The organism is Streptomyces sp. LARHCF249, assembly GCF_052871255.1.
Window position 1 is genome coordinate 1 of record NZ_JBIXJQ010000007.1, and the last position, 55997, is coordinate 55997.

Here is a 55997-nt window from a genome sequence, read left to right on the forward strand (position 1 = left end):
CTGGACGAGAAGGTCAAGGCGATCTCGTCGGGCGGGGCGGCGGTCGCGACGAAGACGTCGGACGTCCACACCAGCTTCGGCGGTATCCAGGCCTTCTACCAGGCTCCGGAAGCGGACCAGCTGTTCGCGACGACGAAGCCGGTCTCCGACCTGGGCCTGAAGCTCAGCTCCGACATGTGCACGATCGCCGGCGCCCTGGGCACGTACTCCCGCGACGCCGCTCCCGTCATCAAGAAGCTGGAGAACCTGAAAGCGGAAGCGCAGGCGTTCCGCAGGGAGACGGACAAGGACGAGAAGTGGCGTGAGGACGGCGATCTGATCGACGAGAACCTCGAACGCCGCAACAAGATCGCCGAGGTCTGGGCCGAGTTCCACGACGTGGAGCGGGCCTGCCACGCCAAGATCGTCGCCCTGGTCGGCGGGACGCCGCTGAAGAAGGACGACGGTTCGCACGGCGAGGGCATGTACGGCTACGACGCCGACGTTCTCAAGGCATCCAAGTCGCTGCCGTGGGGCGACGCGGTGGAGGAGTCCATACCGGGCTGGCAGATATGGGAGCACGGCTGGGAGTTCACCAAGGGCTTCTTCGTCGACGGTGTCTGGGGCACCCTCAAGGGTCTGGGCGGCCTGGTCGGCCTCCAGGGCTGGGACACGTTCAAGCAGTCGTGGGCGGGGCTCGGGAAGCTCGCGACGGGTTTGTCGATCGCCTTGATCCCGGGTGTGGGCCCGCTCTTCATGGCGATGCCGGACGACAAACTGCCCTCCTATCTGCGCGAGTCGCGCACCGCGATGAAGGAGACGGGCAAGGCCCTCCTCGCGTGGGATCAGTGGGGATCCAACCCGGGCCGCGCGGCGGGCGCGGTCACCTTCAATGTGATCACGACCATCGCCACGGGTGGTACGGGTGGTGCGGTCTCGGGTGCGGGCAAGGCCGGTGCGGTCGCGAAGGCGCTGTCGCTGGCGGGCAAGACCGGCCGGGTCGTGGACCCGATGACCTACATCATGAAGGGCGCGGGCGCGGGCATCACGAAGGCGGGCGACGTGATGGCCGGCCTGAAGGGCCTGGGCAACATCGAGATCCCGAAGATCGGCGACGGGGCGTTCTCCATGCCGGAAGGTGCCCTCAAGCTCCCCGACGGCTCGATCCAGCTCCCCAAGGGCACGGCGGTCCCGGACGGCGCGATCAAGCTCCCCGACGGCAACATCAAGCTCCCCGAGGGCACAGCCACCCTGCCCCCGGGCACGGTCAAGCTGCCGGTCGACGGTCCGTCGCAGTTCATGGACCCCAAGGGCAACATCTACGACGCGAACGGCGCGATCACCCAGCACGCGAAGGACGCCCCGACGGGCAAGCCGGACGCGGACGCGGGCGCGGGCGTGCCGAAAACCGACGCCCCGAAGGTGGACTCCCCGGCCACGGCCAAGGTCCCGGACCGCGAACTGGCAAGTGTCGGCGGCCGCGGCGGCGACGACGGCATCCGCCTCGGCTCCAACATCTCCGACCCGGTCCACGTCGCAGACCAGACCCCGGGCTCCCGCCCGGACAACACCCCCGGCGGCAACGCCCCGGACAACATGCCGCGCAACAGCACGGACACCCACACCCCCGGCGCGAGCGGCGGCCGCCCGGAAACCCCGTCCACGGGTGGGCACGCGGATACGCCTTCCACGGGCGGCGGATCGCACACCGACGGTCCCGGCACCGGTGGATCACACTCGGACGGTCCTGGCACCGGCGGGAGTCACACCGACGGCCCCGCCACGGGCGACCATGCAGACCACAACGCACCCGGCTCGGCGTCGACGCCCGCTGATGCGATTTCCCCGGAGACCCGGCTTCCCGATCCCGACGGCAAACACCCGGCCGGGCATGGGGAGAAGCTGCTGGACTTGTTCGACATGCAGGGCCCTCGCGTCTCCACGGAGAATGGGCTCGTCACCCACATTGACAACCAGCCCGTCGACCAGTACCTCGACAATCTGGCGAAGGAACGGGCGAAGGTATACCGGGACGCGAAGGACGCCAAGCAGTTCGTCAAGGGTGACGTGGGCGCCTGTGTGGGAGCGGTCATAGATACGCGAACCGGCATTGTGATTGAAGGCATCAACGGGCGTTCCAACAACGTCATTCCGCTGGACAAGCTCCACCCGACGCTTCGCGGACTTTATGAGGAGATGGCCCCGAACAAGCCGCACGTGGACCATCCGTTGGGCCATGCGGAAGTGAAGGCCACCAATGAGTTGCTGTGGGCTCGCACCAGACTCGGGCTGCCCTCAGGGGTGGACGCCATGAAGGAGATTCGCGCCGCGGTTGAATTCCCCTTCAATAAGAACAGAGAAACGGGCCTCCCCGGCAAGCCTGCCCCATTCTGTGCCAACTGCTATCATATGCTCCCCGAGATGCCGACCACGAATGGTCGATTCACGGCCTACCCCGCTGATGATTCGAATTGGATTCCATAATGGCTTCACCCCATCGCATCGATGTCGACGATCCTGATGTCGACATGGACATGGATCAGCGCCTGCTCTACCGCGACGAGTTGTTCACCGGAGAGGCTGCTGAATATCAGGACGGCCAAATGGTCTGCCTCGACGTCTACGTCGATGGTGTTCGGGATGGTTTGTCACAGGCGTGGTACTCAGACGGCACCCTGAAGCTTGTGGGGACCGTCCGCAATGGAGTCCCCTTGGGTGAGTTCAAGGAGTGGCACCCCAATGGCGTTCTGAAGTCTCGGCAGATGTTCGATAGCGATCTCTACGGGCTCCGCGAGGAATCTGTTTGGGACGAGGAGGGTCGCCTGGTTCGCGACTGGCGTCGCGAGTAGTGCCAGGAGGACGGCCTTGATTGCCGGCACACCCGTCGCGCGATGGTCTGGGGAGAGCCGGGCCATGAGATCGTCCTGGTCCGCGAGGCAGTTCACAGGTTCCCTTCGGCGCTCAGGGTTCTCGACCAGTACCGTCTGGACCGGCGCGGAGCCGGTGGAAGGGATGTTCTCGCTCACCGTCGAGGTGTCCGAGGGATTCTTCCAGGTGGGGCTTACGCGTTCTCCGATGCTTGTCGGCCGGTCATCCGTGCGCTCCGGACCTGTGAGGGCGTGAGCAGGAGGCAGGGGCGCTTTGAGATCCCTTGCCGGCACGGAATCTTCAGTCAGACCCCGAAGTTCGCGGCCGGGTACCGGCGGCGAGGCGCTGTCGCTGGCGGGCAAGACCGGCCGGGTCGTGGACCCGATGACGTACATCATGAAGGGCGCGGGCGCGGGCATCACGAAGGCGGGCGACGTGATGGCCGCCCTGAAGGGCCTGGGCAAGATCGAGGCCCCGAACATCAACATCGACGGCGCGATAGCCCTCCCCGAAGGTGCTGTCCATCTCCCCGACGGCGCGATCCACCTCCCGTCGGGCTCGGCGGTCCCGGACGGCGCGATCAAACTCCCCGACGGCAACATCAAACTCCCCGAAGGCACGGCCACCCTCCCGCCGGGCACGGTCAAGCTGCCCTTCGACGACAGCCCGGCGAAGTACGTCGACGGCGACGGCAACCTCTACAAGGGCGACGGCAGCGTCCTCCAGCGCGGCAAGGACGCCAAGGCCGAGACCCCGACCCCGTCCACGAAGCCGGACCCGGCCGGTCCCCAGCACGCCACCCCGGACCCGAAGGCGCCGACGAGGCCGGACGCGGACGGCCCCCAGTACGCCACCGCGGAGCCGAAGCCGCCCACGAAGCCGGACGCGGACACGGACGCCCCCCAGCAGGTCACCGCGGCCGGGAACCTGCCGCTGAAGGCGGACACGGACCTTCCCCAGAGCGCCACCACGGCCGAGGTCCCCGAGCGCGTCCCGGCAGGGGTCGGCGCCCGCGGCGAGGAGGCCATCCGCCTCGACTCCAACCTCTCCAACCCGGTCCACCACGCCGACCACACCCCCGGCCCCCGCCCGGACACCACCCCCGGCGGCCTCGCCCCGGACAACATGCCGCGCAACAGCACAGACCCGCACACCCCGTCCACGGGTGGCGGTCGTCCGGAGACTCCGTCGACTGGTGGTGGTCGCCCCGAGACTCCGTCCACGGGTGGTGGTCGTCCGGAGACCCCGTCCACCGGCGGTGGTCGTCCGGAGACCCCGGAAACCCCGGGCGGCACGGGTCACACCGACGGCCCGTCCGCGGGCGACGGCCCGGAGACGCCGGGTGGCGGAGGCGGTACCGGCGACGGTACCGGCAACGGCTCGGGGATGCCCGAGCAGCAGCCCGCGGTCATCCTGGAAGGCCCCCGGATCGGCCAGCAGCCCAGTGGACCCATGTCCCCTGAGCGGGAGGCCGCCGTGACGGAGGCTCTCCAGGCCGTAAAGGTTCCGCCGGTGGACCAAGGCCGCATGCTCGTGCAGCTGAAGAAGTCGGAATACGGTGCAGCAGTCGCGGAATACATCGCGAGCGGCCGATTTGCGGACACCCCCGGGTTCAAGAACCCCGAGGGCCTTCTGTTCCAGGTCAAGCAGGGCGACATGATTCCCGCTGTGCACCAGGCGCTGGAGCACGCTGCGGAGCTCCAGGCCAAGGGGCTGAAGGGCATTGAGTTCGAGGTGAAGCTTCCGGGCGAGAAGCTCGACCTCGACGTGCTGGTTCGCCACGACGGACGCATCGAGTACGGTGCCCAACTCAAGGATGTCGACAGCGTCGCGGGCATCAGGTCTGCGGTCAAGAAGATCGCGAACAAGCAGCTCCTGGGAGCCCTGGACGACACGGGCCTCCCGAAGACCCCGATCGACGTCAAGGCGGGAATTTTGGATATCAGAGGCCTGAAGGCCGAGCTCACGGAACGTGATATCCATGGCTGTCCAACAGGCTGCCGACCGTTGCAACGCCTCTTTTGAGCTAAAGTTCGATGACGGGTCCGTCACCATCTTTCCGACCAATGCCTCCAAACCTTAAGGAGTTTTCTGACCATGCTGATGCGCGCGCCCAAAGAGAGCGGCTCGTGGTCCTGGAACCTGGAGGACGTCGAGGAGCCCGGTCTGGAGTTCGCGCTCATGACCGCGGCGCGCATGAGCGTGGTGCTGGAGAAGCACGCCTTGCTGGTGCCGTCCTCACTCGAGTGGGCCTGGTTCCAGACCGGCAAGGGCGGCCTCGGAGTCCACAGTCGCCTGAACCTCGTCACGCGTTCGCTCGACGATCCGGCACTGCCCGATGCGCTCCGCGCCTGTCGGCCGACCGGTCATCCGCAGGCAGAGATCGGTGGAATCCTCGTGCTCGGATCGGGCACTTGGTTCGACGCGGACGGAGAACGGCACAGGGAATACCGTCTGGTGGAACTCATGGTGGCACCGGATGAGACGGACCTCTGGATCGAACTGTCCGTATACCACGACGTCTGGGGTCAGTGTGATTTCCGGGGCGAGCCGCAGCCGGCCATACACGCCAACAACGCGCCGCGGCTCGCCTCGGCCCTGCAGGAGCTCGACCAGTTGCTCGGAGTCGCGGCGGAGCCCGGTGAGCCGACGTACTACGGGCGGGCCGAGGGCTACGGACTCAAGGCTCCCGACATCATCGACGGGCGGGGACCGGACCTCACCGACACCGCATTCGGGTAGACGGCGGCATCCGCGGCGCGGACGCGTGGTGCGCCTGCTCGCAATCGGTGAGCCGATGTCCGCGGGGAGCTTGCTTTGATCACTGTCGACCCGGTGGGCGAATGGTTCTGGGAGACGGCGGTTGACGTCCTCGAGGGGCAGGGTGCGCGTCGTGCGCTCCGGCTTTTCGGCCGACTTCACTCCCTCGGATCCGATCTCGGACTCGTCGATGGCTGGGGTCGCGGGGGAGTCGGCGTCGTCACTCTGAAGGCTCCCCGGCACGTGCGGTACGAGTGGGAGGGCGCCGGACCCCTCGACCGCGCGGTGGCGACGGGCGCGGCGTCATTCGACGAGGACAGCACACTCCACCTGTGGAGCGTGCTGCCCGGCGCATGGCTGGACGCAGACGGCCGGGCGCATCGTTCGGAGCGTCTCTTCGCGCTGCGTCTGCTCGTGTGGCCCAAGGGACACGCCAGCGTTTCGCTGGCCGCATACTCCGACGCCTGGATGACGCTGGATCTGCGGGAACGCCCGCAGCCGGAGGTCGCCGCGTTGAACGCCCCGCGCCTGGAGGCTCTGCTCAGCGCCGTGTCCGAGCTGCTCAATGCTGAGATCGAACCGGGCGATCCCACGTACTTCGGCCGGCCCACGGCTTCCGGCTTCGAGGATCTGGCGGACGAGGGAACGGACTACATCGACCCCTGGAGCACCTTCGCCGTACCGGCCAGATGGCAGCGCATGCTCAACCTCCTGCCGAAGGGGTACGAGGAGCAGTCGTACGAGGCGTTCACCGAAGGCCCGGTCCGGTACATCGAGGTCCGGCGCGGTGGTCACACCGTCGGCCACCTCTGGGCAGGGACGGACAGCAGCTCCGCGGGATACGAGCCCCGCACCGCAGCCGGAGACATCGCCTTCACCGCCGGCGTACCGCTCCTGCTGGCGTTCGCCCAGGCGCACCAGGCCGGAACGGCTGCGCTCGACGCCCTGGGAGACGCGGCATCGCCGGAACCCCCTGCGGAGATCCAGGACGCGGACTCACTCGACGCTCTGCAGGAACTGTCCGGCCACTGATCGACGTTCCGCAAGCGGGCCGGTAGGCGCCGCTACTGCTGGACCACTTCGACCTGCACGGAGCCGCCGTAACCGGGGAGGCTCATCGAGATGAGTACCCGTACTCAGGCGGTTGGTCCCTTCCGCCGCGACACTGCACAGCATGTCGAATCAGACGGCGGATCAGTCGCGTTCACCGATGTACTGGGTGGCGGACCTCATCCTGGCCCTCCTCACGGTCGCGATCCTGGGAGCGGTACTGGTCGGCGGCCTCCTCTACGCCGCCTTGGCGGAGTTCGGCTTTCTCATGGGTGGCATCGGCTCCGCCCCCCAATGGCAGGGGGTGCCCCTCACCGCTGAGGTGTTCACCTTCCTCGGCGTTCTGTGCTGCGGCTCTGCGCTGACCGCCTTCGGCTTCCATCGGCTGCGCGCCCCGTTCGCCGTGGTCGTGCACAGCATGGCCTGCGCGCTGCTCCTCGTGCTGACGCTGGTGATGGCGGTCGCCTCGTGCACGGTCTCCGACCCGGCCACTGACCGCGCTCCCAGCCAGCCGACCCTGCTGTGCCGCAGCGGCGACAACAGCAGCGAGTGCCCCGGCGGCTGACCTGCCCCGATCCGTATCATCAGCGGGCGTGTATCGGAAGAGAGCGTGATGGACGAGCGACTTGCGGGCTTTCTCGGTACGTATCTCGACGCCGAGCAGGCGTACGACACGAGCGGGTACCTCCGGCCTACCCTGATGTCGTTCAACGACGCGTACGTCCAGGCGGTCCGCGACGGCATCGCCGAGATGCTTCGGGATCCGGATTTCGGGACTGCGGAATACGAAGCCCTGACGGACGTCGAGTTCCCGCACGAGGCTTCTCTTCGGCAGTACCTCCGGGACATGCACGCGTACCTCTTCGAGGGCGGCACCGCCCAGCCCGTCCCCGCGCAAGTGGACAAGCGGTGGAGCCCGCGTGTCATGCCGGCGGACTCCGAGGCGGCCGGACGCCTGAGGGAATGGCTCGACGGCGACGGCGACGGCGATGACGGCGACGGCGACGGCGACGGCGATGACGACGGCAACGACGGCGCTGGCGGCGGGATCGACGTCATGGGCCTGGATCTGAGTGGTGCGGACCTGTCGGGCGCCGATTTCTCCGAGTCCCTGTTCATGGACACGCGGCTCGTCGACGCCCGGTTGGCCGGTGCCGAGTTCTACCGCGCGGAGCTACAGGGGGCCGACCTCACACGGGCCGATCTGACGAACGCCTGCCTGGTGCGGGCGCAACTCGATGATGCCGTGCTCCGGAACGCCGTCCTCGACGGTGCGGACTTGGGCAGGGCATCCCTCTACCAAGTCGACGCCTCGTCCGCCCGTTGTCGTGGAACCCGGTTCATGGGCGCTTCGCTGCTGGATGTCAACTTCCGCGGTGCGGACCTCAGTCAGGCGATCCTGCAGGAGAACAGTTTTCGGGTGACCCTGGACGGCGACACCGTACTGACGGGGCTCACCGGTTCACTGTTCGGTCCGGTGGAAGTCGTCGAGGAGCGCGGGACCCGTACGATCGCCGGGATCGAGCTCGAGAAGTGGATCAGGAGCCGGGGCGGGGACGTACGGGTGCTGGAACCGCGCTGGCGGGCTGGCAACCAGGGATAGGCGAGGTCAGGAGCGGTCGGCGTGCTGGAACGCCTCCGGGCAGTGGAATGGGACGGCGACTGGGACGCTGCGTTCGCGCGCGTCATGTCCCGTCGTCTGCTGATGCGCGAATATCTGCGGCGCGCCGGGCTGTGGGCGCAGGCCTACTCGGCCGAGAGCGCGTGGCCGTTCTTCGACGTCGTCGAGTACGTGGATCCCGCATTCTCGCTACCCCCCCGACTGGCCGCACAACTCCAGCAATACCTGGGCACGTTCACCGGCCTCAGCGCCGTCAAACGGACCTGTACGGGGGCCGTGCGGCTGGCGGAGTACCGGGCGCTGCACGCCGATGCCCTTCCGGCCCTGCCCGACCTCTACGAGCCGCTCCTGCTCTTCTACGAGCGGGGCGGCGCGTTCCTCCAGGACAACACCTGTTTCCTCGACCTGACCGGTGTGCTGATGCGCCCCGGAACGCTGCAGGGCCACGCCGCCGGTCCGGCGCTGAGCTCCCTCGACCATGCGGTGCTCGACGCCGTGGACGCCGCGGGGCGCATCACCTACTACGCGGCGGCGGCCGGTGACCGGCAGGGCCGGCTGCTGCGGCGTCGTGTGGTGCGGACGGTGACGTACGACGAGGAGTTCGGCCGGAATGGCCCGAGCTGGCAGCCGACCGGCGAGGCGTTGCCCACGTCTCCGGACCGGGCGGCGGAGCTCGGACTGGCGTCGCTGGACGAGATGGAGGCGGCCAACCTCATCGCGGCCGCCTTGGCGGGCGTGCGCGCCTCGTCGCACCACCCCTCGCCGCCGCCACGCCGCTTCAGATGAGCCGTTCCGCGGCCGCCCGCGCCCGCAGGGCCGGGGTCGGGCCGGGGTCCAGGGCGGCCACCGCCGTCGCCCCCTCGACCAGGATCAGGAGCTGGTCCGGCAGCTCCTCGCGGTCGGGGCCGGCCAGTTCGGACAGCAGGGAGCGCAGTTCCGTCTTGTGGCGGCGTACGACGTCCAGTACGCCCGCCGGGCCGGCCGGGCCCAGCTCCCCGTACGCGTTCACGAACGCGCAGCCCCGGAAATCCGGCTCGGAGAACCAGGCCGCCAGCCAGTCGAAGACCGACAGGAGCGGCGGTTCCGGGGAGGCCGCAACCGCTGACCGCAGGCTCGTCATCCAGCGGCGGTCTCGGCGCTCCAGGTACGCCGTGACCAGGGACTCCTTCGCCGGGAAGAGCCGGTAGAGCCGCTTCAGCGGGACACCCGACTCCGTGCGGATGCGGTCCATGCCGACCGCCTGGATGCCGTCGGCGTAGAACAGCTTCTCCGCCGCGTCCAGGAGTCGGGTGCGGGCCTCTTCGTCGTCCATGCGGGAAGGGTAGTCCAGTTCCGCTGGTGCGAAGAACGGGCGTTCTCTAGGATGAGAACGAGCGTTCTCGTTAGTCTTCGCCGAGCACGAGAGGGACCGTCATGACCTCCGCCGTACGTCCGCCCCTGCCGCCCTTCACCGAGGAGTCGGCCCGCGCCAAGGTCCAGGCCGCCGAGGACGCCTGGAACAGCCGGGACCCCGAGCGCGTGGCCCTCGCGTACACCGAGGACTCGGTCTGGAGGAACCGCGACCGGTTCCTCACCGGCCGCGCCGAGATCCGGGAGTTCCTCGCCGAGAAGTGGGAGCGCGAGCTGGACTACCGGCTCCGCAAAGAGCTCTGGGCGTACACCGGCGACCGCATCTCCGTCCGCTTCGAGTACGAGTGGCACGACGCCTCCGGCCAGTGGTGGCGCAGCCACGGCAACGAGCAGTGGGAGTTCGACCCGGCCGGGCTGATGCGCAGGCGCGAGGCCGGCATCAACGACGTTCCCATCGCCGCCCGGGACCGCCGGATCCGGGCCGGCGCACCCGCGGCGCCCTCGACCGTTTCCGGACCGCAGCACTAGCGGGTGGCCCCACCGCCCTCTAGGAGGCCTGGTGCGCCTGCGTGATGAGGTCGGTCGCGACCTCCAGGGCGGCCAGCCGGGTCTCCTCCGGATCGCCCTCCACGTGCTGGAGGTACATCATCCCGGCGTGGAGGGTGAACAGGGCGCTGACGCAGCGTACTTGGTCGGTGAGCGGGCCGTCCTTCGTGCGCAGGAGCTCCACCAGCTGGGACATCCAGTCCTTCATGGTCTCGCCGATGGTCAGCTCGCGCATGGTGGCCTGGTTCTCCTGCATGAAGCGGAACAGTGAGGCTCCCGCGCCCATGGACTCGCTGTAGCGGCGCAGCACCTCCCGCTTGGTCTCCAGGGTGGGCGGCTGCTCCCTGGCCCAGGCGATCAGCTCGTCGACGGGCCGCGTCAGGTCCTGGAAGACGCTGACGATGATGTCCTCCTTGGTCTTGAAGTGGTAGTACAGCGCCGCCTTCGTGACCTCCAGCCGCTCCGCGATTTCCCGCAGCGAGGTCTTCTCGTACCCCTGCTCGACGAACAGCTCCAGCGCGACGTCCTGGATGCGCTGCCGCGTGTCCCCACGCCGTCTCTGCGACGAACCGCCCTGCGAAGTGCTGGTGCTGGTGCTGGACATTGCTGCTCCCCGTCTCTTCTGAACTTACTTGACGCCCGGCTAGTTACTTGTCTACCTTAATGGTGTACTAGCCGGGCGGCAAGTAAGCGCGGTTCGGTTCTGCTGATCGGCACGTCGTGGAGAAGGGTCAGGGGAGGGGGCATGGTGGACACAGCCAATTCTGCCGGGACTTCTGAGGGTGGGAAGCCGCGGAGTGTGGGGCTCGTGCTGGTGGCGGTCATGATCGCGATGCTGCTGGCCTCGCTGGACACCATGATCACCAGTACCGCGATCCCGACGATCGTCGGTGAGCTGGGCGGTCTGGAGCACCTGTCCTGGGTGGTCACCATCTACACGCTGGCCACGGTGGCGTCGACCCCGATCTGGGGCAAGGCCGGCGACCTGTACGGCCGCAAGGGCGTCTTCCTGACCTCGGTGGTCATCTTCCTGATCGGGTCCGCGCTGTGCGGCGCGGCCCAGGACATGGGCCAGCTGATCGCGTTCCGTGCGGTCCAGGGACTGGGCGGCGGCGGCCTGCTGGTCGGCGCCATGGCGATCATCGGCAGCCTGATCCCGCCCCGCGAGATCGGCAAGTACCAGGGCCTGATGGCCGCCGTCTCGGCCCTGTCCATGATCGGCGGCCCGCTGATCGGCGGCGCGATCACCGACTACCTGGGCTGGCGCTGGGCCTTCTACATCAACCTGCCCCTCGGCCTGCTGGCCCTGGCCATGGTCTCCGCGGTCCTCCACCTGCCCAAGACGGCGAAGGAAGGGCCCCGCCCGAAGGTCGACTACCCCGGCGCGGCGCTGCTGACCCTCGCGATCACCTCCACCGTCCTGGTCACGACCTGGGGCGGTACCGAGTACGCCTGGGGATCGGGCCAGATCCTGGGGCTGATCGTCGTCAGCGTCCTGTCGACGGCGGCGTTCCTGTACGCCGAGACCAAGGCCGCCGAGCCGGTCCTTCCGCTGTACGTCTTCCGCAACCGCAACTTCAGCCTCAACGCGCTAATCACCTTCCTCGTCGGCTTCGTGACGGTCGGCGGCGTCTTCTACCTCCCGCTGTTCCTCCAGACCGTCCAGGGCGCCTCCGCCACGAACTCCGGCCTGCTCCTGCTGCCCCTGCTGGCCTCGATGCTCACCGTCTCGATGATCACCGGACGGATCACCAGCAACAGCGGCAAGTACAAGATCTTCCTGGTCGTCGGCGGTGCGCTCGTGGTCGCCGGGCTCTTCCTCCTCGCGATGATGGACACCGGCACCCCCCGCCTGGTCTCGGGGCTGTACATGGCCGTCCTCGGCGCCGGAATCGGCTTCCTGATGCAGATCACGATGGTGGTCGCGCAGAACTGCGTCGAGCTGAAGGACATGGGCGTCGCCTCGACCGCCTCCACCCTCGGCCGCACGCTGGGCGGCGCGTTCGGAGTCGCGCTGATGGGCACGCTGTTCACCGCCCGGGTCACCCAGGCCATGACCGACCGCCTCGGTCCTCAGGCCGGAGCCCTCAGCTCCGCCCAACTCGACGCCGCGAGCCTGGCCGTCCTCCCCGACACGGTCCGCGAGGCATACCGCCACGCGGTCGCCATCGGCACCCACTGGGCCTTCCTCGTCTGCGCCGCCATCGCCGTACTCGGCTTCGCGGCCGCCCTGTTCATCAAGGAAGTCCCCCTCCGCGGAACCAACCCCACCCCCACCAACCCCACCGACACCAACAGCAAGACCCCGGCCCCCGCTCCGGCCCTGCAAGACGCCGCCGCCCACTGACCCCATCCATCCCATTAGTTGGATTTTATGGACCAATGGCCCGGAACCCGACTGTTGCGGCGAACGTCCTCATCCACAGAACGCTGACGAGGCGGATGGGGAGTGGACATGGGGTTCTTGACGCGCATGAACGAGAAGGGCATCCGGGCCCGCGCGGTCGTCGCGGCTTCGGCCGTCGCCGTGGTGGCGACGGTGTGGGGCGTGGCGACGGCGGTGGAATCGGGTCACGAGCCCGCGCAGCAGAACGTGTCCGGGCAGGAGCCCGAAACCCCGGGCCAGGCCGGGGGACAGCAGCAACCGGCGCGGATACCCGAGGGCATAGCCCACGCCTCGGAGAGCGGCGGGAACGCCGTCAACATGACCATCGACGACGGCCCTGACCCCCGCTGGACCCCGAAGGTCCTCGACGTACTGAAGAAGTACGACGTGAAGGCGACGTTCTGCATGATCGGCCCGCAGGCCAAGGCCCACCCCGACCTGGTCAAGAACGTCGTCGCGGCCGGCCACCGGCTCTGCGACCACACCATGGACCACGACACGTCCATGGACAAGAAGCCCGTCGCCTACCAGGAACAACAGATCCTGGACGCGAAGCGGCTGATCGAGGAAGCCGCGGGCGGCGGCGCGAAGGTCGAGTACTACCGGGCTCCCGGAGGCGCCTTCACCCCCGACAGCCGGCGCATCGCCGCCGCGCACGGGATGCGCCCGCTCGGCTGGAACGTGGACACCAAGGACTTCGGCAAGCCGGGTACGGCCGCCATCGTCGACGCCGTCAAGCGCGAGATCGGCAACGGCCCGACCGTGCTCTTCCACGACGGCGGCGGCAACCGCGCCCAGACCGTCGACGCCCTCGACCAGGTGCTGGCCTGGCTGAAGGAGCAGGGCCGGCCGACCGGCTTCCCGGTCCGCACCGCCCCCGACACCCCCGAAGCCCCCGAGGCCCCCGCCCGCTCCTGACACGCCGTCCGGGGCGAACGGGTGAGGGTCGACGCCCCGGGCAGGCCCGGGGTGTTCCCTGGTCGGGCACAGGTGAAAGCCCGGAAGCCCGGAAGCCCGCACCCACGCACCCAGGCACCCACGTACGCACGTACCCACGCACCCACGTACGCCCGACCGACCAGGAGGCCCCGTGACCATCACCCCCGCCAAACTGTCCGACCCCGTCGTCGGCGCCTTCGTCTCCGCCGTCAACGCGCACGACAAGGACGCCTTCCTCGCACTCCTCACCGCCGACGCGACCATGTCCGACGACGGGTCCGACCGCGACCTCAACCAGTGGATCGACAAGGAGATCTTCTCCTCCGGCGGCCACATGAACGTCCAGTCCGAGTCCGACGGCGGCCGCTCCCTGATCGTCGACTACCGCAACGACACCTGGGGCGAGATGCGCACCGCCTGGCGCTTCACCATCGCCCCCGGCGACGGCAAGATCAGCCGGTTCGAGACCGGGCAGGCCTGAACTACCGCCCCCGCGCCACCTTCAGCACCGCCGCCGTCAGGCCCTCCGTCTCAAGGCCCCGTCCGCCCGGGAAGCCGAAACGGCGGCGCGTGTACGCGAACGCGATCCCGGTGGCCGGGTCGGCGAAGGCCTGCCCGCCCGACGCGCCGCAGTGCCCGAAGGCCTCGGGACCCACCGCCGCCTGCTGCTCGAAGCCCAGCGCGAAGTGGTCCGACTCCGGCGTGACCCGGTCCGGGCCCTGCGTGTGCGGCGTGGCGAACTCGGCCGCCGTCCCCGGCTTCAGCAGCGGAGCACGGCCGTCCAGCTCGCCGATCGCCGCCGCGTACATCGCCGCGACACCCCGGGCCGTACCGGTGCCGCCGGCCGAGGCCGGACTCAGCTCCCGCACCCTGGGGTGGTTGGCGTACGCGACCGGGTCCATCGGCGGCTCCCGGTGCATGTTGAACGCGACCGGCAGCAGCTCCGGCACGGACGCGGCGCCCGCCGCCATCGCCGCCCGCTGCTCGGGGGTCGGCAGCATCTCCAGCACCGGCTTCCACCGGCCCTCTTCCGAGGCGGGCAGCCCCATGTAGAAGTCCAGCCCGTACGGGGCGCGCACGCGCTCCTCGAAGACCTCCTGGAGCGACCTGCCCGTCGCCCGCCGCACCACCTCGCCGGTCAGCGCGCCGATCACGAAGGCGTGGTAGCCGTACGCCGTCCCGGGCTCCCAGAACGGCTTCTGCGCGGCCAGCCGCTCCGCGATCAGGGCGTCGTCCGCTATCTCGTCGTAGTCGAAGCCCTCGTCGGTGTTGATCAGACCGGCCCGGTGGGCGAGCAGCTGGCGCAGCGTCAGCCGCTCCTTGCCGTGCCCGGTGAACTCCGGCCAGTACTCCGACACCGCCCGGTCCAGCTCGAGTACGCCGTCCTGCACCAGCAGCGCCACCACCAGGTGGGCCGCGCCCTTGGTGATGGAGAAGACCGCGCTCAGCGTGTCCGCGTCGGTGTCCTCGCCGGCCCACAGATCCACCACGCGGCGGCCCTCGTGGTACACCGCGAGCTGTGCCTCGGGCGAGTGCGGCTCGCGCGCCGCGAAGGCCTCGAACTCCTCGCGCACCGGTTCCCAGCCCGCCGCCACCGTGCCGTTCACGTCCACGCTCACAGGATCCCCCACTGATCGTTCGTCGTATCCGTCGGCGCACAACAGGAGTTGATCAGCCGATATTCCGCGCGGCGTGCGCTCCCGTACGGGTGAAAGCGAGAGCGGTGTCGTTCCGGCCCGCCGGAGGCCCCCGTTGGACCGGGCATGAAGCGCACCCGCATGGCAGCTCTCGCCCTCGCCACCACCGCGGCGGCCCTTGCCCCCGCCCTCGTCCAGCAGGCCACCGCCGCGGACGGGACGGCGTACCTCCAGGACCCGGCCGGGGGTGAGAAGACCATGAAGTCGATGTGGACCAAGGACGAGATGCACAAGGTGGAGGCGCAGTTCCGCTTCCACACCGGAGTCCAGTACGAGACGGTCACCCGCCCCGGCCCCTCCGGCGCCCCGGACTACGAGCGCCAGGTCCCCGACCCCAAGACGCTGGCGTGGCAGCCGTCGTACGAGTTCGCCTGGGCGGTGTCGGACTCGACGCTGGTGAAGAAGGCGGTGACGACAAAGGACGGCACCCACCCGATCGAGGTGCACGCCGTACTGCGCACCGCCAAGGGGGCCAAGGCCGGAGAGATCCGCCGGAAGCTGGACGGGAAGCCGGCGACGGGCCGCGAGAAGGTCGCGGGCGGCAAGCGCATCGCGTGTGACACCGGGGAGTACACGGTGGAGTGGTCGGTGACGCGCTCGGGCTACGGGACGCTCACGGGCACGATGCGCTGGAACTCCAGCTGCGAGCAGCACCGGAAGGCGTTCGCCGAGGACCACGGGAAGCAGGGCCGGCAAGGGGAGTAGGAGGAGCAAGGCCGGCGAGGGCATCGGGGCCGGCCGGAGCCCCGTCGAGGCCGGCCGCCCTGCGCACCTTGTGGGTGCTCGGCGGGCGACGGGGCCGGTGGCCTCGGATCGAGGCCGTAGGGGCCATCCTGCCGCACGGGATGGTCTGCGGCATGGGGCGAAGGTCCCGTGTCACGGAGTTCTTCAGTGCTTCTTCGAGGCCTCGTTCGCCTGGGAGGCGATGTCCTCGAGGACGGTCTTCGGGTCGACGTTCGGTTCCACCGCGCGTCCGATGTTGCGCTTGATGGTGTCGCTGACGGTCACCCAGGACGGGTCGTTCACCGGGTAGAGCTGCGCACCGTACAGCGCGGTCAGGAACTGCCGGTCGTTCTTCTCGAGGCCGCCGCCGGCCGGGGTGCGCGAGGCGGTGACGGTGGACGGCAGCAGGTGGTAGCGGTTGGCGAAGTCCGACAGGTTCTTGTCCTGGTAGAGGAAGTCCAGGAACCTGCTGATCTCCGGGCGGTTGTCGTTCTGCTTGAAGGCCATCATCCAGTCCGCCACGCCGACGGTCGGCGGGATCTCCCCGCTCGCGAGGGTGTCCGAGACCGGCATGGACACGGTGCCGACGCCGATGCCCTTGGCGCGCGCCTCGTGGGCGAGCGACGGATAGCCGTTGAGCATGCCGACCTCGCCCCGCAGGAACGCGGCGAAGGCGTCGGCGCGGTTCAGCTGGGACGGCGGGGTGGGGCCGACGAGGCCGGGGGCGACCATCTGGTCCTTGACCCAGCGCCACGTCTGGATGTTCGCGTCGGAGGCCAGGCTGTAGTTGCCGCTGCTGTCGGCGTAGCCGCCGCCGTTGCTCAGCTCCCAGATCATCGCCTCGGCGTGCGCCTCCTCGGGACCCAGGGGCAGGGCGTACGGGTACTTCACGCCCTTGTCCTTGAGCGCCTTGGCGGCGGACTTGAGCTCGGACCAGGTCTTGGGGGCGCTGACTCCGGCCTTGGCGAACAGCGCCTCGTTGTAGAAGAGGAGGCGGCTGCTCGCCACGAACGGCAGACCGTAGAGGGTGCTGCCGACGGTGCCGGCTTCGGCGAGCGGCTGGAGGAAGTTCGCCTCCCTGGTCACCGAGAGGAGCTCGTCCGCGGAATAGAGCTTGCCCTGCGCCGCGAAGTCCGAGTAAGAGCCCATGAGTGCGATGTCCGGCGCGTTCCCCGCCTTGACCATGCGGGACACCTCGCGGTCGATGTCGGCCCACGGCAGGAGCTTGACGTCGACCTTGATTCCGGGGTTCGCGGCGGTGAAATCGGCGGTCACCTTGTCCCAGAACGCCTTTGAACTGGTGGCCGGAGTGTCGCCGTATTCGGCAGCGACCAGGCGCAGCGTGCCGCCACCTGCGCCGGCGCCGGAACCGCCACAACCGGCCAGAGGTATCAGCAGGCCGAGCACGACCGTGGAGGCGGCCGAGCCGAAGATTCTTCGTCCCACGGGTGTATTCCCCTGATTTCTTTTGGATCCCGTTACTACTTATGAGTTGCTCCGGGCTGGGGTGTCCCGCATGGCCCGTTGGCCGGAATTCTCTCCTGAAAGTGGGGTGGCTGATTCCTTTGGGGGGCACTTGTGGGCAATGCTCCAACCAGCGCTTTTCCGAATGGTGTTTTCCGATATGTGATCCACGGGCCGGACGCGCGTAGACATGCCGAAACGCCCGTTTCCGGTCACGGAACGGGCTCGCGGCTGTGACGGGAACGTCAGTCGGCGAATTCGCCCGCGTACGGGTCCGGGTCGCCCGTCTCGGGGTTGCGGCCCTCCTGCCACCGGCGCTGGGCCTTGCGCCAGTGGACGAAGCTGAGGTGGCCGCCGTCCCAGAAGGTGATGCTGACCGGGCTCACGTCGAACTCGTCGGAGCAGAGCCGGTAGAGGAATTCGGCCATGCCGTACGGGTACACGGCGAAGGAGTCGGCGGTGTGCCGCCCGCAGACCAGGACCGGCCACCGGTCCGGGTCGGGGTCGGAGGTGAGCCAGCACAGGATGTCGGACCCGCCGGTGACGCCCCAGGCGATGATCGCCTCCGGGTCCACGTCGAAGGCGGCCCGGCCGCCCTCCGCCTCCCAGACGTGCCGGGCGTTGTCGGTCTCCTCGGCCATCTCGGCCGGGTCCCACTGGAGTCCCGGCTTGGGGAGCGGGAGCAGGATGCTGGCCTCGCCGTTGATGGAGCCCGCGCCGAAGCGGCCCATGAAGGCGACGAAGTCGGCCGGGAACCGGGTGCCCCAGGCCGCCTCGGCGCTCTGCCAGTCGATGTCCTCATCGGCGCCGTGCGTCGCCGGCATGATCTGCTCCAGCGCCTTGATCCGCGCGTTCTCCGTCATGCCGCTCCCCTGACACCCCAGCTCAACCGCCCCAACCTACCGCCGGGGCCGTTCCTCGCCTAGCGGATGTCCACGTGCAGGCCGATGCCGCGTCGAAGCCCCCAGCCGGCCATCGCTCCGGCCGCCGCCTCGAGGACGTGCCGGGACCGCAGGCGGGGCAGGCCGAGCCGGCCGGGGGCCATCGTGACGACGTCCAGCACACCGAGGTCCCTGTCGAGGTACGCGACGTCGATCGCGAAGCGCATCCGGAAGGTGTGCACGCCCGCCGCGGGGGTGAGCAGCAGGGCCCCGTCGATCCCGTCCCGCCCCAGCAGGCCCCGGGTCCGGGCCCGGTACGAGGCGGCGACCTCCAGGGGCACCGCCACCGCCCCGACCCTGAGCGTGGCCTCGCCGTCCCGCCAGTTCGCCATGGCGGCAGGCTATGCCCCGCCAGGAGGTCCGGCCTACCTTCGGCGGATGGGTGTCGTCGTGATCCTTCTTGCCGCCGGGTACGGAGTCGCCGCCGGGCTGCTGCTGCCGCGCGCGGCGTACCGGTTCTCCGCCGAGGCGGGGGAGCCCTGGCGGGGCCGCTGCCCCGAGGGGCACCCGGTCCCGGGCTGGCTCGGCCCGGCCCGCTGCCGGGTGCCCGCGCGGGCCGTCGTACCGGGCCCGGACGCCACGGATCCGCCCGCGGCCCCGCACGCGTACGGGAGGCGGGCCGCGCCCGTCGCCGCCCTCACCGGGGTGGTCTGCGCCGCGCTCGGGGCCGCCGCCGGGGCGCGGCCCGAGGCGCTGGTCTACGTGGGGCTCGCCCCGGTGCTCGTGCTGCTCGCGCTCGTCGACCGGGCCGTGCACCGGCTCCCCGACGTCCTGACCCTGCCGCTCGCCGCTGCGGCCGTCGCCGGGCTCGGGGCTGCCGCCCCGCTGCCCCGCGCCGCGGGTGACTGGCGGCTCGCGCTGCTGGGCGGCGGCCTGCTCGCGACCGGGTACCTGGCGCTCTTCCTGATCAACCCCGCGGGCATGGGCTTCGGCGACGTCAAGCTGGCGCTCTCGCTGGGGGTCGCTCTTGGGTGGTACGGGTGGGGGGTATGGGCCGTGGGGGCCTTCCTGGGCTTCCTTTACGGGGCCCTGTACGGCCTCTTCCTGGTGCTGCACGGCCCCGCGACCCGCAAGCAGGGCTTCGCCTTCGGCCCCTTCATGGCCGCCGGAGCACTCACCGGAGTGCTGCTGGGTGGTTTCGGAGCGTAATCGTGGCGCGGCAATGCACGCATCCCGCTTTACGAAGGGTTATGGTGGAACCCCCCCCTCGGGCCGGTCCGTATCCCCCCCACGGACCGGCCCGTTTTTCGTTTCTCCGCCACCCGGCCGGACCGCGCACCATATGCGCAGGTCAGCCGCGCTGGGCCCAGAGGTTGGTGCCGGGGGTGGAGACCGCGAAGGTGTCGATCTCCTTCAACTCGGCCTCGGAGAGCGGTTCCGCCGCCAGCGCGGCCACGTTCTCCTCCAGCTGCCGCACGCTCGACGCGCCGATCAGCGCCGAGGTCATCCGGTCGTCGCGCAGCACCCACTTCAGCGCCAGCTGCGCCAGCGACTGGCCGCGCCGCGCGGCGATCTGGTTCAGCCCGGCCAGCCGGCGGAGCACCTCGTCCGACAGCAGGTCCGGGCTGAGCGACTTGCCCTGGGTGGCCCGCGAGCCCTCCGGGATCTCCGTGAGGTACTTGCCCGTCAGCAGCCCCTGGGCGAGCGGCGCGAAGGAGATGCAGCCCATCCCGGCGTCCTCGAGGGTGTCGAGCAGCGCGTCGTCCTCCGTCCAGCGGTTGATCATGGAGTACGAGGGCTGGTGGATCAGCGGACGCACCCCCATCCCGCGCAGGATCCGCACCGCCTCGGCCGTCTGCTCCGCGGTGTACGAGGAGACGCCGACGTAGAGCGCCTTGCCCTGCTGGACCGCGGACGCCAGGGCGCCCATGGTCTCCTCCAGCGGGGTTTCCGGGTCGAAGCGGTGCGAGTAGAAGATGTCGACGTAGTCCACGCCCATCCGCTTCAGCGAGGCGTCGAGCGAGCCCAGCAGGTACTTGCGGCTGCCCCATTCGCCGTACGGCCCCGGGTGCATCAGGTAGCCGGCCTTGGTGGAGAGGATCAGCTCGTCGCGGTAGGGCGCGAAGTCCTGCGCGAAGACCTTCCCGAAGTTCAGCTCGGCCGAGCCGGGCGGCGGGCCGTAGTTGTTCGCCAGGTCGAAGTGGGTCACTCCGAGGTCGAAGGCCCGGCGCAGGATCGCCCGCTGGGACTCCAGGGACTTGTCGTCGCCGAAGTTGTGCCAGAGGCCGAGGGAGATGGCGGGGAGCTTGAGGCCGCTGTGGCCCGTGCGCCGGTACTCCATGGAGTCGTAGCGCGAGGACTCTGCCCGATAGGGATTGGTATCAGTCACGTTGTCCTGCCTATCACGGAGCTGTGACAGACCGAGTTGGGTACCCCCTCCCGCCGCGCAGTAATGTGGCGCACTCGGGGGACCGCAATTCGCACGGGGGCATTGCACGGAGGGGCTGGAAGATCGTGAAGCTGCGCGACCTGGTGTACAGGCTCTACGCACGCCGGGTGGAAGGCCGCCTCGACCATGACGCGGCGCCCAAGCACATCGGCGTCATCCTGGACGGGAACCGGCGCTGGGCGAAGGCGTCCGGAGGCACCACGGAACAGGGCCACCAGGCCGGAGCCGACAAGATCTCCGAGATGCTGGGCTGGTGCACCGAGACGGACGTCGAGGTCGTCACCCTGTGGATGCTCTCCACGGACAACCTGGACCGGCCGGAGGTCGAGCTCCGCCCGCTGCTCAACATCATCGAGAACACCGTACGGGGCCTCGCCGCGGACGGCCGCTGGCGCGTCCACCACGTCGGCAACCTCGACATCCTGCCCGCGCGGACGCAGACCGTGCTGAAGGAGGCCGAACAGGCCACGCACGACGTCCAGGGGATACTCGTCAACGTCGCCGTCGGCTACGGCGGCCGCCAGGAGATCGCCGACGCGGTCCGCTCGCTGCTGCTGGAGCACGCGCAGAAGGGCACCTCCTTCGAGGAGCTCGCCGAGATCCTGGACATCGACCACATCGCGGAGCACCTCTACACGCGCGGCCAGCCCGACCCGGACCTCGTGATCCGCACCAGCGGCGAGCAGCGGCTGTCCGGATTCATGCTGTGGCAGAGCGCGCACTCCGAGTACTACTTCTGCGAGGTCTTCTGGCCGGCCTTCCGCAAGGTCGACTTCCTGCGGGCCCTGCGCGACTACGCCGCGCGCCACCGGCGGTACGGGACCTGATCCCGGAGGCGCCTGACGCCCCTTCGGTACCACCCTCCGCCCTCCTCGGGTTCGCGCCACGCCCGCCCCCCCCGGAAGCCTTCACCAGGGATTCACCGAGCGTCCGTCATATGCCATGGCATGGCCTGGCCTGATCGGGGAATACCCCTTTCAGGTCGATGCCCGATCCACGGGTGTCGAGTCTCAGCGGACGGCATGGGGTCGTCCGCCCGGGAGGCCCTTTGCACCAGGACGCACGTGCGGTTCGCACGGACGGAGTGGAGGGCCGGGAATCGGCCCTGGCATGGGTGCCGATGACCGGTCCGGTCTTCATGGCCCGACCTCTTCCGAGGGGGTACGTCCTTCCGTGGTGACCAGCACAAAGCGCCGCCTGCCCGACAGGCGGACCTACGTCCTCGACACCAGCGTCCTGCTGGCAGACCCCAACGCGATCTCCCGCTTCGACGAGCACGAGGTCGTGCTCCCGATCGTGGTGATCACCGAGCTGGAGGCAAAGAGGCACCATCCCGAACTCGGCTACTTCGCGCGCCAGGCCCTGCGCCTGCTCGACGACTTCCGGGTCCGGTACGGACGCCTCGACGCCCCCATCCCACTGGGCGATCTGGGCGGCACCCTGCGCGTCGAGCTCAACCACTCCGACCCGGGTGTCCTGCCCGCCGGCTTCCGATTGGGGGACAACGACTCGCGGATCCTCGCGGTCGCCCGCAATCTCCAGGCCGAGGGCTACGACGTCACGGTGGTCTCGAAGGATCTCCCACTGCGCATCAAGGCCTCCTCCGTGGGGCTGATCGCCGAGGAGTACCGCGCCGAGCTCGCGATCACCGATGCCGGCTGGACCGGCATGAGCGAGCTCGCCCTCTCCGGAGAGCAGGTGGACCTCCTCTACTCCGAGGACCGTCTCTACGTCCCGGAGGCCGCCGAACTGCCCGTGCACACCGGTCTGGTCCTCCAGTCCGAGCGCGGCAAGGCGCTGGGCCGGGTCACGGCGGACGGCAACGTGAAGCTCGTACGGGGCGACCGCGAGGCCTTCGGGCTGCACGGCCGCAGCGCCGAGCAGCGCATCGCGCTGGACCTCCTCCTCGACCCCGAGATCGGGATCATCTCGATGGGCGGCCGGGCGGGTACCGGCAAGTCGGCGCTGGCCCTCTGCGCGGGACTGGAGGCGGTGCTGGAGCGCAGGCAGCACCAGAAGGTGATGGTCTTCCGGCCGCTGTACGCGGTGGGCGGGCAGGAGCTCGGATACCTGCCGGGCGACCAGGGCGAGAAGATGAGCCCCTGGGCGCAGGCCGTCTTCGACACCCTCTCCTCGGTCGCCGGGCGCGAGGTCATCGAGGAGGTGCTGAACCGCGGAATGCTGGAGGTCCTGCCGCTCACGCACATCCGCGGCCGCTCGCTGCACGACGCCTTCGTGATCGTGGACGAGGCCCAGTCGCTGGAACGGAACGTCCTTCTGACCGTTCTGTCCCGAGTCGGTGCGAACTCGCGGGTCGTTCTGACCCACGATGTCGCCCAGCGGGACAACCTGCGGGTCGGCCGGTACGACGGAGTGGTCGCCGTGGTCGAGAAGTTGAAGGGGCACCCGCTCTTCGCGCACGTCACGCTGACGCGTTCGGAGCGCTCGCCGATCGCTGCACTGGTCACCGAGATGCTGGAGGCCCTCTGACCCCGGCAGGGGAGTGAAACGGTCAAAAAACCCATAGCGGGAAAGTGAGTTGGCGCCGTCCGGTAAAGGCCCGAGAGCCTAGCCGGGCGGCGTCGCGCTGCACAGGCCTTTCGCGAAACCAATGGCAACGTGCCAGGTGTGACCTTTCCCACGCAACACAGAATTGCCCTGCGGCGCCGAGGTCCGGCAGAGTCTGTTTTCCGTCAGGCCCCGCATACGGCACTTCTGTACCTCCCGTGAGGTACGCGCAGCATCACAACTCCACAGCCGATTGCCGTATGCCGCCCGGAGTTTCACGCGGCAGCCTCCGCAAGGAGCTGCCCACGGGCCCGCGTCTCCAGTGACCCCAGAACCACGGAGGCCAGTGTCGAGGGGCACTCTTGCGCCCGCTCGGTCACTGCGGACGCTGCTGGAAGGACACCGTGTGAGCCGGATCTCGGTTCGGGGCTTCGCAGTGGCTTCTGCCACCGCAGTCACCACCGTCGGCGCAGTCGTGGGCGTTGCCACCGGCGACCCCGCCTCGAACGATCTCGAGACGACCGCGTCCGGGGCGACCCTCCTCACTGACATCCCGGTCGGCGACCAGGCCCAGGTCCAGACCGCGTCCCTGACGCAGCAGGCCGACACCATCGCCCACGCCGCCGACGCCGACGCGAAGCGCTCGGCCGAGGAGGCCGCCCGCATCCAGGCCGCCGAGGACGCCAAGGCCAAGAAGGCCGAAGCGCAGAAGGCGGCGGACGAGAAGGCGAAGCAGGAACGCGAGGCGAAGGAAGCGGCCAGCCGCTCCGCCGCCCGTGACGCCGGTGACTTCGCGGTCCAGAGCTCCTACACGGTCGCCCAGGTCAAGGCCATCGCCCAGCAGATGGTCCCGGCCGGCCAGTTCCAGTGCTTCTCGAACATCATCAACCAGGAATCCACCTGGAACTACCTCGCCGTGAACAAGTCCTCGGGCGCCTACGGTCTGGTCCAGGCGCTGCCCGGTTCGAAGATGGCCTCGGCCGGCGCGGACTGGCGCACCAACCCCGCCACGCAGATCAAGTGGGGACTGAACTACATGGAGGACCGGTACGGCAGCCCGTGCGGAGCCTGGAGCTTCCACCAGGCCAACGGCTGGTACTAGGCGATACCGCCGCCCCTCGACTCCGCAGAGCCCCGCACCGTCCTACGGTGCGGGGCTCCTCGCGTGTACGGTCTTTCGAGGTGTGACCAGAGGGGCGGGGGGAAGGGATCGACATGGTGAAGAGGGAAGGCTGGCTCGGCCGGCTCGGGAGCAGGCTGAACCGGATGGAGGCGCGGCTCGACGAGCGGCGCGCCGAAGTCGAGGCCGAGGCCAGGGGCGACCTGCCGCACGCCGTCCCCTCCGACCGGGTTCCGGCGGCCGCCGCGGCCCCGCAAGGTCCCGTGCCCGCCCCGGTGCTCGAGCGACCCGACCCGGTGAGCGTGGTCCCGTGGGGCATGCGGGTCGCCGCCGAGGTCAGCTGGCGGCTGCTGCTCCTGGCCGGGATGCTCTGGGTGCTGATGAAGGTGATCAGCGAAGTCCGCCTGGTCGTCCTCGCCTTCGCCGCCGCCATGCTCGTCACCGCGCTGCTCCAGCCCTTCGTGGTGCGGCTGCGCAGACTGGGCCTGCCGCGCGGACTGGCCACCGCCGTCACCGCGATCCTCGGCTTCGTGGTCATCGGGCTCGTCGGCTGGTTCGTGGTCTGGCAGGTCATGGAGAACCTCGACGACCTCTCCGACCGCGTCCGCGACGGCATCAACGAACTCAAACTCTGGGCACTGGACAGTCCGTTCCACGTGACCGAGAAGCAGATCAACGACATCGCGAAGAACCTCAGCGAGACCATCGGCACCAACACCGAGCAGATCACCACGGCCGGCCTCCAAGGCGTGACGGTGCTCGTCGAGGTGCTGACGGGCATCCTGCTCGCGATGTTCTCGACGCTGTTCCTGCTCTACGACGGCAAGCGCATCTGGCACTGGACGCTGGGCCTCGTCCCGGCCGCCGCCCGCCCCGGCGTGGCGGGAGCCGGTCCGCGCGCCTGGCGCACGCTGACCGCGTACGTACGGGGCACCGTCCTCGTCGCGCTCATCGACGCCATCTTCATCGGCCTGGGCATCTACTTCCTGGACGTGCCGATGGCCGTGCCGCTGGCCGTCTTCATCTTCCTGTTCGCCTTCATCCCGCTGGTCGGCGCCGTCGTCTCCGGCGCGCTCGCCGTGGTCGTGGCGCTGGTGACCCAGGGCGTGTTCAGCGCCCTGATGGTGCTGCTGGTCGTCCTGGCGGTGCAGCAGATCGAGGGGCACGTGCTCCAGCCCTTCATCCTGGGCCGGGCGGTACGGGTGCACCCGCTCGCGGTGGTGCTTTCGGTGGCCGCGGGCGGCCTGATCGCCGGCATCGGGGGAGCGGTGGTCGCCGTACCGCTGGTGGCCGTCACCAATACGGCGGTTGCCTACCTGCGGGCGTACTCGCGCGAGCAGCTCCACATGGGCCACGGAGCGGTCGGGCCGGGCCCGCACGGGGCCACGGCGGTGCGTTCGGCCATGGGGGAGACCGGGAATGATCAGCGAGCCTGAGCTGGACGGGGAGTGGGAGTCCGAACGGCCCGCCGAGGAGGTGCGGCCCGTCGCGGCGCGCGGACCGGGAGCCGCGCGGCCCTGGCTGTGGGCGCTGGGCGGGGCGGTACTGGCCTCGGCGGTCTGGGCGGGGACGCTGTCTCTGCAGGATCGATTCTTCGATGCCCCGCGGATCGCCTACCGGCACTCCGAGGACCTGTGCGCCCAAGCACCGCTGAAGGTGATCGGCGGGATGGCCGGGGAGTTCGAGGAGGGCCTGCCGCGCCACAGCAAGAGTCCCGCCCTGGACTGGTCGTACTGCAGTTACAACACCTTGCGTACCACGGGCCGGGCCTCCTACTACGGCCAGGTGCTGGTCGAGCTGCACAAGAAGACCGACCCGGCGCCGGAGTTCGGCAACGGGCCGGGGCTCCACGGCGTCATGGAGGTGCAGCCCGTGAACGTCCAGAAGGTCCCCGGGCTCGGTGAGCAGGCGCTGGTCTCCGGTCTGGTGAGGTCTCCACAGCTCCAGGTGCTCGACGGCGGCGCGGTGTTCACGATCACCGTCCAGTGGTGGGGCGAGGACGGTGACGACGAGACGGACGTGGACGCGCTGAAGGCGGCGATGATCGAGGACATGCGCACGCTCATGGCGGCCGTGAAGAAGTGAACGCGCAGGGCCCCGCAGCCGGGAACGGCTGCGGGGCCCTGGTGCCCGTACGGGTGACTACTCGGCGGCGAGCGCCGCTTCCGCGTCGAGGGTGACCGCGACGGCCTGGATCACCGAAGCGATCTTGAAGGCCTCCTGGACGCTCTCGCGGTCGACGCCGGCCTTGCGCAGGACCTGCTCGTGCGAGTCCAGGCACTGGCCGCAGCCGTTGATCGCGGAGACCGCGAGCGACCACAGCTCGAAGTCGACCTTCTCCACACCCGGGTTGCCGATGACGTTCATCCGCAGACCCGCGCGCAGCGTGCCGTACTCCGGGTCGGAGAGCAGGTGCCGGGTGCGGTAGAAGACGTTGTTCATCGCCATGACCGCGGCAGCGGACTTGGCGGCGGTGTACGCCTCGGGCGACAGGTTCGCCTTGGCCTCCGGCTCCAGCTCGCGCAGGACGCGCGGGGAGCGGGCGGCGATCGCGCAGGACAGCACGGTGCCCCACAGCTGCTGCTGCGAGAGCTTGTCCTGGTTGCCGATGACCGAACCGAGGTTCAGCTTCAGGTCCTTGGCGAAGTCCGGTATGGCGGACTTGAGGGAGTCGAGGGACATCCGTCACTCACCGGCCAGCAGCGCGCCGGCGTCCAGGGTGCCCTCGCCCTTGTTCCAGTTGCAGGGGCACAGCTCGTCGGTCTGCAGGGCGTCGAGGACCCGCAGGACCTCCTTGGGGTTACGGCCCACGGAACCGGCGGTCACCATCGTGAACTGGATCTCGTTGTTCTGGTCGACGATGAAGACGGCGCGCTGCGCGAAGCCGTCCTCGCCCTGGATGCCGCACGCCTGCATGAGCTCGTGCTTGGAGTCGGCCAGCATCGGGAAGGGCAGGTCGCGCAGGTCGGCGTGGTCCTTGCGCCAGGCGTGGTGGACGAACTCGGAGTCGCCGGAGACGCCGAGGATCTGGGCGTCGCGGTCCTGGAACTCCTCGTTCAGCTTGCCGAACGCGGCGATCTCGGTCGGGCAGACGAAGGTGAAGTCCTTCGGCCAGAAGAACACCACGCGCCACTTGCCCTCATAGGCCTTGTGGTCGATCTGGGCGAACTCGCTGCCTGCCTCGAGCGAGACGCAAGCGGTCAGATCGTAGGTGGGGAACTTGTCACCGACAGTGAGCACGTGCTCTCCTTGCGGACAGGAAAGTGACCCTTTTGGGGGCTTTCCAAGGGGGTTGGACGGATCTCACATGCTGACACAGCTGCATTGATTACGGAAATAGCTAGACTTGAGTCCGGTGATCGGAGGTGCCTATCAGTGGCTGTCGGTAATAGGGGAGCGAAGCAACCCACCCTGGCGCAGCTGCGCGCCTTCGCGGCCGTGGCCGAGCACCTGCACTTCCGGGACGCCGCCGCCGCCATCGGGATGAGCCAGCCCGCGCTGTCCGGGGCGGTGTCCGCGCTGGAGGAGGCACTCGGGGTGCAGCTGCTGGAGCGGACCACCCGCAAGGTGCTGCTCTCCCCGGCGGGGGAGCGGATCGCGGCCCGGGCGCGGGTGGTGCTCGAGGCGATGGGCGGGCTGCTGGAGGAAGCCGAGGCGGTACGGGCGCCCTTCACGGGGGTGCTGCGGCTCGGGGTGATCCCCACCGTGGCGCCGTACCTGCTGCCGACCGTGCTCGGGCTGTTCCACCGGCGCTATCCGCGGATGGACCTCCAGGTGCACGAGGAGCAGACGGCCTCGCTGCTGGACGGGCTGGCCGGCGGGCGCCTCGACCTGCTGCTCCTCGCGGTGCCGCTGGGCGTCCCCGGGGTCACCGAACTGCCCGTCTTCGACGAGGACTTCGTCCTGCTGGCCCCGCGGGAGCATCCGCTGGCCGGGCGCAAGGACATCCCGCGCGAGGAGCTGCGCGGGCTGCAGCTGCTGTTGCTCGACGAGGGGCACTGCCTGCGCGACCAGGCCCTGGACATCTGCCGCGAGGCCGGACGCACCGCCGGGGCGGACGTCACCACGACCGCCGCCGGGCTGTCCACCCTCGTCCAGCTGGTCGCCGGGGGGCTGGGCGTGACCCTGCTGCCGCGTACCGCCCTGCGGCTGGAGACCACCCGCAACGAGTACCTGGCCACCGGGTACTTCGCCGAGCCCGCGCCGTCCCGGCGGATCGCCCTGGCCATGCGGACGGGCACGGCCCGTCAGGAGGAGTTCCGGGCGATCGCGGCCTCGCTGCGCGAAGCCGTACGCCCGCTCCCGGTGTGGCCGACCGACTGACCGGCGGGGGAGCGGGCGTACGCGCTGTCGCGTCCTACTCCGTGCGCAGGCCGTCCGGGCGCATCAGGCGCAGCAGAGGCGGCAGGGTCAACAGCGTGACCAGCGCGACCACACCGGCGGCCATGCCGGTCATGCCCGCGATCGACAGCCAGTCGATCCGTACCGGGGCCGCGGCCATCCGCGTCAGTACGGTGCCCAGGCCCACCCCGAACACGGCGGCCAGGCCCAGCCCCAGACCGATCGGCAGGGCGGTCTGCCACAGCACGGACAGGCTCAGCGTGGAGCGCTTGGTACCGAAGGCGACCAGCGCCGACAGCAGCTTCTTGCGTTCGCGCAGCTGCTCCAGCTGGGAGACGAGCAGGCTCGAGCCGATGAGGATCAGCACGGCGGTGGCCCCGAAGAACAGCCCGGTGCGGATCGCCGAGTAGCCGCCGTCATGGTGCGTGGCCCGCAACGTCATCGCGGTGGACAGGGCAGACGCCTTGAAGGCGGCCGTCCGCGCCCGCTCCAGTCCGTCCGGGACCGACTCGTCGGCCTGCACGAAGATCTGGGTCGAGCCGAGTCCCCGGGCGTCCTTCGGCGCGGCCGACGGGGTCACCAGCAGACCGGAGCGCAGGTTGCCGACCGGGTCGGGGCGGCTGGCCACGGACCGTGCGGCGGCGGGCACGGTCCACTCGACGGGCTTGACCTCGTCCGCGTAGCCCAGCACGTTGCCCACGAAGAGCGTGTCGCCGGGTGCGGCCGTATGGCCGTACCGGCCGCCCCCCGCGGGGGCGCCGGTGGCCAGGAAGACGTCGCCGTCCTTGCAGGAGTCCAGCACTGCCACTTCGCGCAGCGCCTCGCAGCTGCCGATGGTGACCTCGACGAGCTTGCCGTCGGCGACTTCGCGGGCGGCGGTGGCGGAGTGCAGCGGCACCGCCGTGACGATGCCGTCGGCCGCGGCGACCTGCTGCGCCAGCCGGTCCACGTCGACCTTGGAGTCGCGGTCGATCAGGATCGAGACGGCGGCCCGGGAGGGGTCCTGTCCGGTCTCGGCGGTGTACTCGCCCTCGACGCCCGCGAACAGCATCTGCAGGGCGATGGCGCCCGCGACCGCCACGGCGATGCCGTTGGCGAGACGGGCGGCGCCGCCGCTGTTGACCTGGAGGCGGCGCACGGCCAGCTGCCAGGAGACCGGACCGGCGGACATCCGGCCGACGAACCGTTCCAGTACCCAGGGCAGCAGGACCGTGATGGCGACCAGGACCAGCACCACGCCGGCGCTGACCTGCCACTGGTTGAAGTTCCCGCCGCTGTTCCCGCGGCCCGCCATCGGTGCGAGCAGGCCCAGTCCGGCCAGCGGCAGGAGCAGCCGCCACCAGATGCGGCGCTTGCCCGGCCGGGCCGTCCGTACGACGCCCAGCGGCTCGATCACCACGCCGCGCAGCGCGAAGAGGGTGACGGCGACGGCCGCGGCCGGCACCGCGACCGCGACGAGGGCGGCCAGCCACACCGCCGGATCGAGGTCGGCGGGGAAGACGCTGCGCTGCTGGAAGCTGAAGCTGCCGACGAGCCGGCGCCCGGTCAGGAAGAAGCCGGTGCCCAGCACGAGCCCGGCCAGTGACCCGGCCAGGGCCTCGCCCGCGGCGATCCGGCGGACCGTGCGGCTGTCGGCGCCGACCAGGCGCAGGGCGGCGAGCCGGTGGTCGCGGCGCTCGCCGCCGAAGCGGACGGCCGCGGCGATGAACACGGCGACCGGCAGCAGCAGGGCGACGAAGGTGAGGACGACCAGGAGCAGCAGGACCGGGCTGAGCGGCTGGTCCTGCACGGCGTGGGCGAAGCCGGTGATGCGCTGGACCCGGTAGCTGTGGCTGGTGGCCGAAGCCGCTTCGGAGAGCTGCTCGCTGCCCAGGTAGAAGAGGAGTTCGCCGGGGCCGGTCAGTCCGGCGTCGCCGATGACCCCGGTGATGTCGCCGTCGAGTCGCTCGCGCAGCAGTGCGCCGTCCGCTGACTTCATCAGGTCGTCCAGAGCGGGGGAGACGACCAGCTCGCCGGGGCCCGGGATCTTCCTCAGGCCGGGCGGGACGGGGGCGTCCGGCCCCTCGGCGTACACCAGGCGGCCTTCGATGTCCTCGCCGTGGTAGGTCTGGCCGGCGCGCGCGCTGAGCAGGGTGTCGCGGCCCGGCGCCTCGGCCGTCGGCGCGCCCAGGGTGGAGCGGGCATCGCCGCGCTCGGTGCGGGCGGCGATCGCGCCGGGGATCGCCGTGCTGATGAGCAGCAAGGCGACGCCGAGGCCGACGCCCGTGCCGGTGAGCAGGGTGCGGGTCCAGCCCTCCCGGCCGCCGGTGAAGGCGAACCGGGCGCCCATGGCGAGGTCGCGGAACCACGTCCGGAGCGTGCTCATACGATGCGCTCCATGTCATGGGACCTGCCGTCGCGTATGACGATCTCGCGGTCGGAGTAGGCGGCCACGCGGGCCTCGTGCGTGACCAGGACGACGGCGGCGCTGGCGGACCGGGCGGTCTCGGTGAGCAGCTGCATCACCAGTTCGCCGTTGAGGGAGTCCAGGGCACCGGTCGGCTCGTCCGCGAAGATCACCCGGGGCCGGGTGACCAGCGCGCGGGCGACGGCCACGCGCTGGCCCTGGCCGCCGGAGATCTCCCCGGGCCGCTTGCCGGCCAGGTCCTCCACCTGGAGCCGCTCCATCCATTCCCGGGCCGTCTGTTCGGCCTCCTTGCGCTTGGCGCCGGTGAGGCGCAGGGGGAGGGCGACGTTCTCGGCGCAGGTCAGTTCCGGTACGAGCTGCCCGAACTGGAAGACGAAGCCGAACTCGCTGCGGCGCAGGGCGCTGCGCTCGGCGTCGTTCATGGCGGACAGTTCGCGGCCCGCGTAGGTGATGCTGCCGGAGTCGGGCGGGACGATCCCGGCGAGGCAGTGCAGCAGGGTGGACTTGCCGGATCCGGAGGGGCCCATGACGGCGACGACCTCGCCGGGGTGGACGGAGAACTCGGCGCCGTCGAGGGCGCGGGTGGGCCCGTACGCCTTGCGGAGGCCGGTGGCGGCGAGCAGGGAACCGGCCGGGGTCATCGGCGTACCTCCTGGGCGAGCTGGTCGAGGCGGGCGGCGGTGAGCTCCAGCCACCGCAGGTCGGCCTCCAGGTGGAACAGGGCGTGGTCGCATACGAGCTGGTCGGCCAGGTCTCCCTTGCGCTTGCGCTGGGTCAGGATGCGCATGAGGCGCAGGTGTTCGGCGCGCTGGCTGTCGAGCATCCCGGCCGCGCTGCGGCCCGTGAGCAGGGCGAGGACGACCTTGGTGTACAGGGTCGAGTGGAGGTACGGCTCGGGCTTCTCGGGCTGCGAGAGCCAGGTCTCGACGTCGGTGATGCCGGCATCGGTGATGGCGTACCGCTTGCGGTCGGGGCCGCCGCCGCTCTCGATCCCGTCGACCTCGACGAGGCCGTTCTTCAGGAGGCGGGACATGGTCGAGTAGACCTGCCCGTAGGCGAGGGGGCGGTCGTGGCCGAACTTCTCGTCGAAGGCGCGCTTGAGGTCGTATCCGTGGCGGGGGCCGGCCTCGAGGAGGCCGAGGAGTGTGTGACCGATGGACATGCGCAGGACTGTACACCGGGTGTATACCTGCGATGTATATGCCGGGTGTATAGCCACGCTGCTTGGTGCCGTTCTCGCTGGTCAGCAAGGTTTGTCACGGTTCTGTGCGCGACGCCGCGGCCGGGGCTCCGCCCTGGACCCGGCCGGGGCGCCGCGGTGGGTCAGTCCGAGGACTTCGGGGGGCGGCCGCGCCGGGGGATCGGCCCCGGCCCCGAGGGGAGGCGGCCGGACTCCGCGAGGGCCCGCCGCAGCAGGAACTCGATCTGGGCGTTCGCGCTGCGCAGCTCCTCGCCCGCCCACCGGGCCAGCGCGTCGTACACCAGCGGATCCAGCCGCAGCAGCACCTGCTTGCGGGCGGGCCGCCCGGCCTCGGCCGGGGTCACTGGTAGAGGGTGCCCGTGTTGACCACGGGCTGCGCCGCGCGGTCTCCGCAGAGGACCACCATCAGGTTCGAGACCATGGCGGCCTTGCGCTCCGGATCCAGGTCCACGATCTCCTCCTCGGCCAGGCGGGTCAGGGCCAGTTCGACCATGCCCACCGCACCCTCGACGATCTGCTTGCGGGCCGCCACGACCGCGCCCGCCTGCTGGCGCTGGAGCATCGCGGAGGCGATCTCCGGAGCGTACGCGAGATGCGTGAAGCGGGACTCGATGATGGCCACCCCGGCCGCGTCCACCCGGGCGTGCAGCTCGGCGGCGAGCTTCTCGGTGATCTCCTCGGCGTTCCCGCGGAGCGAGAGGCCGCCCTCCTCGTGCGCGTCGTACGGGTACTCGATCGCGATGTGCCGGACGGCCGCCTCGGTCTGGGTCTCGACGAACTCCGTGAAGTCCTCGACCTCGAAGGTGGCCCGTGCCGTGTCCTCGACCCGCCACACCACGACGGCGGCCAGCTCGATGGGGTTGCCGTAGGCGTCGTTGACCTTCAGGACGGCCGTCTCGTGGTTGCGCACCCGGGTGGAGATCTTCTCCCGGGAGGTCAGCGGGTTGACCCAGCGCAGGCCGTCCGCGCGGATCGTCCCCCGGTAGCGGCCGAACAGCTGGACCACCCGGGCCTCGCCCGGCGCGATCGTGTTGAGGCCGCTCATCGCTATGAGCGCGGCGAGGACCAGCAGCACTCCGGCCGCGATCAGCGAGACCTTGGCGGCAACGGCCGTCATCACCGCGCCGGCCGTGATCAGGCCCGCCCCGGCCGCGACACCCGCCAGCCCGAGCAGCAGCGCCAGGCCGCCGCCGACGCTGCGCGCGGTGAACTCCCGTACGCCCTGCGGCGTGGAGACGTCGTTCGTCATGGTTTGCCCCGTTTCTCGTGGTCGCAGCCGGTCGAGCTGCTTAGCAAAGTGATATCACTTTTTTCGCCTACGGCAACCCTTGGGGCATCGTGTGCGTCGGTTCCTGTGGTGTGGGTGCTGATTCTCACGTCCGAATTGACCGGTATTGGTCACGGTTGGCCAACCTTTGTCACAGCCTGCGGTGTTAGCTTTCTGAGCTGACGTCGGGGGGTAATCGAGCGGAGCGGGAGCGATGGGCCGAGCAGAAGCGCGTAGGGCGCAGCAGCAGCGCGGTGCGCGGCGGGCGCCGAGCGGACGTGCCAAGGGCGCCAAGGGCAAGGGCGGCGCAGGCAAACGCACCGGCATACGCCGCTTCTTCACCTGGAGGAAGATCCTCGGGACGTTCCTCGGGCTGATCCTGCTCCTCATGGCCGCGGCGGTCGTCCTCTACTTCTCGGTGAACGAACCCACCGACCCGAACAAGCAGGCCACGCTCCAGAGCAACACCTACCGGTACGCCGACGGCTCGATCATGGCCCGCACCGGTGAGATGAACCGCGAGATCGTCCCGATCGACAAGATCCCCGAAGACGTCCGCACCGCCTTCATCGCCATCGAGAACAAGTCCTTCTACAAGGACCGCGGCATCGACGTGATGGGCGTGGCCCGCGGCCTGTTCAACACCGTCACCGGCAAGGGCAAGGCCGGCGGCTCGACGATCACTCAGCAGTACGTCAAGAACTACTACCTGACGCAGGACCAGTCGGCGACGCGCAAGCTCCGGGAGCTGGTGATCTCCCTCAAGGTCGACCGGCGCATGGAGAAGGACGAGATCCTCGCCGGCTACCTGAACACCAACTTCTACGGTCGCAACGCGTACGGGATCCAGGCCGCGGCCCAGGCCTTCTACGGGGTGGACGCCGACAAGCTGACGCTGGAACAGGGCGCTTACCTCGCCGCCGTCATCCAGGCGCCCAGCCAGTACGACCTGGCGACGGCCGGCCCGAACGGCACGAAGCTGGTCAACATCCGCTTCAACGCCGTCCTCGACAACATGGTCGAGATGGGCAAGCTGGACGAGGCCAAGCGCAAGACCATGACCCTGCCGCCGCCGATCAAGCCCAAGCCCCGCCCGGGCATGGACGGCCAGAAGGGCTACCTGATCCAGGCGGCCAACGACGAGATGAACGAGCAGAAGATCACCGACGCCCAGATCGCGGCCGGCGGCTGGAACATCGTGCTCAACATCGACCCGAAGAAGCAGGCGGCGCTGGAGACGGCGGTCCAGGACGAGCTGGAGTCCAAGCTCGACCGCAAGGACACCAAGAACCGCCCCCAGGACCAGAGCGTCCAGGCGGGTGCCACCTCGGTGGACCCGAAGACCGGCGCGATCGTCGCCATGTACGGCGGCCAGGGCCTGGCCGAGAAGGACCAGAGCAACGCCCTGCGCAAGGACTACCAGCCCGGCTCGACGTTCAAGCCGATCGTGCTCGCCTCCGCCCTGGAGAACAACGCCAAGACCCAGGACGGCAAGCCGATCACCCCGAACGCGCTCTACGACGGCACCAGCAAGCGCCCGGTCGTCGGCAGCAAGATCCCGTTCAACCCGCAGAACCAGGACGACAAGGACTTCGGCAAGGAGATCACCGTCCAGGAGGCGACCAACTTCTCGGTCAACTCCGTCTACGCGCAGATGATCGTGGACGTCGGCCCGCCCGACGTGAAGGAGACGGCCCTCGCGATGGGCATGAAGGACCGCGACGGCTGGCCCGAGGACAAGCCGGCCATGTCGCTCGGCACCATGAGCGCCAACACCCTGGAGATGGCGGGGGTTTACGCGACCCTCGGCAACCACGGCAAGAAGGTCACGCCGACCATCATCAAGAGCGCCGAGCACAAGGACGGCGAGTTCACTCCCCGTCAGGCCGTCGGCAGCCAGGCCATCAGCCGTCAGACCGCCGACACCGTCACCAAGGTGCTCACCGGCGTGGTCAACGACGGCTCCGGCAGCAAGGTCAAGAGCAGCGCCTACGAGGCCGCCGGCAAGACCGGTACCACCGAGTCCAACGTGGCGGGCTGGTTCACCGGCTACACCCCCGAACTGGTCACCGTCGTCGCGATGTTCGGCGAGGAGCCCGGCACCCACAAGCAGGTCACCCTCACCGGCACCGCCGGCGGCGGCCGCGCGGGCGGTTCCAGCTTCCCCGCCGAGATCTGGAAGGCGTACACGCTGGCCGCGCTCAAGGGCGTGAAGACGAGCGAGTTCGACGTGTCCGAGGCGGAGATGGGCGCCACGCAGGCGCCGTCCCGCAGTCCCTCCCCGTCGGCCTCGCAGAGCCCCTCCAGCCAGCCGCCGACCAGCAGCGCCCCGCCGCAGAACACGCCGACCCCCACGCCGACCCCGACGCCGACCAACACCCAGACGAAGTCGCCGACTCCGACGCCGACCCCGACTCCGACGGCGACCAAGACCGGCGGCCCGAAGCCGCCGGACCCGCCGCTGTTCCCGCAGACGCAGGGGAACTGACCCGGGACACCGGACACCGGACGCCGGCACACCGCCGCCCCGCAGCCTTCGGGCTGCGGGGCGGCGGTTTCGCGTGGCGCGGGCGTCAGCGCCGTTCGTGGGCCCCCGGCAGCGGCAGCTCGAACCAGACGACCTTGCCGCTGCTCAGCCGGGTGGCGCCCCAGCGGCGGGCCATCCGGTTCACCAGGAACAGGCCGCGGCCGCCCTCGTCGGTGTCCCGGGCCCGGCGCTGGCGCGGCAGCTGCGGGGAGTCGTCGCCGACCTCGCAGCGCAGTACGTCCGTACGCAGCAGGCGCAGGGTCACGGGCCGCTCCGCGTACCGGACGGCGTTGGTGACGACCTCGCTCACCAGGAGCTCCAGCGAGTCCTGGAGCTCCTCCAGGCCCCAGCGGGTCAGGGCGCGGCGGGCGAACCGGCGGGCGCGGCCCGGAGCGGTCTCCTCCGGGTCCAGGAACCAGTACGCCACGTCACTGGGCGCGATCCCGTCGAAGCGGGCCGCGAGCAGCGCGATGTCGTCGTCCCGGTCGCCCGGGCCGAGCATGTCCAGCACGTCGTCGCACAGGGCCTCGAGCGGCGGCGGGTGGTCCAGGCCGGTCAGCTGCGCGGTGGTCGCCAGGCGCTCCCGGAGCTGCTCGATGCCGGTCCACACGTCCCGCAGCCGGGATTCCACCAGCCCGTCGGTGTACAGCAGCAGGGTGGCCCCGGCGGGCGCGTCCAGCTCCACGGCTTCGAAGTCCACGCCGCCGACGCCGATCGGGGCGCCGGGGGGTACGCGGAGCACCTCGGCGCGGCCGCCCAGGTGCAGCAGCACCGGCGGCGGGTGGCCGGCGTTGGCGATGGTGATCCGGTGCGAGACGGGGTCGTAGACGGCGTACAGGCAGGTGGCCATGCGGTCGGAGCCGAGGCGCTGGGCCTGTTCGTCCAGGTGGTGCAGTACCTCGGCGGGCGGCAGGTCCAGCTGCGCCAGCGTCTGGGCGGTGGTGCGGAGCTGGCCCATGATCGCGGCGGAGGTCATGGAGTGGCCCATGACGTCTCCGACGACGAGCGCGACCCGGCTGCCGGGCAGCGGTATGGCGTCGTACCAGTCGCCGCCGACGCGGGCCGTCTCGGCGGCGGGCAGGTAGCGCGACGCGAGCCGCACCCCGGTGGGCTGGGGCAGGCTGTCGGGCAGCATGGTGCGCTGCAACTCGTCGGCGATGTACGCCTCGCGGCCGTACAGGACCGCCTTGTCGATGCCGAGCGCGGTGTGGGTGGCCAACTGGGCGGCGACCAGCAGGTCGTTCTGCTCGAAAGCCGGCCGTTCGGGGCTGCGCAGGAACACGGCGGCGCCGATCACCCGGCGGCGCCCGCGCAGCGGCGCCAGCACGGCCCGGTTGCCGCGCGGCAGCGGGTGGTCCCCGCCCAGCAGCTCGGGCAGGGCGGCCTTGGCGGCCGCCGAGGACCCGAAGACGGGCCGTACGCCGCGGAGCACTTCGGCGAGCGCGCCGCCGGAGCGGATCTCGCACAGCTCGGCCGCGGGCAGGTCACCCTGCGGGCCGACCAGCGGCAACTGGCTGAAGTCGAGCTCGCCGGTGGCCCCCGCGGCCCCGGCGAGGTCCAGGCCCGCGCCGATGGTGCCGCCCGACGCGGCATCGGTGAGATCGTCGATCGGCCGGAGCCGGTCGGTGCGGCGCAGCCTTAAAACGACCGGGCCGACGGGGCGTTCGTCCCCGACCGGCAGCGGGTCGCGCAGGTAGACGAGGATGGCGTCCGAGAACGTCGGCACGGTGGCCCGGCACAGGCCGAGCACGATCTCGTCGAGGTCGATGCCGCGGGCGATCCGCCGCGTGGCGGCGCCGACGAAGCGCAGCCGGTCCCCTTCGCGGCGCGCGGCGCTGACCTCTCCGGCCACGACCGGCATCACGGCCCCGCCGCCCCCGAGCCGCTCGACTCCGGCGCGGTACGCGATGTCCTGCCCGGCGGTCCCGTCCGTACGGGGCGCGGCGCCGGAGCCGTCCCCCGGCGCGGCCTCGCGCGGGCGGGGCGGCTCGGAGGGGCCGCCGTGCCCGGCGCCGCCCGCCGCGTTGCGGGCGGCCGCGCCGTCCCGGACGCGGGCGCTGCCCTGGCCCTCGCCGGGTCCTGCGGCGGCAGCCGGTACGTCGGCCGAGGCGGCCGCGGCTGCGGCCGAGGCCTTGCTGCGGGGCCGGGGGAGTCCGGCGGCCGGGCCGGCGCCGGCGGCATGCGTGCGTACGGCCTCGGCAGCGGCGATGGGCGCCTTGCCGTGGCCGGCCTCGTCCGTACCTCCGCCGGAGGCGACGGGCTGCGGGCCCTCCTGAGAGGTGGGGTACTCCGTCACGCGTGGAATTCCGTCCGTTTGCGCTCGATGTGCGCTGCACTCAACTCGGTCAGTCGCGGTATACCCGCTCAGCGGCCGGGGCACCATCACCCCGCGATTCCGCGTCTCCCCCGTTACCTCTCGCCCTGCGTCGACCTCCGGTCAAATCCCGCGTACGGCACGACACTTGCGCACACAGGGTCTCATCGCGCCGCCCCGCGCGCGCAACCTTGCGGAGGACGATCCTACGTTTGCACCCCAGGGGCGCATCAAGGGTCTCATGAGGTCATATGCGCCGGGGTGCGGTCCCAGTCCTCCGGCAGTTCCGGAACCGTCCAGGCCGGATCCGGCCGCCAGTTCTCCCAGCCGTCGCGGAACGGCGCACCCCATTCCTCGATGACCCGGACCGCCGCCCGGCCGGCCTCCCGCACCCGGTCCGCCTCCTGCGGCCCCATCAGTCCGGAGCGCTGCGCCTGGGCGAACTCGTCCTCGTCCCGCCACTTCCAGCTGCGGTCCGGGTAGACGGAGATGTCGAGGAAGTGGTCCACGGAGTCCACGCCGCCGGCCCAGCGCGACCGGGGCTCCTCCAAATTCACGTACCAGTTCTTGAACCGCCAGCCGTGCTCCCAGAACAGCCATACCGACCACGGGTCCCCCGGGCGCGCCAGCTTCAGCACGCCCGCGCCGAACCAGCGCGACCGCACGGTGGTCCGCGGCGCGGTGTAGCGGGTGGCGAGCGGCTCCTCGTGGACGGGGGTGCCGTCGGCGAGCACCGGTTTGACGCACTGGGTGCCGGGGGCCATCCAGACGGCGAGCAGTTCCGCGGTGTCCCGCACCACCGTCACGGGGCGGCAGATGTGCACCTGGCCCTTCAGCCCGGGGGCGTGGTCGCGGTAGCGCCAGAGGATCTGCTCCCCGGGCGCCCAGTGCGTGCCCTGCGCACGCGGGTGCGCGGCGCTGCCCGCAGGCCTGAAGGTACCTGTCATGCGCAGATCTTAGGGCGGGCGCCCCCGCGGATGCTGCGGTGCAGGTCACCGAGGGGGTCGGGGACGGTAAACGACCGGATTCGGACCCTGTCCGGAGGCTGCTCAGGGGTGCGTCATGCGCAGGACGTCCAGCGCCTCGTCGAGCTGCTCCAGGGTGAGCGCGCCGCGGTCGACGTAGCCGGACTCGAGCACGACCTCCCTGATCGTCTTCCGCTCGGCGAGGGACTTCTTGGCGACCTTGGCCGCTTCCTCGTAGCCGATGTACCGGTTCAGCGGGGTCACCACGGAGGGCGAGGATTCGGCGTACTCCCTGGCCCGCTCGGCATTGGCGGTGATCCCGTCCACCGTGCGGTCGGCCAGCAGGCGGCTCGAGTTGGCGAGCAGCCGGACCGATTCGAGGAGGTTGCGGGCCATCACCGGGAGCATCACATTGAGCTCGAAGTTGCCGGCCGCGCCCGCCACCGCGACGGTGGCGTCGTTGCCCATCACCTGTGCGGCGACCATCAGGACGGCCTCCGGGACGACCGGATTGACCTTCCCCGGCATGATCGAGGATCCCGGCTGGAGATCCGGGAGATTGATTTCGGCCAATCCGGTGCGCGGGCCGGAGGCCATCCAGCGCAGATCGTTGGAGATCTTGGTGAGCGAGACGGCGATGGTACGGAGCATCCCCGAGGTCTCCACCAGCGCATCCCGCGCCCCCTGGGCCTCGAAGTGGTCGCGCGCCTCGGTGAGCGGCAGCCCGGTGTCCGCGGCCACCTCGGCGATCACGGCGGCGGAGAACCCGGGCGGGGTGTTGATCCCGGTGCCCACCGCCGTGCCGCCCAGCGGAAGTTCGGCCAGCCGCGGCAGGGCGGCGCGCAGCCGCTCGACGCCGTAGCGGACCTGGGCGGCGTACCCGCCGAACTCCTGGCCCAGGGTGACCGGCGTGGCGTCCATCAGGTGCGTGCGCCCGGCCTTGACGACCTGCCCGAACTCGGCGGCCTTGCGTTCCAGCGCGGCGGCGAGGTGCTCGAGTGCGGGGACCAGGTCGCGGGTGACGGCGGCGGTGGCGGCGATGTGGATGGACGAGGGGAAGACGTCGTTGGAGCTCTGCGAGGCGTTGACGTGGTCGTTGGGGTGGACCTCCCGGCCCAGCCGCTCGGTGGCCAGGGTGGCGATCACCTCGTTGGTGTTCATGTTGGACGAGGTGCCCGAGCCGGTCTGGAAGACGTCGATGGGGAAGTGGTCGTCCCAGCGGCCCTCCGCGACCTCGGCGGCGGCGGACCGGATGGCCTCGGCGACGTCCTGCTCCACGACGCCGAGGCGTGCGTTGACGCGGGCGGCCGCGGCCTTGACGCGGGCGAGCGCCTCGATGTGGGCGCGCTCCAGCCGCTGTCCCGAGATGGGGAAGTTCTCCACCGCGCGCTGGGTCTGAGCGCGCCATTTGGCGTGGGCGGGCACCCGTACGGCGCCCATGGAGTCGTGCTCGACCCGGAACTCTTCGGCCTGCTGGTGATCGGTCATTTTCGTGGCCTCCTCTAAAAGTTGAGCAATTGTCTTGTTCGAAGTGTTCCCAACTCCCCTACTGACCAGTAAATACCGGGGGTAACACCGGCACTCGGGGAGGCATTCATGACACGTGCACACAGGAAACCCAGGCTCAGATCTACCCTCGCCGCCGTCGCGGCGGCCGCGGCCGCCCTCGGGGGCGTCACCGCGATCACCCCCACGGCCCAGGCAGCGGTGCCCATGGCAACAGCGGCAGCGGCCGTGACCCCCCTCCCGCCCGAGCTGGAGGCGATCCGCGCGGCGGAAGCCACCAAGATCTACGGCGATCCGGCCATCCGCCCGCTCGGCGAGCGCAAGACCGGCCTGATCTCGCTGGGCGACAGCGAGATCTCGGGCGAGGGTGTCGGCAACTACGACCCCGCGACCAACACCCCGTCCAACCAGTGCCACCGCTCGCCCGACGCGGCGATCCACCGCACGGGCATCGCGGCCGACCTCACCTTCAACGTCGCCTGCTCCGGCGGGTACACCGGCAACATCAGGATCGGCGGCAGCAAGCAGTACGCCGACGAGCTGGTACAGAGCGACAGCCTGGCCATCAAGGCCCGCAACACGAAGATCAAGATGGTGCTGCTGGTCGCCGGGGCCAACGACGACCTGCAGTTCGGCCCGGTCATGACCGACTGCGTCACCCGCTGGGTGCTCAGCCAGGGCACCTGCGAGCCCAAGTACGCGCCCGGCTGGCAGGCACGCGTCGACGGCCTGAAGCCCAAGGTCGAGGCCACGGTCGCCGACCTCAAGACGGTCATGCGCGACGCCGGCTACGCCGACTCCGACTACAAGCTGGTCGTCATGGGCTACCCCAGCCCCATCGGCCCCGACTTCTACGACAACCCGAACTTCCCCGGCAAGCTCCCCGGAGGCTGCGCCGGCTACGACTCCGACGCCACCTGGGGCCGCAACTACGCGGTGCCCACCTTCGAGAAGGGCATGCGGGACGCGGCGCGCAACTCCGGCGCCGTCTACCTCGACAACTCGCGGCTCTTCCACGGCCACGAGGTGTGCATGGAGGACGCCTGGGCCCGCGGGCTCTACCTGGACCTCGGCGACCACTTCCCGTGGGACGAGAACACCGCCCGCCAGTCCTTCCACCCCAACTACCGGGGCCACGGCGCGTTCGCGTCCTGCCTGACCCAGCTGTACGCCTCGGGCCTGCGCGAGGCCTCCTGCGCCGACCCGGCGAGCACCGGCACCGCCGTCCTGCAGGCCGGGGCCTGGGACGACAAGTTCAGGCCCCTGAAGAACGAGGCGAACGGCACCTGCCTCGACGCGAACGGAGGCTCCAGCGCCAATGAGACGGCGATCGTGGGCTGGGACTGCCACGGCGGCCGCAACCAGGGCTGGTGGTACGACACCGCCCGCAAGTCCGTCCACATCGAACTGACCCAGGACCGCTGCCTCGACACCCCGGGCGCCAACTACGGCGCCGGCACCGGCCTGATCCTCTGGAACTGCCACGGCGGCGCGAACCAGCAGTTCGTCCGCGACGGGGCCACCCTGCGCCCCGCCGCATCCCCGGGCATGTGCCTGACCGTGGCCGCCGCCCACGACCCGCTGCGCCTGCAGACCTGCAACGGCTCGGCGTCGCAGCGCTTCGCGTAACACCGCCCGTACGACCCCCCACACCCGGCCGGCGCACCCCGGCCGGGTGCTCACATGTCCAGCAGCAGCTTGCGCACGTCCCGCGGCCGGTTGGTGATGATCGTGTCCACGCCGAGCCGTACGCACAGCTCGACGTCCTCCGCCTCGTCCACGGTCCACACCCGTACGGACAGCCCCTTGGCCTTCAGCCGGGCCACCAGGCCCGGGTCCCGCCGCACGAGGTCGATGCCCGGGCCCGCGTGGGTCGCGTACGGGGGCCGCACCGGGCGGATCGCGCGCTCGATCAGGAACACGGCGGGCAGGCCGGGCGCGAGCCGGTGCATCCGGGTCAGCGCGGTGCGCGAGAAGCTCATGACCTCGACGCGCCCCGAAGCCCCGTCCGCGAGACCGTACTCCTTGAGCATCCGCACCAGCTCGGCCTCCAGCCGGCCGCCCGCGCGGGACGGGTGCTTGGTCTCGACCGCGAGCCCGACCGGGTGCGGTGCCGCCAGTGCCTCCTGGAGCAGGTCCTCGAAGAGCAGCACCCGGGCCCCGGCGTGCGCGGCCCCCTTCCACGCCCCGAAGTCGAGCGCGCGCAGCTGCTCGTACGTCATCTCGGAGACGACGCCCCGCCCGTCGGAGGTCCGCTCGACGCGCCGGTCGTGCACGCAGACCAGCTTGTGGTCGGCGGTCAGCCGTACGTCGCACTCGAGCGCGTCGGCCCCGTCGTCGATGGCCTGCCGGTACGCGGCGATCGTGTGCTCGGGGTGCTCGTGCGAGGCCCCCCGGTGGGCGACCACGCGCACGGCGCGGGCGGTGGCGAGCTGCGTCTGCGTCATGCGGACATCCTTGCAATCCGTGGTGAACGAACAGGCGCGGGCCTGCGTCGCCGACGTTAACCGTGCCGGGGCCCTGCGGGGGCTGGACGGGGCCGGTCCCAGGCCCCGTCCCCGGCCGACCCGCTACGGGCGCGGGGCCAGGGGGGCCGGGGTGACCTTGAAGCCGCCCTTGGTGACCTCCGTGAAGGGGGCCGGGGCCATGCAGGTGCCCACCACCGGCTCGGCGACCGAGCCGTCGGGCTTCACGTCGACGTTGACGATGCCCCAGGAGAAGCCGACGCGGTCCGGGCCGCCGCGTTCGCCGTCCTGGACGCTGATGCCGATCCGCTTGCCCTCCCAGCCGACGTTCGAGGTCTTGACCACCGCGGTGACCGTGGCCGTCCTGCCGCCGGTGACCATGCAGTCCACCTCCGCCTCGGCGACGGCGGTGAAGTTGCCCGCCGGCATGTGGTGGTAGACGGTCACGCGGCCACGGGCGTCGGTCGGCAGGCCCTGCTCCAGGCCCTTGGACGGGAGGGGCCTGCTCCACGGGGCCGATTCGGCGTCGACCGTGAAGCGGATGTCATCCTCCCTGGGGGCGTAGGGGAAGACCACGGTGCCGGCCCCGTGCACCGAGGCGAGCTTCGGCGCGGCGGCCGGGGCCGCCGGGGCCGGAGCCGCACCGATCAAGGTCGCCACCAGGGCGGCTGCGGCTCCGGCGAGGACAAGGGTGCGCGTGCGGTTCATCGTGAACTCCCGGTGAGGGTGCGCTGTTTGGGTACGGGAACAGCCTCGCCGGGGCCCGCCGCCGATCCATCTGCCGCTCGGCGGATATGGGCGAGGGCCCCTCCCCCAAACGGGGGAGGGGCCCTCGGCAGTTGCGGCTACAGGCCCGGGCCGCGCACCGGGATGTGGGTGAACGTCGGCTCCGGGGCCGGGTTCTGGAAGAAGTCGTTGCCCTTGTCGTCGACCACGATGAAGGCCGGGAAGTCCTCGACCTCGATCTTCCAGACCGCCTCCATGCCGAGCTCCTCGTACTCCAGGACCTCGACCTTCTTGATGCAGTCCTGGGCCAGGCGCGCCGCCGGCCCGCCGATCGAGCCGAGGTAGAAGCCGCCGTGCGCGCCGCAGGCGTCCGTCACCTGCTGCGAGCGGTTGCCCTTGGCCAGCATGACCTTGGAGCCGCCCGCGGCCTGGAACTGCTCGACGTAGGAGTCCATCCGGCCGGCCGTGGTCGGACCGAAGGAGCCCGAGGCGTAGCCCTCGGGGGTCTTCGCCGGGCCGGCGTAGTAGACCGGGTGGTCCTTCAGGTACTGCGGCATCTCGGCGCCCGAGTCCAGCAGCTCCTTGATCTTGGCGTGCGCGATGTCGCGCGCCACGACCAGCGGGCCGGTCAGGGACAGGCGGGTCTTGACCGGGTGCCGGGTGAGGGTCGCGAGGATCGTCTCCATCGGCTGGTTCAGGTCGATGGAGACGACGTCCGAGGAGTCGGACAGGTGCGCGTCCGTGGTGTCCGGCAGGAACCGCGCCGGGTCCCGCTCCAGCTGCTCCAGGAAGACGCCCTCGGCGGTGATCTTCGCGACCGCCTGGCGGTCCGCCGAGCAGGAGACCGCGATGGCGACCGGGAGGGAGGCGCCGTGGCGGGGGAGGCGGACCACGCGCACGTCGTGGCAGAAGTACTTGCCGCCGAACTGCGCGCCGATGCCGATCTTCTGGGTGAGTTCGAAGACCTGCTGCTCGAGGGCTTCGTCGCGGAAGCCGTGGCCCAGGGCGGAGCCCTCGCGCGGCAGCTCGTCCAGGTAGTGCGCCGAGGCGTACTTGGCGGTCTTCAGCGCGTGCTCGGCGGAGGTGCCGCCGACCACGATCGCCAGGTGGTAGGGCGGGCAGGCCGCCGTACCGAGCGAGCGGATCTTCTCCTCCAGGAACTTCATCATGGAGGCCTCGTTGAGGACCGCCTTGGTCTCCTGGTAGAGGAAGGACTTGTTGGCCGAGCCGCCGCCCTTGGCCATGAAGAGGAACTTGTACGCGCCGCCGTCGGTCGCGTACAGCTCGATCTGCGCGGGCAGGTTCGAGCCGGTGTTCTTCTCCTCCCACATGGTGAGCGGGGCCATCTGCGAGTAGCGCAGGTTCAGGCGGGTGTACGCGTCGAAGATGCCGCGGGAGAGCGCCGCCTCGTCGCCGCCTTCGGTGAGGACGTTCTGGCCGCGCTTGCCCATCACGATCGCCGTGCCCGTGTCCTGGCACATCGGCAGGACGCCGGCCGCCGCGATGTTCGCGTTCTTGAGGAGGTCCAGCGCCACGAACTTGTCGTTCGACGAGGCCTCGGGGTCGTCGATGATGCGGCGCAGCTGCGCGAGGTGCGCGGGGCGCAGGAAGTGCTGGATGTCGTGGATGGCCTCTTCGGCGAGCTTGCGCAGCGCCTCCGGCTCGACCTTGAGGAACGTACGGCCATCCGCCTCGAAGGTGGACACGCCCTCGGCGGTCACCAGCCGGTAGGGGGTGGTGTCCTCGCCCAGGGGCAGCAGGTCGGTGTACGCAAACTCTGGCATGACGGCAGTCATTCCTCACTCGGCAGACAGCGCTGGCGACCAATTGGCAGCGCAGTCCACCAGCGTAGAACCTCCCGGCGTGCCCGTGTCTGTGAGGTAAGGCTCACTCGGCAGTATCGCGATCTATCGTGTCTCGCTATGCTGGGTCCCGTGGACTTGGAAAAGCACCCCGCCGCCCCTGCCCCCGCGCCGGCTCCCGCCCCCACGGCGGCCGAACTGCGTGCCTCCGACGCCGACCGGGACCGGATCGCGCAGATCCTCGCCGACGCCCTCGCCGAGGGCCGGCTGACCTCCGAGGAACACTCCGAGCGCCTGGACTCGCTGTACGCCGTCAAGACGGTGGGCGAGCTGGAAGCGCTCGTACGGGACCTCCCCGCGCCGGGCGCCGGCCACACCTCGCCCCCGGCCGCGCCCGCGTACGCGACCCACACCGCGGCGGGCTACACCGAGACGGTCGTCGCCGTGTGCAGCAGCTCCGCCCGCAAGGGCCGGTGGCGGCCGGGTGCGCTCACCCGCGCGGTCTCGGTCATGGGCGACATCAGCATCGACCTCACCCAGGCGGTCTTCGAACAGCAGGTCACCGAGATCAACGTGACCTGCGTGCTGGGGAACGTCGAGGTCCTGGTCCCGGAGAACGTCACCCTGCGCGGCTACGGAAGCGGGGTCCTCGGCAACTTCGAGGTGCGCGGCGAGGGCCGCGGGGCGACCGACCCGCAGGCCCCGGTCGTGATCGTCCGCGGCTTCGCCCTGCTGGGCAACATCGAGGCGCGGCCCAGGCTCGGCGCCCGGCTGGTCGATCTGGCGGACCGGATGCGCAAGCGCCTGTCAGCCGACTGAGACGGCTGGGACGGCTGGGACGACTGAGGCGGCTGGGACCCGTCCGTCACGGGGGTCGCGTTTCGGACGAAACCCCGCCGCCCGCCGGCACCCAGTGCATAGGGGCGCGCACAGCGGGTAGGGACAGGTGCATCGTCTCTCGCTCGCGTACCCGTCGTCAGGAGTAGACCGTGCCGCATCCGCCGCATCAGTCCCTGAAGGTTGCCGTCATGCCGAAGCCGCGGGTGCCGGTGAGGGCTGAGGACGGCCCATGGCATGCGGAGGCGGTGTGCCGTCGCGACGAGGCGGGCCTGTTCTTCGCCCCCTCCAAAGAGCCCACGGCGGCCCGGCTCTCCCGCGAGGAGGCCGCCAAGCGCGTCTGCGCACGCTGCCCGGTCATGGTCGCCTGCCGCGAGCACGCGCTGCTCCAGCCCGAGCCGTACGGGGTCTGGGGCGGCCTCACCGCCGCCGAACGCCGCGTGGTCCTGGCACGGATGCGCCGCCGCTCGGCGGAACTGCGCCAGGCGCCGGGGCCGGGCTCCATAGCCGCCGCGGGCTAGGCCGACCCGTACGGAGTGCGTGGACACGGCAGAGGGGCGGTCACCGCCGCACACGGTGACCGCCCCTCTCGTGCTGCCCGGCCGGAGGCTACTGGGCGCGGTCGAAGTCGACCGCGCTGTACGCGCGGAGCTTCGACAGGCGGTGCGTCGAGTCGATCTGCCGGATCGTGCCCGACTTCGAGCGCATGACCAGCGAGGACGTGGTCGCGGTCTCCGAGCGGTAGTGGACGCCGCGCAGCAGCTCGCCGTCCGTGATGCCGGTGGCGACGAAGAAGACGTTCTCGCCGGACACCAGGTCGTCCGTGAACAGGACGCGGTCCAGGTCGTGGCCGGCGTCCAGCGCGCGCTGGCGCTCGGCGTCGTCCTTCGGCCACAGCTTGCCCTGGATCGTGCCGCCGAGGCACTTTATGGCGCAGGCCGAGATGATGCCCTCGGGGGTGCCGCCGATGCCGAGGAGCAGGTCCACGCCGGTGCCCTCGCGCACCGCCATGACCGAGCCCGCGACGTCGCCGTCCGAGATGAACTTGATCCGGGCGCCGGTCTCGCGGATCTCCTTGACGATGCCCTCGTGGCGGGGGCGGTCCAGGATGACGACGGTGACGTCCTCGACGGCCATGTTCTTGGCCTTGGCGACGCGGCGGATGTTCACCGACACGGGGGCGTTGATGTCGACGAAGTCGGCGGCCTCGGGGCCCGTGACCAGCTTCTCCATGTAGAAGACGGCGGACGGGTCGAACATGGTGCCGCGGTCGGCGGCGGCCAGGACGGCGATCGCGTTGGGCATGCCCTTGGCGTTCAGGGTGGTGCCGTCGATCGGGTCCACGGCGATGTCGACCTCGGCGCCGGTGCCGTCGCCCACCCGCTCGCCGTTGAAGAGCATGGGGGCTTCGTCCTTCTCCCCCTCGCCGATGACGACGACGCCGTTCATCGAGACGGTGGAGATCAGGGTGCGCATCGCGTTGACCGCGGCCCCGTCCGCGCCGATCTTGTCACCGCGTCCGACCCACCGGCCGGCGGCCATGGCGGCGGCCTCGGTGACCCGTACGAGTTCCAGGGCGAGGTTGCGGTCGGGGGCCTCCGGAGAGACTTCGAGCTGGGGCGGCAGGTTGTGCTCGGTCATCGGAGCGCACCTTTCTGTACGGCGACGGCCGGGAAGTGAGGGTGCTGGAACTCTATCGGTACGTCGACATATTGAGCAGGCCGGGTCACGTATGAGCGGAATATCGGTCAGTCGATTGGCCTGAGCGGACGTCTTGCAGGCGGCGCGCAGGCCGCGGAGGCGCGCCGCGCGGGGGCTCGGGGCCACCCCGGCGGTGATCGCTCCCGCGCATACGGGACGATGGTGCCGTGGCAGGTATGAAAGGCAAGCAGACGATCTGGGACATGGTCCGGTCGCTGGCGGTGATCGGCGTTGTGGTCGCGGGGATCTACCTCTTCGTCCCGCATGACGACGAAGCCGATCCGACGCGCACGGTCGACTACCGGGTGGAGACGCTCACGGCCCGGCGCGCCGCCCCGTACCCCGTGGCGGTCCCGGTGGGGCTGCCAGCGGAGTGGCGGGCGACCTCGGTGACGTACCAGCGCAAGGACTCCAACGCCTGGCACCTGGGCTTCCAGGACCCCGACCGGCAGTACGTGTCGGTGGAGCAGTCCACGGACACCTCCGCCAAGTACATCGCCGCGGTCACCCAGAAGGCGACGGCCACCGGGCAGACCCAGCAGGTCGGCGACGCGGTGTGGGAGCGCTGGGACGGTGAGAAGTACGACGCCCTCGTGAAGCGGGAGCAGGGGTACGTCACGGTGGTCACCGGGACGGCCTCCTTCGAGCAGCTCGGCGCGATGGCGGCGGCGCTGGAGTTCAAGCAGGGCCAGCAGGGCGCGTAACGCCCGCCTGGCAGGCGTACGAAAACGGCCGCGCGCTCCGGATCTCTCCGGGGCGCGCGGCCGTTTTGCCGTACGGGGGTGCCGTACGGGGTGCCGTGCGGCGGCTCAGACGGTGGTGACGACCTCGTCGAACGCCAGGCGCGGGGAGCGCGGGAACCAGGCGTCCTCGCCCGGCTTGCCGATGTTGACGACCATCAGCGGGGTGTGGTCGGCGTCCAGGAACTCCTTCTGGATGCCCGCGAGGTCGGCGCCCGTCATCGGACCCGCGGCCAGGCCGGCGGCGCGGACGCCGACGATGAAGTACGCGGCCTGCAGCGCGGCGTTGAGCAGGGCGGACTGCTCGCGGACCGGGCGCTCGGCGAAGAACATGTCCTTGGCCTGCGGGAAGTGCGGCAGCAGGGCCGGGAGCTCGTCGTGGAACTCGTTGTCCGCGGAGAGGATCGCGACCAGCGGCGCGGCGGCGGTCTTGGCCTGGTTGCCCTCGGCCAGGTGCCGCACGAGGCGCTCGCGGGCCTCGGGGGAGCGGACCAGGGTGATGCGCAGCGGGGTCTGGTTGAACGCGGTGGGGCCGTACTTCACCAGGTCGTAGATGGCCTGCACCTGCTCCTCGGTGACCGGCTCGTCGGTGAACGAGTTGGCCGTGCGGGCCTCGCGGAACAGCAGGTCCTGCGCGGCGGAGTCAAGAACGAGAGACATCGGAAAGCCTTCTTCCATACGGGGGTGAAGCGATGTCCCCGACACTACGGCGGAAGTAGATGAATTTTCAACTAAATGACTCCGGTCGTGACAGGACTCACTCCTCCTCGGCCGCCGCGTCGCGCGCCGCGAGCGCCGAGTCCAGCCGGGCCCTGGCCCCCTCCAGCCAGTGCCGGCACACCTTCGCCAGCTCCTCGCCGCGCTCCCAGAGGGCGAGCGAGTCCTCCAGCGAGGTACCGCCGGCCTCCAGCTTGCGGACGACCTCGATGAGCTCGTCGCGGGCCTGCTCGTACCCCAGCGCCGTCTCGGCCTCTGCCATTCCAGGTTCCACCTTATGTGTGTAATACAACGACTTGTGTGCTATTCGGGGGCGGCGACCCGTACGGAGAACGACCCCTCCGCCACCCGCGCGTGCAGCGGCTCGCCCTCCGCGACTTCCTCCGGGGAGCGCACCACGTGCCCGTCGGCCCGCTGGAGCACCGCGTACCCGCGCTCGAGCGTCGCGGCCGGCGACAGCGCCACCACCCGGGCGAGGGTGTGCGCGAGCTCCGAGTCGGCCCGGTCCAGCAGATGGCCCAGCGTCCGCCGGCTGCGTCCGAGCAGGGCCTCCAGCTCGTCCTCGCGGGTCTCCACCATCCGCTGCGGGTGCACGAACACCGGCCGGGCGAGGGCGTGCGCGAGGCCGCGCTCCTCCCGGTCCAGCAGCCCGGTCACCGCGCGCAGCCCCCGGCCCTGCAGCTGGCGTACCCGCTCCAGTTCCTCGCCGACGTCCGGGACCACCTTCTTGGCCGCGTCCGTGGGCGTGGAGGCCCGCAGGTCCGCGACCAGGTCCAGCAGCGGGGAGTCCGGCTCGTGGCCGATCGCCGAGACCACCGGGGTACGGGCCGCCGCGACCGCCCGTACGACCTCCTCGTCGGAGAAGGGCAGCAGGTCCTCCACGCTGCCGCCGCCCCGCGCCACGATGATCACGTCGACCTCGTCGAGGGCGTCGAGCTCCTTGACCGCCTGGATCACCTGGGGCACCGCGTGCACCCCCTGCACGGCGACGTTGCGCACCTCGAAGCGGACCGCCGGCCAGCGGCGCCGGGCGTTCTCCAGTACGTCGCGCTCGGCCGCCGAGGCCCGGCCGACCACCAGCCCGACCAGCTGCGGCAGGAACGGCAGCGGCTTCTTGCGGTCCAGCGCGAACAGGCCCTCCGAGGCCAGCGACCGCTTCAGGCGCTCCAGCCGGGCCAGCAGCTCCCCGATGCCGACCGGCCGTATCTCCGTGGCCCGCAGGGACAGCTGCCCGCGCGGGGCGTACCACTCCGGCTTGGCCAGCAGGACGACGCGCGCACCCTCCGACACGACGTCCGCGACCTCGTCGAAGACCTGGCGGAAGCACGTCACGCTGACCGAGATGTCGTGCGAGGGGTCGCGCAGCGTCAGGAAGACCACCCCCGCCCCCGGCCGCCGCGAGAGCTGCGTGATCTGCCCCTCCACCCACACCTGGCCGAGCCGCTCGATCCAGCCCCCGATGAGCCGGGACACCTGGCCTACCGGCAGCGGCGCCTCGGCCGACGTATTCAGACCCATGTGCGCAGGCTATCGGGCGGCACTGACAGCGTCTCAGGCTCGGGGGCCGGTGTCGGTCCCGGCCTCTGCCCCGGCCCCGGCATCGGCGTGGGCATCGGCGCCGGCGGCGGCATCCCGGCGGCCGCGCTGCACCACCAGCAGCCCCAGCCCCACCGCCAGCCACACGGCCCCCACCACCTGCGCCGTCCAGGAGGCCTCCGCGATCACCGCGACCGTCACCGCCGCGCCCAGCACCGGGACCACCAGGTGCTTCCACCGGCTGGGCGGGCCCCCGCGGCGCCGGACGACGAACCAGCCCACCACCGAGGCGTGCAGCAGCGTGAAGGCCACCAGCGCCCCGACGTCGACGACCGACACCAGATGGTCGAGCCCGTCGTCGCGCCGCGCCGCCCACACCGCCGCGACCAGGGTCACCGTGGCCGCCACCAGCAGCGCCGGGCGCGGCGTACCGTCCGAGGTCCGCGCGAGCACGCCCGGCAGCCGCCGCTCCCGGGCCATCGCGAACAGCAGCCGCCCGGCCGCCGCCTGCCCGGCCAGCGCCGCGAAGGCCGCCCCGATCGCCTTGGAGACCGCCACCAGGTCGTGCAGCCAGAAGCCGACCGAAGCCTCCACCGCGTTGTAGAACGCCGGCCCCTGCTGCTCCGGATCGGCCGCCAGCTCCGCCGAGGTGACCGGGCTGAGCAGCGCCACGAGGTAGGTCTGGGCGATGAACAGCACCCCGGCCAGCGCCAGGCAGAACAGCACCGCCCGGGCCACCCGCGCCGAGCCCCCCGTCACCTCCTCGGCGAACGAGGCGATCGCGTCGAAGCCCAGGTACGAGAGCACCGCCACCGACACCGCGCCCAGGACCGCGGCCGTCGAGAAGCCCAGCGAGCCGTCGCCGGTCAGCGGGGACAGCCAGCCGCGCTGCGCCCCGTCCCGCACCAGGACGGTCACCGCGGCGACCAGGAAGACCAGGAGCACCAGGATCTCCATGGCCAGCACGGCGAAGCCCACGCGCGCGGCCGCCCGTACGCCCCACAGGTTCAGCAGGGTCGTGACCACGACCGCCAGGGCCGTCCACACCCACCGGGAGACCTCCGGCACCAGGGCGTTCATCGCGATCCCCGAGAACAGGTACGCGACCGCCGGGATCAGCAGGTAGTCGAGCATCGCCATCCACCCGGCGATCAGGCCCGGCCCCTCACCCAGGCCCTTGCGGGCATAGGTGAAGACCGAGCCGGCCTGCGGGGCGACCCGCACCATCTGGGCGTACGAGAAGGCGGTGAAGGCCATGGCGACCGTTGCGACGAGGTAGACGAGGGCCACGGCGCCGTGCGACCTGGCGTCCAGGGTGCCGAAGACCCCGACCGGGGCCATCGGCGCGATGAACAGCAGTCCGTAGACGACCAGGTCCCGGAAGCCCAGGCTCCGCCGCAGTCCCTTGTGTTCCGTACGGGGCTCCGCAACGGACGCCATCGTTCCTCCGGGGGATAGGTGGTACGGACATGCGACCCAGTCTCTGCCGAACGGGCGACGCCCGGCCTGCTGGAGACCCCCGTACGATGGAGCCCATGACTGCTCCCGCTTCCCGCCGTGTCCTGCTCGCCGCACCCCGCGGCTACTGCGCGGGCGTGGACCGAGCCGTGATCGCTGTCGAGAAGGCTCTCGAGCAGTACGGTGCGCCGGTCTACGTCCGCCACGAGATCGTGCACAACAAGTACGTCGTCCAGACGCTGGAGAAGAAGGGCGCCATCTTCGTCGAGCGGACGGAGGAGGTCCCCGAGGGCTCCATCGTGATGTTCTCGGCGCACGGCGTGGCGCCGGTGGTGCACGAGGAGGCGGCGCGCGGCAAGCTCGCGACGATCGACGCGACGTGCCCGCTGGTCACCAAGGTGCACAAGGAAGCCATCCGGTACGCGAACGAGGACTTCGACATCCTCCTCATCGGCCACGAGGGCCACGAGGAGGTCATCGGCACCTCCGGCGAGGCCCCGGAGCACATCACGATCGTCGACGGTCCGGACGACGTCGCCAAGGTCGAGGTGCGCGACGAGTCCAAGGTCGTCTGGCTGTCGCAGACCACCCTCTCCGTCGACGAGACCATGGAGACGGTCGACGCGCTGAAGACGAAGTTCCCGCTCCTCGTCTCCCCGCCGAGCGACGACATCTGCTACGCCACCTCCAACCGGCAGGCCGCGGTCAAGGCCATGGGCGCCGACTCGGACCTGGTCGTCGTCGTCGGCTCCAAGAACTCCTCGAACTCGATCCGGCTGGTCGAGGTCGCCCTCGACGCGGGCGCGCGCGCCGCGTACCTGGTCGACTTCGCGAGCGAGATCGACGAGGCCTGGCTGGAGGGCGTCACCACGGTCGGCCTGACCTCGGGCGCCTCGGTGCCGGAGGTCCTCGTCGAGGAGGTCCTCGAGTGGCTGGCGGAGCGCGGCTACGCGGACGTCGAGATCGTCAAGACGGCGGAGGAGTCCATCGTCTTCTCCCTCCCGAAGGAACTGCGCCGCGACCTGCGCGCCGAAGCGGCCGAACTGGTCGCCGACAAGTAACTCCTTTCGTACGGTATGTCCATGCAGATCATGGGTGTGGACATCGGCGGTTCCGGGATCAAGGGCGCTCCCGTGGACCTGGACCGCGGCGACCTGGCGCAGGAGCGCCACAAGGTACTGACACCACAGCCGGCCACCCCCGACGGGGTGGCCGGCTGTGTGGCGGAGGTGGTCCGCGCCTTCTCGTGGTCGGGCCCGGTCGGGGTCACCTTCCCGGGGGTGGTCACGAGCGGCGTCACCCGTTCGGCCGCCAACATGGACAAGGGGTGGGTCGGCGAGGACGCGGCGGCGCTGCTCTCGCGCGAGCTGGGCGGCCTGCCGGTCACGGTCCTCAACGACGCGGACGCGGCGGGCGTCGCCGAGATGACGTACGGGGCCGGGCGCGGGCGCGGCGGCACGGTCATCCTGCTCACCCTCGGCACGGGCATCGGGAGCGCCGTGTTCACGGACGGGCGCCTGATCCCGAACACGGAACTCGGGCACCTGGAGCTGAAGGGCCACGACGCGGAGACGCGGGCGTCGGTGAAGGCCAAGGAGGACGGGGACCTCACGTGGGAGCGCTGGGCGCACCGCGTCCAGCGGTACCTGGCCCACGTGGAGATGCTGTTCTCCCCGGACCTCTTCATCATCGGGGGCGGCGTCAGCCGCAAGCCGGAGAAGTTCCTGCCGCTGATCGAGGGCATCAGGGCCGAGATCGTCCCGGCGAAGCTCCAGAACAACGCGGGCATCGTGGGAGCGGCGATGGCGGCGCGGGCTTCGGTGTCGGTGTCGGCTTCGGCTTCGGCTTCGTGAGGCTCTTCGACGCCTAGGCGACGCGTCGTGGCATGCGCCGCCGGCCGATGAGCACGGCCTTGCGCACGAGGGCGATCAGGGCGGCGGTGAGGGTTCCCGCGTACAGCCAGCCCGCGTGCAGGGACAGGGCGGACACGAGCCCCATCAGCTGCCCGCCGAAGCCGCCGGAGCCGCCCGAGATGGGCCACACTCCGGCGGCGAAGGCGATGGGCACGGTGATCGGGGCGGTGATCAGGTCGGCGGGCCGTACCCACAGGGCGGTGGCGGCCGCGACGGGCAGGAAGAGCAGCCCGTAGACGAAGAGCGAGGAACCGAACAGCAGCCAGCAGATCCCGCCGGCCAGCAGCATCCCGGCGCAGGCGAACAGCCCGCCGCCGAGCCCGGTCAGCCGGGGTCGCGGCATCCGCCGCCCGTACGGGGGCAGCGGGCCGCGGCCCTGGACGGGCAGGGCCGCGGGCCGCGGCCCCCGGCGCTGGGCGGGGGGTCGCTGCGGGTGAGGTGCCGGTCGCGTCCTGTATTGCTCCACGCCTCCACGCTAGGCGGGGCGAGCGCGGTATCCGTGTGGGGACACGCGTACAACGACTGCCACTCATCGGAAAGTAAACTGTCCGGTGGCCCACTCCTGGGCCGCCGCCCCCTCCAGCTACGGGAAGTCGCCAACGTGTCGCTCACGATCGGAATCGTCGGCCTGCCGAATGTCGGCAAGTCGACCCTGTTCAACGCCCTGACCAAGAACGACGTGCTGGCGGCCAACTACCCGTTCGCCACCATCGAGCCGAACGTCGGCGTCGTCGGCGTCCCGGACGCGCGACTGGCCGTCCTCGCCGGCATCTTCGGCTCGCAGCGCATCCTCCCGGCGACGGTCGACTTCGTCGACATCGCCGGCATCGTCCGCGGCGCCTCGGAGGGCGAGGGCCTGGGCAACAAGTTCCTGGCGAACATCCGCGAGTCGGACGCGATCTGCCAGGTCATCCGCGCCTTCAAGGACGAGAACGTCGTGCACGTCGACGGCAAGGTCTCGCCGAAGGACGACATCGAGACGATCAACACCGAGCTGATCCTCGCCGACCTCCAGTCCATCGAGAAGGCGGAGCCGCGCCTGACGAAGGAGTCCCGCCTCCAGAAGGAGAAGGTCGCGGTCCTCGCGGCCGTCGTCGAGGCGAAGAAGATCCTCGAAGCGGGCGACACCCTCTTCTCCAAGGGCATCACCAAGGGCACGGAGCTGGGCGACCTCCTCCACGAGCTCCACCTCCTCACCACGAAGCCCTTCCTCTACGTCTTCAACGTGGACGA

54 protein-coding genes (1 of these 54 running past the window's edge) are annotated in these 55997 nt (G+C 70.6%); 28 read left to right on the forward strand and 26 right to left on the reverse strand.

The features are described from left to right. The 8 genes from ACIPUC_RS20945 to ACIPUC_RS20980 all read left to right on the forward strand — a co-directional run. Positions 1-2463 (forward strand): hypothetical protein (locus tag ACIPUC_RS20945; RefSeq protein WP_446591194.1); only part of this gene is annotated, 2463 nt, incomplete at its 5' end. Further along, positions 2463-2828: a toxin-antitoxin system YwqK family antitoxin gene (locus tag ACIPUC_RS20950; RefSeq protein ID WP_446591195.1), complete on the forward strand. Its 366-nt coding sequence runs from the start codon at positions 2463-2465 to the stop codon at positions 2826-2828. The genes ACIPUC_RS20945 and ACIPUC_RS20950, both read left to right, overlap by 1 nt. A gap of 403 nt (positions 2829-3231) precedes the next feature. Further along, positions 3232-4872, forward strand: coding sequence for a hypothetical protein (locus tag ACIPUC_RS20955; protein ID WP_446591196.1), 1641 nt, complete (start codon positions 3232-3234; stop codon positions 4870-4872). 72 nt (positions 4873-4944) lie between these two features. Then, entirely contained in the window at positions 4945-5589 is a 645-nt protein-coding gene (locus tag ACIPUC_RS20960) for a hypothetical protein (protein ID WP_446591198.1), read from the forward strand. A 261-nt stretch (positions 5590-5850) separates the two neighbouring features. Beyond that, complete coding sequence (locus ACIPUC_RS20965; RefSeq protein WP_446591200.1) at positions 5851-6639, forward strand: hypothetical protein; 789 nt, start codon at positions 5851-5853, stop codon at positions 6637-6639. A 142-nt stretch (positions 6640-6781) separates the two neighbouring features. After that, entirely contained in the window at positions 6782-7222 is a 441-nt protein-coding gene (locus tag ACIPUC_RS20970) for a hypothetical protein (protein WP_446591201.1), read from the forward strand. 48 nt (positions 7223-7270) lie between these two features. Further along, a complete protein-coding gene (locus ACIPUC_RS20975) occupies positions 7271-8260 on the forward strand; it encodes a pentapeptide repeat-containing protein (RefSeq protein WP_446591203.1) in 990 nt (329 codons plus the stop codon). Between the two features lie 21 nt (positions 8261-8281). Then, complete coding sequence (locus tag ACIPUC_RS20980) at positions 8282-9064, forward strand: hypothetical protein (RefSeq protein WP_446591204.1); 783 nt, start codon at positions 8282-8284, stop codon at positions 9062-9064. Here the strand turns inward: ACIPUC_RS20980 and ACIPUC_RS20985 are convergent. Then, the gene (locus ACIPUC_RS20985; RefSeq protein WP_446591205.1) at positions 9057-9590 is read right to left on the reverse strand and encodes a TetR/AcrR family transcriptional regulator; all 534 of its coding nucleotides are present in this window, start codon (positions 9588-9590) and stop codon (positions 9057-9059) included. The genes ACIPUC_RS20980 and ACIPUC_RS20985 overlap by 8 nt on opposite strands. 101 nt (positions 9591-9691) lie before the next feature. Between ACIPUC_RS20985 and ACIPUC_RS20990 the strand changes: the two genes are divergently transcribed. Then, on the forward strand, positions 9692-10156 hold the full coding sequence (locus tag ACIPUC_RS20990; protein ID WP_446591206.1) for a nuclear transport factor 2 family protein: 465 nt from the start codon (positions 9692-9694) through the stop codon (positions 10154-10156). Between the two features lie 19 nt (positions 10157-10175). On the opposite strand, the gene ACIPUC_RS20995 is transcribed toward ACIPUC_RS20990, so the two are convergent. Further along, positions 10176-10778, reverse strand: coding sequence for a TetR/AcrR family transcriptional regulator (locus ACIPUC_RS20995; RefSeq protein WP_446591207.1), 603 nt, complete (start codon positions 10776-10778; stop codon positions 10176-10178). Positions 10779-10919: 141 nt separating this feature from the next. On the opposite strand from ACIPUC_RS20995, the gene ACIPUC_RS21000 reads away from it, so the two are divergent. The 3 genes from ACIPUC_RS21000 to ACIPUC_RS21010 all read left to right on the forward strand — a co-directional run bounded on the left by ACIPUC_RS21000 (position 10920) and on the right by ACIPUC_RS21010 (position 13980). Beyond that, positions 10920-12521: an MDR family MFS transporter gene (locus ACIPUC_RS21000; RefSeq protein ID WP_446591209.1), complete on the forward strand. Its 1602-nt coding sequence runs from the start codon at positions 10920-10922 to the stop codon at positions 12519-12521. Positions 12522-12629: 108 nt separating this feature from the next. Further along, positions 12630-13478 (forward strand): polysaccharide deacetylase family protein, encoded by an 849-nt coding sequence (locus ACIPUC_RS21005; protein ID WP_446591211.1) that lies wholly within the window; start codon positions 12630-12632, stop codon positions 13476-13478. Between the two features lie 172 nt (positions 13479-13650). Continuing rightward, entirely contained in the window at positions 13651-13980 is a 330-nt protein-coding gene (locus ACIPUC_RS21010) for a nuclear transport factor 2 family protein (protein WP_446591212.1), read from the forward strand. A 1-nt stretch (position 13981) separates the two neighbouring features. Here the strand turns inward: ACIPUC_RS21010 and ACIPUC_RS21015 are convergent, their stop codons facing one another. After that, the gene (locus ACIPUC_RS21015) at positions 13982-15118 is read right to left on the reverse strand and encodes a serine hydrolase domain-containing protein (protein WP_446591214.1); all 1137 of its coding nucleotides are present in this window, start codon (positions 15116-15118) and stop codon (positions 13982-13984) included. A gap of 144 nt (positions 15119-15262) precedes the next feature. On the opposite strand from ACIPUC_RS21015, the gene ACIPUC_RS21020 reads away from it, so the two are divergent. Beyond that, entirely contained in the window at positions 15263-15901 is a 639-nt protein-coding gene (locus ACIPUC_RS21020) for a hypothetical protein (RefSeq protein ID WP_446591216.1), read from the forward strand. 183 nt (positions 15902-16084) lie between these two features. On the opposite strand, the gene ACIPUC_RS21025 is transcribed toward ACIPUC_RS21020, so the two are convergent. The 3 genes from ACIPUC_RS21025 to ACIPUC_RS21035 all read right to left on the reverse strand — a co-directional run bounded on the left by ACIPUC_RS21025 (position 16085) and on the right by ACIPUC_RS21035 (position 18656). Further along, positions 16085-17365: an extracellular solute-binding protein gene (locus tag ACIPUC_RS21025; protein ID WP_446591218.1), complete on the reverse strand. Its 1281-nt coding sequence runs from the start codon at positions 17363-17365 to the stop codon at positions 16085-16087. A 263-nt stretch (positions 17366-17628) separates the two neighbouring features. Next, a complete protein-coding gene (locus ACIPUC_RS21030) occupies positions 17629-18246 on the reverse strand; it encodes an SMI1/KNR4 family protein (protein ID WP_446591220.1) in 618 nt (205 codons plus the stop codon). 59 nt (positions 18247-18305) lie between these two features. Continuing rightward, positions 18306-18656 carry a DUF192 domain-containing protein gene (locus ACIPUC_RS21035; RefSeq protein ID WP_446591221.1) on the reverse strand — a complete coding sequence of 117 codons (351 nt, stop codon included), beginning with the start codon at positions 18654-18656 and terminating at the stop codon, positions 18306-18308. 46 nt (positions 18657-18702) lie between these two features. On the opposite strand from ACIPUC_RS21035, the gene ACIPUC_RS21040 reads away from it, so the two are divergent. Continuing rightward, the gene (locus tag ACIPUC_RS21040) at positions 18703-19473 is read left to right on the forward strand and encodes a prepilin peptidase (protein ID WP_446591223.1); all 771 of its coding nucleotides are present in this window, start codon (positions 18703-18705) and stop codon (positions 19471-19473) included. Positions 19474-19615: 142 nt separating this feature from the next. On the opposite strand, the gene mgrA is transcribed toward ACIPUC_RS21040, so the two are convergent. After that, the gene (gene mgrA / locus ACIPUC_RS21045) at positions 19616-20653 is read right to left on the reverse strand and encodes an L-glyceraldehyde 3-phosphate reductase (protein WP_446591225.1); all 1038 of its coding nucleotides are present in this window, start codon (positions 20651-20653) and stop codon (positions 19616-19618) included. Positions 20654-20778: 125 nt separating this feature from the next. Here mgrA and ACIPUC_RS21050 point away from each other — a divergent pair, with 125 nt between their 5' ends. The 5 genes from ACIPUC_RS21050 to ACIPUC_RS21070 all read left to right on the forward strand — a co-directional run bounded on the left by ACIPUC_RS21050 (position 20779) and on the right by ACIPUC_RS21070 (position 26426). Then, positions 20779-21540 carry an isoprenyl transferase gene (locus ACIPUC_RS21050; RefSeq protein WP_069921737.1) on the forward strand — a complete coding sequence of 254 codons (762 nt, stop codon included), beginning with the start codon at positions 20779-20781 and terminating at the stop codon, positions 21538-21540. A 346-nt stretch (positions 21541-21886) separates the two neighbouring features. After that, positions 21887-23203, forward strand: coding sequence for a PhoH family protein (locus tag ACIPUC_RS21055; protein ID WP_446591227.1), 1317 nt, complete (start codon positions 21887-21889; stop codon positions 23201-23203). Positions 23204-23627: 424 nt separating this feature from the next. Next, positions 23628-24323: an aggregation-promoting factor C-terminal-like domain-containing protein gene (locus ACIPUC_RS21060; protein ID WP_446591229.1), complete on the forward strand. Its 696-nt coding sequence runs from the start codon at positions 23628-23630 to the stop codon at positions 24321-24323. A gap of 113 nt (positions 24324-24436) precedes the next feature. After that, on the forward strand, positions 24437-25777 hold the full coding sequence (locus ACIPUC_RS21065) for an AI-2E family transporter (protein ID WP_446591231.1): 1341 nt from the start codon (positions 24437-24439) through the stop codon (positions 25775-25777). Then, positions 25761-26426: a hypothetical protein gene (locus ACIPUC_RS21070; RefSeq protein ID WP_446591233.1), complete on the forward strand. Its 666-nt coding sequence runs from the start codon at positions 25761-25763 to the stop codon at positions 26424-26426. The genes ACIPUC_RS21065 and ACIPUC_RS21070 overlap by 17 nt, the downstream gene beginning before the upstream one ends. Before the next feature lie 57 nt (positions 26427-26483). Here ACIPUC_RS21070 and ACIPUC_RS21075 read toward each other — a convergent pair whose 3' ends face one another. Both ACIPUC_RS21075 and ACIPUC_RS21080 read right to left on the reverse strand, forming a co-directional pair. Then, positions 26484-27023: an alkyl hydroperoxide reductase gene (locus ACIPUC_RS21075; RefSeq protein ID WP_446591234.1), complete on the reverse strand. Its 540-nt coding sequence runs from the start codon at positions 27021-27023 to the stop codon at positions 26484-26486. A gap of 3 nt (positions 27024-27026) precedes the next feature. Beyond that, entirely contained in the window at positions 27027-27581 is a 555-nt protein-coding gene (locus ACIPUC_RS21080; protein ID WP_446591236.1) for a peroxiredoxin, read from the reverse strand. 135 nt (positions 27582-27716) lie between these two features. Here ACIPUC_RS21080 and ACIPUC_RS21085 point away from each other — a divergent pair, with 135 nt between their 5' ends. Next, a complete protein-coding gene (locus ACIPUC_RS21085) occupies positions 27717-28664 on the forward strand; it encodes a LysR substrate-binding domain-containing protein (protein WP_446591238.1) in 948 nt (315 codons plus the stop codon). A 34-nt stretch (positions 28665-28698) separates the two neighbouring features. Here the strand turns inward: ACIPUC_RS21085 and ACIPUC_RS21090 are convergent, their stop codons facing one another. The 5 genes from ACIPUC_RS21090 to ACIPUC_RS21110 all read right to left on the reverse strand — a co-directional run bounded on the left by ACIPUC_RS21090 (position 28699) and on the right by ACIPUC_RS21110 (position 33539). After that, positions 28699-31047: an ABC transporter permease gene (locus ACIPUC_RS21090; RefSeq protein ID WP_446591239.1), complete on the reverse strand. Its 2349-nt coding sequence runs from the start codon at positions 31045-31047 to the stop codon at positions 28699-28701. Further along, entirely contained in the window at positions 31044-31730 is a 687-nt protein-coding gene (locus ACIPUC_RS21095) for an ABC transporter ATP-binding protein (protein WP_446591240.1), read from the reverse strand. Before ACIPUC_RS21095 ends, ACIPUC_RS21090 begins: the two co-directional genes overlap by 4 nt. Beyond that, entirely contained in the window at positions 31727-32251 is a 525-nt protein-coding gene (locus tag ACIPUC_RS21100) for a PadR family transcriptional regulator (protein WP_446591242.1), read from the reverse strand. The genes ACIPUC_RS21095 and ACIPUC_RS21100 overlap by 4 nt, the downstream gene beginning before the upstream one ends. A 161-nt stretch (positions 32252-32412) precedes the next feature. Beyond that, positions 32413-32634 carry a hypothetical protein gene (locus tag ACIPUC_RS21105; RefSeq protein WP_446591244.1) on the reverse strand — a complete coding sequence of 74 codons (222 nt, stop codon included), beginning with the start codon at positions 32632-32634 and terminating at the stop codon, positions 32413-32415. Further along, complete coding sequence (locus tag ACIPUC_RS21110) at positions 32631-33539, reverse strand: SPFH domain-containing protein (protein WP_446591246.1); 909 nt, start codon at positions 33537-33539, stop codon at positions 32631-32633. The genes ACIPUC_RS21105 and ACIPUC_RS21110 overlap by 4 nt, the downstream gene beginning before the upstream one ends. 232 nt (positions 33540-33771) lie before the next feature. On the opposite strand from ACIPUC_RS21110, the gene ACIPUC_RS21115 reads away from it, so the two are divergent. Further along, positions 33772-36045 carry a transglycosylase domain-containing protein gene (locus ACIPUC_RS21115; RefSeq protein WP_446591247.1) on the forward strand — a complete coding sequence of 758 codons (2274 nt, stop codon included), beginning with the start codon at positions 33772-33774 and terminating at the stop codon, positions 36043-36045. A gap of 85 nt (positions 36046-36130) precedes the next feature. Here the strand turns inward: ACIPUC_RS21115 and ACIPUC_RS21120 are convergent, their stop codons facing one another. The 3 genes from ACIPUC_RS21120 to ACIPUC_RS21130 form a co-directional block, all read right to left on the reverse strand. Continuing rightward, entirely contained in the window at positions 36131-38380 is a 2250-nt protein-coding gene (locus ACIPUC_RS21120; RefSeq protein ID WP_446591249.1) for a SpoIIE family protein phosphatase, read from the reverse strand. Between the two features lie 257 nt (positions 38381-38637). Then, positions 38638-39345, reverse strand: a complete 708-nt coding sequence (gene fomD / locus ACIPUC_RS21125) for a cytidylyl-2-hydroxypropylphosphonate hydrolase (RefSeq protein WP_446591251.1) — start codon at positions 39343-39345, stop codon at positions 38638-38640. Positions 39346-39447: 102 nt separating this feature from the next. Then, positions 39448-40851: a class II fumarate hydratase gene (locus tag ACIPUC_RS21130; RefSeq protein ID WP_446591252.1), complete on the reverse strand. Its 1404-nt coding sequence runs from the start codon at positions 40849-40851 to the stop codon at positions 39448-39450. 108 nt (positions 40852-40959) lie between these two features. Between ACIPUC_RS21130 and ACIPUC_RS21135 the strand changes: the two genes are divergently transcribed. Beyond that, on the forward strand, positions 40960-42498 hold the full coding sequence (locus ACIPUC_RS21135; protein ID WP_446591253.1) for a ricin-type beta-trefoil lectin domain protein: 1539 nt from the start codon (positions 40960-40962) through the stop codon (positions 42496-42498). Between the two features lie 50 nt (positions 42499-42548). Here the strand turns inward: ACIPUC_RS21135 and ACIPUC_RS21140 are convergent, their stop codons facing one another. The 3 genes from ACIPUC_RS21140 to ACIPUC_RS21150 form a co-directional block, all read right to left on the reverse strand. Then, positions 42549-43316, reverse strand: coding sequence for a glycerophosphodiester phosphodiesterase (locus ACIPUC_RS21140; RefSeq protein ID WP_446591255.1), 768 nt, complete (start codon positions 43314-43316; stop codon positions 42549-42551). 123 nt (positions 43317-43439) lie between these two features. Further along, entirely contained in the window at positions 43440-44042 is a 603-nt protein-coding gene (locus ACIPUC_RS21145; RefSeq protein ID WP_446591256.1) for a hypothetical protein, read from the reverse strand. A gap of 137 nt (positions 44043-44179) precedes the next feature. After that, positions 44180-45844 carry a fumarate hydratase gene (locus tag ACIPUC_RS21150; RefSeq protein ID WP_446591258.1) on the reverse strand — a complete coding sequence of 555 codons (1665 nt, stop codon included), beginning with the start codon at positions 45842-45844 and terminating at the stop codon, positions 44180-44182. Between the two features lie 150 nt (positions 45845-45994). Between ACIPUC_RS21150 and ACIPUC_RS21155 the strand changes: the two genes are divergently transcribed. Together ACIPUC_RS21155 and ACIPUC_RS21160 are read left to right on the forward strand one after the other, a co-directional pair. Continuing rightward, positions 45995-46681: a DUF1707 SHOCT-like domain-containing protein gene (locus ACIPUC_RS21155; protein WP_446591259.1), complete on the forward strand. Its 687-nt coding sequence runs from the start codon at positions 45995-45997 to the stop codon at positions 46679-46681. Positions 46682-46851: 170 nt separating this feature from the next. Beyond that, positions 46852-47220 (forward strand): WhiB family transcriptional regulator, encoded by a 369-nt coding sequence (locus ACIPUC_RS21160; protein ID WP_446591260.1) that lies wholly within the window; start codon positions 46852-46854, stop codon positions 47218-47220. 88 nt (positions 47221-47308) lie between these two features. Here the strand turns inward: ACIPUC_RS21160 and glpX are convergent, their stop codons facing one another. After that, positions 47309-48340, reverse strand: coding sequence for a class II fructose-bisphosphatase (gene glpX, locus ACIPUC_RS21165; protein WP_446591261.1), 1032 nt, complete (start codon positions 48338-48340; stop codon positions 47309-47311). Positions 48341-48576: 236 nt separating this feature from the next. Between glpX and ACIPUC_RS21170 the strand changes: the two genes are divergently transcribed. Then, the gene (locus ACIPUC_RS21170; protein ID WP_446591865.1) at positions 48577-49104 is read left to right on the forward strand and encodes a DUF4245 domain-containing protein; all 528 of its coding nucleotides are present in this window, start codon (positions 48577-48579) and stop codon (positions 49102-49104) included. Positions 49105-49209: 105 nt separating this feature from the next. Here the strand turns inward: ACIPUC_RS21170 and ACIPUC_RS21175 are convergent, their stop codons facing one another. The 4 genes from ACIPUC_RS21175 to ACIPUC_RS21190 form a co-directional block, all read right to left on the reverse strand. Continuing rightward, the gene (locus tag ACIPUC_RS21175; RefSeq protein ID WP_446591262.1) at positions 49210-49800 is read right to left on the reverse strand and encodes a malonic semialdehyde reductase; all 591 of its coding nucleotides are present in this window, start codon (positions 49798-49800) and stop codon (positions 49210-49212) included. A 97-nt stretch (positions 49801-49897) separates the two neighbouring features. Further along, positions 49898-50119: an exodeoxyribonuclease VII small subunit gene (locus ACIPUC_RS21180; RefSeq protein WP_362594787.1), complete on the reverse strand. Its 222-nt coding sequence runs from the start codon at positions 50117-50119 to the stop codon at positions 49898-49900. Between the two features lie 41 nt (positions 50120-50160). After that, a complete protein-coding gene (gene xseA / locus ACIPUC_RS21185; protein ID WP_446591263.1) occupies positions 50161-51375 on the reverse strand; it encodes an exodeoxyribonuclease VII large subunit in 1215 nt (404 codons plus the stop codon). A 33-nt stretch (positions 51376-51408) separates the two neighbouring features. Next, positions 51409-52833 (reverse strand): APC family permease, encoded by a 1425-nt coding sequence (locus ACIPUC_RS21190; protein WP_446591265.1) that lies wholly within the window; start codon positions 52831-52833, stop codon positions 51409-51411. Between the two features lie 86 nt (positions 52834-52919). On the opposite strand from ACIPUC_RS21190, the gene ACIPUC_RS21195 reads away from it, so the two are divergent. Next, entirely contained in the window at positions 52920-53912 is a 993-nt protein-coding gene (locus ACIPUC_RS21195; protein WP_446591266.1) for a 4-hydroxy-3-methylbut-2-enyl diphosphate reductase, read from the forward strand. A gap of 21 nt (positions 53913-53933) precedes the next feature. Next, complete coding sequence (gene ppgK / locus ACIPUC_RS21200; protein ID WP_446591267.1) at positions 53934-54704, forward strand: polyphosphate--glucose phosphotransferase; 771 nt, start codon at positions 53934-53936, stop codon at positions 54702-54704. Positions 54705-54717: 13 nt separating this feature from the next. On the opposite strand, the gene ACIPUC_RS21205 is transcribed toward ppgK, so the two are convergent. Then, complete coding sequence (locus tag ACIPUC_RS21205) at positions 54718-55107, reverse strand: DUF6542 domain-containing protein (RefSeq protein ID WP_446591269.1); 390 nt, start codon at positions 55105-55107, stop codon at positions 54718-54720. A 258-nt stretch (positions 55108-55365) separates the two neighbouring features. Here ACIPUC_RS21205 and ychF point away from each other — a divergent pair, with 258 nt between their 5' ends. Further along, on the forward strand, positions 55366-55997 hold the 5' portion of the coding sequence (ychF, locus tag ACIPUC_RS21210) for a redox-regulated ATPase YchF (protein ID WP_446591270.1). Its footprint extends 457 nt past the window's final position; 632 of the gene's 1089 nt are visible here — the first part of the coding sequence; its start codon is at positions 55366-55368; the stop codon falls past the right edge of the window.

Coding starts and splice junctions, on each gene's coding strand:
- ACIPUC_RS20950 (WP_446591195.1), top strand. CDS start 2,463: ATGGCTTCACCCCATCGCATCGATGTCGACGATCCTGATGTCGACATG.
- ACIPUC_RS20955 (WP_446591196.1), top strand. CDS start 3,232: ATGACGTACATCATGAAGGGCGCGGGCGCGGGCATCACGAAGGCGGGC.
- ACIPUC_RS20960 (WP_446591198.1), top strand. CDS start 4,945: ATGCTGATGCGCGCGCCCAAAGAGAGCGGCTCGTGGTCCTGGAACCTG.
- ACIPUC_RS20970 (WP_446591201.1), top strand. CDS start 6,782: ATGTCGAATCAGACGGCGGATCAGTCGCGTTCACCGATGTACTGGGTG.
- ACIPUC_RS20975 (WP_446591203.1), top strand. CDS start 7,271: ATGGACGAGCGACTTGCGGGCTTTCTCGGTACGTATCTCGACGCCGAG.
- ACIPUC_RS20985 (WP_446591205.1), bottom strand. CDS start 9,590: ATGGACGACGAAGAGGCCCGCACCCGACTCCTGGACGCGGCGGAGAAG.
- ACIPUC_RS20990 (WP_446591206.1), top strand. CDS start 9,692: ATGACCTCCGCCGTACGTCCGCCCCTGCCGCCCTTCACCGAGGAGTCG.
- ACIPUC_RS20995 (WP_446591207.1), bottom strand. CDS start 10,778: ATGTCCAGCACCAGCACCAGCACTTCGCAGGGCGGTTCGTCGCAGAGA.
- ACIPUC_RS21000 (WP_446591209.1), top strand. CDS start 10,920: ATGGTGGACACAGCCAATTCTGCCGGGACTTCTGAGGGTGGGAAGCCG.
- ACIPUC_RS21005 (WP_446591211.1), top strand. CDS start 12,630: ATGGGGTTCTTGACGCGCATGAACGAGAAGGGCATCCGGGCCCGCGCG.
- ACIPUC_RS21020 (WP_446591216.1), top strand. CDS start 15,263: ATGAAGCGCACCCGCATGGCAGCTCTCGCCCTCGCCACCACCGCGGCG.
- ACIPUC_RS21030 (WP_446591220.1), bottom strand. CDS start 18,246: ATGACGGAGAACGCGCGGATCAAGGCGCTGGAGCAGATCATGCCGGCG.
- ACIPUC_RS21035 (WP_446591221.1), bottom strand. CDS start 18,656: ATGGCGAACTGGCGGGACGGCGAGGCCACGCTCAGGGTCGGGGCGGTG.
- ACIPUC_RS21040 (WP_446591223.1), top strand. CDS start 18,703: ATGGGTGTCGTCGTGATCCTTCTTGCCGCCGGGTACGGAGTCGCCGCC.
- ACIPUC_RS21065 (WP_446591231.1), top strand. CDS start 24,437: ATGGTGAAGAGGGAAGGCTGGCTCGGCCGGCTCGGGAGCAGGCTGAAC.
- ACIPUC_RS21070 (WP_446591233.1), top strand. CDS start 25,761: ATGATCAGCGAGCCTGAGCTGGACGGGGAGTGGGAGTCCGAACGGCCC.
- ACIPUC_RS21075 (WP_446591234.1), bottom strand. CDS start 27,023: ATGTCCCTCGACTCCCTCAAGTCCGCCATACCGGACTTCGCCAAGGAC.
- ACIPUC_RS21090 (WP_446591239.1), bottom strand. CDS start 31,047: ATGAGCACGCTCCGGACGTGGTTCCGCGACCTCGCCATGGGCGCCCGG.
- ACIPUC_RS21095 (WP_446591240.1), bottom strand. CDS start 31,730: ATGACCCCGGCCGGTTCCCTGCTCGCCGCCACCGGCCTCCGCAAGGCG.
- ACIPUC_RS21100 (WP_446591242.1), bottom strand. CDS start 32,251: ATGTCCATCGGTCACACACTCCTCGGCCTCCTCGAGGCCGGCCCCCGC.
- ACIPUC_RS21110 (WP_446591246.1), bottom strand. CDS start 33,539: ATGACGAACGACGTCTCCACGCCGCAGGGCGTACGGGAGTTCACCGCG.
- ACIPUC_RS21115 (WP_446591247.1), top strand. CDS start 33,772: ATGGGCCGAGCAGAAGCGCGTAGGGCGCAGCAGCAGCGCGGTGCGCGG.
- fomD (WP_446591251.1), bottom strand. CDS start 39,345: ATGACAGGTACCTTCAGGCCTGCGGGCAGCGCCGCGCACCCGCGTGCG.
- ACIPUC_RS21130 (WP_446591252.1), bottom strand. CDS start 40,851: ATGACCGATCACCAGCAGGCCGAAGAGTTCCGGGTCGAGCACGACTCC.
- ACIPUC_RS21135 (WP_446591253.1), top strand. CDS start 40,960: ATGACACGTGCACACAGGAAACCCAGGCTCAGATCTACCCTCGCCGCC.
- ACIPUC_RS21140 (WP_446591255.1), bottom strand. CDS start 43,316: ATGACGCAGACGCAGCTCGCCACCGCCCGCGCCGTGCGCGTGGTCGCC.
- ACIPUC_RS21145 (WP_446591256.1), bottom strand. CDS start 44,042: ATGAACCGCACGCGCACCCTTGTCCTCGCCGGAGCCGCAGCCGCCCTG.
- ACIPUC_RS21150 (WP_446591258.1), bottom strand. CDS start 45,844: ATGCCAGAGTTTGCGTACACCGACCTGCTGCCCCTGGGCGAGGACACC.
- glpX (WP_446591261.1), bottom strand. CDS start 48,340: ATGACCGAGCACAACCTGCCGCCCCAGCTCGAAGTCTCTCCGGAGGCC.
- ACIPUC_RS21170 (WP_446591865.1), top strand. CDS start 48,577: ATGAAAGGCAAGCAGACGATCTGGGACATGGTCCGGTCGCTGGCGGTG.
- ACIPUC_RS21175 (WP_446591262.1), bottom strand. CDS start 49,800: ATGTCTCTCGTTCTTGACTCCGCCGCGCAGGACCTGCTGTTCCGCGAG.
- ACIPUC_RS21180 (WP_362594787.1), bottom strand. CDS start 50,119: ATGGCAGAGGCCGAGACGGCGCTGGGGTACGAGCAGGCCCGCGACGAG.
- xseA (WP_446591263.1), bottom strand. CDS start 51,375: ATGGGTCTGAATACGTCGGCCGAGGCGCCGCTGCCGGTAGGCCAGGTG.
- ACIPUC_RS21190 (WP_446591265.1), bottom strand. CDS start 52,833: ATGGCGTCCGTTGCGGAGCCCCGTACGGAACACAAGGGACTGCGGCGG.
- ACIPUC_RS21195 (WP_446591266.1), top strand. CDS start 52,920: ATGGAGCCCATGACTGCTCCCGCTTCCCGCCGTGTCCTGCTCGCCGCA.
- ppgK (WP_446591267.1), top strand. CDS start 53,934: ATGCAGATCATGGGTGTGGACATCGGCGGTTCCGGGATCAAGGGCGCT.
- ACIPUC_RS21205 (WP_446591269.1), bottom strand. CDS start 55,107: ATGCCGCGACCCCGGCTGACCGGGCTCGGCGGCGGGCTGTTCGCCTGC.